Genomic DNA, 50,777 nt, shown 5'->3' with positions numbered 1-50,777 from the left:
GGGGAGGGGGCGGGGGGAGGGGAGGACGGTGGCGGCGGCGCGGGCCAGGCGCCCGCCGCGGCCCCACCAGCGGTCCGGCGGGGCGGTGATCACGGTGCGGAAGCGGTACCACTGCCGGATCTCGCGGATGGCGCGGACGGTGGCGTCGGCCGGGGCGGGCGGAGCGGCCTCGCCCTGCTGGGCGGCGCGGTAGCTGTCGAGGAGGTGCTGCTGGGTGATGTCCATGCCCTCACTGTGGGACGGTCCGGCCGCCCCTGGCGCGTCGATTGACGAGAGCCGTCAATCGACGACTGCGCAGGTCACGGCCTCACGCATGATGGGGGCATGGCCAACGTCATCGACATCACCGGACTGCCGCCGGAGCGCGTCGTGTTCGCGCCCTCCCCGCTCGCCGAGCTGGGCGCCGCGCTGCACGCGCTGTCCGAGCCGGGGCACCACCCCGGGCTGCACGGCTGGGTCACCGCGACGAACGCCGCGCTGAAGACCGACCTCGCCGACCGGCTGTGCGAGGCGGACTTCCTGTGGCGGTCCTCCCGTTCCGACATCCTGCTGCCCACCCGCCCCGGGGCGTCGCTGGCCGAGGAACTGGACGAGCTGGACACCATCGACGACGAGCGGTTCGTGGCGGCCGTCTTCGAGATCACCTGCTCGCCCCGTTACACCGTCCCCACACCGTCCCCGCTGGTCGACGCGGACGAACGGGCCCGCGTACGGGAGATGGCGGCCGCCCGCGGCCCGCGGCAGGCGGCGTTCACCGACCGCATGCTGACCGACCCGGACGGCCTGCGGGTGTGGCTGCGCCGGCTGTTCGAGGACTGCGAGCAGGCGTTCTTCGGGGACATCTGGCGGCGGGTGAGCATCCAGCTCGCCGCCGACGCCCGGCACAAGACCGAGCTGCTGCGCCGCAACGGGCTCGCCGACACGCTGACCGCCACCTCGCGGGCGCTGACGCTGGACGCGCCGCAGGACGCCGGCGGCCCCACCCGGATCCTGGTCGACAAGCTGGCCAGCAGCCGTACGACGGCGTTCTCCGACCCCGCGAACCCGGGGGTCACCTTCATCCCGACCTCGTTCGGCTGGCCGCACCTGCTGTTCAGCCACGCCCCGGGCTGGCGGCCGGTGCTGCAATACCCGGTCGCCAGCCCGGAGTTGCCCGCCCCCGCCGCGCTGGAACTGGTCCAGCAGCGGCTGGAGGCGCTCGGCCACCCCATGCGGATGCAGCTGTGCCGCACGCTGTCGCGCGGCCCGCACACGACGGGCGAGCTGGCGACGGCGTTCGGCATCACCTCGCCGGAGGTGTCGCGGCACATCGCGGTACTGAAGAAGGCGGGGCTGCTCCAGACCCGGCGCCGCGGCCGGTACGTGCTGCACCAGCTGGACCTCCAGGTGGTGGCCCGGCTCGGCAGCGACTTCCTGGAGGGGGTGCTGCGGTGATCGGCGGGCGTGCGCCACGCCGCTGCGGGCGATCGCGCGCTACGTCGGTGTCGGCGCCCTGAGCGACGAGTTGGGGCCGTGCCGCGGCCGCGTCGGCTCAACGGCGTACGGCGCTGAGCGTACGGACCGCCCCGGCGGCCGATTCCCCCATTCCCTCGCCCCCGCCACCCGGCTGATCAGTTCTCCTGGAGGAACTTCTTGGCCAGGGCGTCGCCGCGGCTGACCGCGGCGGCGTGGTTCTCGATCGGCGACGCCTGGGAGTTGGTGAACAGCAGGTAGGTGACGCCGGAATCGGCGCCGCCGTTCTCCGGGTCGGGGTCGATGCCCAGGGCCTTGGCGGCCGCGTACGACGCCTCGCCGATGATCTTGTTGGGGCCGGTGTCGCCGACGACGGCGTACTCGACCTGGTTGTTGTAGATGACCGCGACCACGCCGCCGCCCTTGATGCCGGCGGACTCGTAGTTCCAGATGCCGCTGGCGCTGGGCACCACGACGTAGGGGAGCTGGGCGGCGTTCAGCGGTTTGCCGTCGGACTGGTGGAAGCGGGTGTCGTCCTGGAACCAGGGGTCCGTTTTCGCGTTGCACTGCGCGGTGATCTGGCCGTCGCAGTCGATGTCCATATCGGCCTTCCAGAAGACCGCGCCGTTCTTGCCGCAGACCGGGACGGTGGCGGGGGTGCCCTCGTCGGTGCTGTATTTGCCGTGCGACAGCTGCGAACAGCCCTTGAGCTTGGCGAGCAGCTGGGACGCCGATACCGAGCCCTCCTGGAGCGGGGCGTGCCGGGCGGCGGGCGCGGCGCGGTGGGCGGCCGGCTGGGCGGTGGCGGGGAGGGCCGCGGCGGCGAGGAGGGCGGCGCCGGAGGCGGTGGCGAGGACGAGCGTTCTGCTGCGCACAGGAAAACTCCTCTGTTAGGAAAGTTTCCTTACGGTGCGTCAATGTGCGCTCGTTTACGTGTTCGCGTCAAGGCCCCGTTCCGGCCAGCCCGGGGAGGCCCGGAGGTCCCCCCAACCGCTACGTGCCTACGTGCCTACGTGCCTACGCGCCTACGCCCCCGCGCCGCCCGCCCTGACCAGCCCCGTCTCGTACGCCAGGACCACGGCCTGGACGCGGTCGCGGAGGTTGAGCTTGGTCAGGATGCGGCCCACGTGGGTCTTGACCGTGGCCTCGGAGAGCACGAGCCGCGCCGCGATCTCGCCGTTCGACAGGCCCTGGGCGACCAGCAGCAGCACCTCCCGCTCGCGCTCCGTCAGCCGCCCCAGCTCGGGACGCGCGGGCTCGCCGGTGGCGGGCAGCATCGGCGTGAAGCGGTCCAGGAGCCGGCGGGTGGTGGACGGCGCGACGACCGCGTCGCCGCTGTGCACCGCGCGGATCGCGGCGAGGAGTTCGCCCGGCGGTACGTCCTTGAGCATGAAGCCGCTGGCCCCGGCCTTCAGCGCGGAGAAGGCGTACTCGTCCAGGTCGAAGGTGGTCAGGATGAGGACCTTCGGGGCGCCCGCCGGCTGGCCGCCGCCGCAGATCCGGCGGGTGGCCTCGACGCCGTCCATCTGCGGCATCCGGACGTCCATGAGGATCACGTCCACCTGGGCGGTCCGCAGCACCTCCAGGGCCTCGGCCCCGTCCCCGGCCTCGGCGACGACCTCCATATCGGGCTGTGCGGCCAGCACCATCCGGAAACCGGTGCGCAGCAGCGCCTGGTCGTCGACGAGCATCACGCGGATGGTCATGGCAGGGGGATCCCTTCAGGGGTCGGCCGGGGTGGGCGGAGGGGGTGAGGTGGGCGTACGGGGCCGGGGCGCGGGGCTCGGCCGAGGGCGGCCACCCCGGGAACGTACGGGCGGGGCCGCCGGTGCCTCACCGGTCCGCCTTCAGCGGCAGGACGGCGTTGACGCGGAAGCCGCCGCCGGGACGCGGGCCGGCGTCCAGGAGGCCGCCGACCATGCCGACCCGTTCGCGCATACCGATCAGGCCGTGGCCGAGGCCGTCCTCGCCGCCCGATTCGTACAGCTTGTGCTGCGCGCCGCGGCCGTCGTCCTCGACCAGCAGATCGAGGTCGTCATCGCGGTAGGTGAGGCGGACGGTGGCGCTGACGCCGGGGCCGCCGTGCTTGCGGGTGTTGGTCAGCGCCTCCTGCACGATGCGGTACGCGGTCAGCTCGACGCTGCTGGGCAGCGCGCGCGGCTCGCCGGTCACCCGGAAGTCCACCGGCAGCCCGGCGCCCCGCACCTGGTCTATGAGGTCGGCGAGCTGCTCGACGCCGGGCTGCGGGACGTACTCCCCGCCCTCGGCCTGCTCGCCGGTGCGCAGCACGCCCAGCAGCCGGCGCATCTCGGCGAGCGCCTGCCGACCCGTGCCGGAGATCGTCTCCAGCGCCTGCCGGGCCTGGTCGGGCGCGGTGTCCATGACGTAGGCGGCGCCGTCGGCCTGGACGACCATCACCGAGACGTTGTGCGCGACGACGTCGTGCAGCTCGCGGGCGATACGGGCGCGCTCGGCGGCGACCGCTATCCGGGACTGCGCCTCGCGCTCCCGCTCGAGCCGGGTGGCCTTCTCCTCCAGCTGGGCCCAGTACGCGCGGCGGGTGCGTATCGAGTCGCCGAGGACCCAGGCCAGGACGAACGGGACGGTGAGCAGCCCCATGAAGAACAGCGTCGCCCACAGCGGCAGGGCGACGGGATTCTCCCGGAAGCGGAGCTGGGAGAGGGAGGGGCCGAGCAGGGCGCCGACCAGTGCGAAGCGTGAGGCCCAGCGGCGGGCGGAGGTCTCGGAGGCGACGGTGTAGATGATCACCAGGAGGGCGAAGTCGCCGGGGTGGGGCCGGATGTTCAGCACCAGCTGGCCGATGCCGAGGGCGGCGGCCAGCAGCAGCATCTTGACCGGGTACTTGCGGCGCAGCGCGATGACCAGGCACAGGCCGAGCGTGAGGACCAGGGCGACGATCTTGGCCCGCATGCCCGTCTGGCTGACGGCCCACAGGCCGTTGAACCCGAAGAGGAGGAAAGCCCAGAAGCTGTCCACCCCCGTCGGGTGCCTGCGGAAGAAGTCATAGAGGCGCTGCACGTAACCCAGCGTAGGCAGCGCGGAGGGGCGCCGGAGTCAACCGGAGGGGCGATCCTCTTCAAGGCCCTCTACTCCCCAAGGTGGAGGCCGCCTGCGCCATTTGTGTCGCGCCTGGGGTTGACCGGTGGGCGCCGGATGCGGAGGGGCCGGCGCCGGGCGGTCGGCCGGGGCCTTGACCAGGGGTTTTCCGCGTCGGTGCGGCTCATACCGGCGGGCGCCGTCACCCTACGGGTTGACTGGGGACTGAGCCCGGTCGTGGCCGGGGGCCCGTACCGTGGGGCGTGTGACGGCAGAGGGACGCAGGGCGGCAGGGCCACACGGGGCGGCAGAGGCAGGCGGGACGTCTGAGGCGCCCGCGACGGCGGCGGACGAGCCCGGCGGCGCCACGGACACCCCGCCGGCCGGCCCGTCCGATACCGCCGCCGATGCCCCCGCCGACACCCCGTGGCGCACCTGGCGCGACGCCGCCGAACAAGCCCTCTACGGTCCCAACGGCTTCTACACCCGCCCCGGCGGCCCCGGCCCCGCCGGCCACTTCCGCACCTCCGTGCACGCCTCCCCCCTCTACGCGGGCGCCGTCGCCACCCTCCTCCGCCGCGTCGACGCCGCCCTCGGCCACCCGGACGAGCTGGCCCTGGTCGACGTCGGCGCGGGCCGCGGCGAGCTGCTGACCGGTGTGCTGGCCGCGCTCCCGGAGGAGGTGGCCGCGCGCGTCCGCCCGTACGCCGTGGAACGCGCCCCGCGCCCCCAGGGGCTCGACCCCCGGATCGACTGGCGCGCCGCGCTGCCCGCGCCGGACTCGCTCACCGGCCTGCTGTTCGCCAACGAGTGGCTGGACAACGTGCCGCTGGACGTCGCCGAGACCGACGCCGACGGCGTACCGCGCCGTGTCCTGGTCCGCGCCGACGGCACCGAACGCCTCGGCGCCCCGGTGGACGGGCCGGACGCCGACTGGCTCGCCCGGTGGTGGCCGCAGGCCGTCCCGGACGCCGCGGGGCCCCGCCCCGCCCCCGGTACGCGCGCCGAGATCGGCCGCCCCCGGGACGCCGCCTGGGCGCGCGCCGTCCGCACCCTGCGCGCCGGGCTGGCGGTCACCGCCGACTACGCCCACCGGCGCGCCGACCGCCCCCCGTTCGGCACCCTCACCGGCTTCCGGGCGGGCCGCGAGGTGCCCCCGGTACCGGACGGCAGCTGCGACATCACCGCGCATGTGGCGCTGGACGCCTGCGCCGGGCCGGGCGCCGAGCTGCTGACCCAGCGCGCCGCGCTGCACGCCCTGGGCGTCTCCGGCGGGCGCCCGCCGCTCTCCCTGGCCGCCACCGACCCGGCCGGGTACCTCCGGGCACTCGGCCGGGCCGGGGAGGCCGCGGAGCTGACCGATCCGGCCGGGCTGGGCGGCTTCGGCTGGCTGCTGGAGCCGGCCGGCGGCACCGCCTGCGCCGGACTGCTCACCTCCGGCCGCTCCGACTGACGAGCCCCCTGAGCGGCCCGCGCCGACCGGCCCCGGCTGAGCGACCCCGGCTCAGCGCCCCGGCCCGAGCCCTGGAACAAGCCGTGGAGCGCGCCCCGGTCCAAGCCGCGGAAGAAGCCGTGGCCTGAGCCCCGCACCGACCCCCGGCCCGCCCTTCGGTCCCGCACGTTCCACACCACGGACCACCCCGCCCCACCCCGCGCCACCCTGCGACACTGTGACCATGACGGAGACGACGGTCGGCATCGGCGGCGCGGCGGAGAGCACCGACATGGTGCTGAACATCGGCCCCCAGCACCCCTCGACGCACGGCGTGCTGCGGCTGCGCCTGGTCCTGGACGGGGAGCGCATCCGGGAGGCCGAGCCGGTGATCGGCTATATGCACCGGGGCGCCGAGAAGCTCTTCGAGGCCCGCGACTACCGCCAGATCATCATGCTCGCCAACCGCCACGACTGGCTGTCGGCGTTCTCCAACGAGCTGGGTGTGGTCCTCGGCGTCGAGCGGATGCTCGGCATGGAGGTCCCCGAGCGCGCGGTGTGGACCCGTACGCTCCTCGCCGAGCTGAACCGCGTCCTGAACCACCTGATGTTCCTCGGCTCGTATCCGCTCGAACTGGGCGGAATCACCCCGGTCTTCTACGCCTTCCGGGAGCGGGAGGAGTTGCAGACGGTCATGGAGGAGGTCTCCGGCGGCCGGATGCACTACATGTTCAACCGGGTCGGCGGGCTGAAGGAGGACCTGCCGGCCGGCTGGCTCGGCCGGGCCCGGCAGGCGGTCGCCGACGTCCGCTCCCGTATGGACGTCTTCGACAACCTCGTCCTCGGGAACGAGATCTTCCGCGGCCGCACCCGGGGCGTCGGGGTCCTCTCCCGGGAGGCGGTGCACGCCTACGGCGTCTCCGGGCCGATCGCCCGCGCCTCCGGGGTGGACTTCGACCTGCGGCGCGACGAGCCGTATCTGGCGTACGGGGAACTGGGGACGGTGCTCAAGGTCGTCACCAGGGAGGAGGGCGACTGCCTGGCGCGCTTCGAGTGCCTGCTGGAGCAGACCCACAACTCCCTCGACCTCGCCGACGCCTGCCTGGACCGCATCGCGGAGCTGCCGCCCGGGCCGATCAACCAGCGGCTGCCGAAGGTCCTCAAGGCCCCGGAGGGCGCCACCTACGCCTGGACCGAGAACCCCCTCGGCATCAACGGCTACTACCTCGTCTCCAAGGGCGAGAAGACCCCGTACCGCCTCAAGCTGCGCTCGGCGTCGTACAACAACATCCAGGCGCTGACGGAGCTGCTGCCGGGCACCCTGGTCGCCGACATGGTGGCCATCCTGGGCTCGATGTTCTTCGTGGTCGGCGACATCGACAAGTGACCGGCGCATGACCGGCGATCGGCACGAGGGCGCAGGGCGCGCCCCCGGCCCACGCCCCCGTAAGTCACCGCGGTAAGACGCCGAAGCGGGCGCCGTCCACAGCCTGTGGGCGGCGCCCGCCGTCGTGGCACCGGGTGCGGGACGCCTCGTGCGGCACCCGGTACCCGGTACCCGGGTCAGGAGATCGCGGTGCGCAGTTCCGCGAGGTCGAGCTGTTCGGTCTCGTCGTGGGCGGTCAGGTCGATGACCTCGCCCGCGCCGTGGGTGGTCGCCCCCTCGGCCGCGGCCGGTGCCCCGTCCGCCGCGCCGCCGTCCGCCGCGCCCTCCGCGGCCCCGGCGACACCGGCGGCCGTACGAGCCTCCGTACGGACCCCCGTACGCGCCTCCGCGCGCGCCGACTGCTCGGCGACCGCCTCGTCGCCCACGACGTCCGCCAGGTCCTCCTCCAGGGGCGCGGACGGCTGGCGGCGGGGCACCGCGGCGTTGCCGAAGAAGTCGAAGCCGCCGAGCGCGCGGGAGACGGCCGGGCGGGCGGGGGCGATCGCGGCGGCGGCCGGCACCGGGCGGAGCGCCGGCCCGCCCGCCCCGTGTGCGGCGGCCGCCGGGGACTTCCCCTCGGCGGGGGCCTCGGACTTCCCGCGCGGGCCCGCGCCGTTCCGTTCGCCGTCCCGGTCCTCGGCCCGCTCGCCGGCGCGCTGCCGGGCGGCATTGCGGACCAGGTCGCGCAGCGCCCGGTCGGCCTCCGCGAAGGTGGCGGCCGTCCGCGCGGCCGGGGCCGGGCCCACGGCGGGGCGGGCGGCGGCGGGTTCGCGGCGGGCCGGGAGCAGGCCGGTGCCGGGGGACGGCTGGGCGGCCTCGATGGCGAGCAGCCGGCGGCCCTCCAGGGCGCTGGCGCGCTCGGTCTCGGCGGTGGCGTAGCGGCGCAGCAGGGCGGCGTGCTCGCTGCGGAGCCGGGCGAGTTCGGCGCGCTTGGCGCGGAGTTTGGCGTCCAGGGCGGCGCGGATCTCGCGCGCCTCCTCGACGTCCGTCTCCAGCTCCGCGATCCGCTCCTCGGTGCGCCACTCGTCGCGGGCCCGGGCCCGGGTCAGCTCGGCGACCCGCTTGCCGGCCTTGCGGTCCCAGGTGCGCAGCAGTACGGCGCCGGTGACCGCGGCGGCCGCGGCCCCGGCGGCCAGCACCCGCTGCACGAGATCGTCGCCGACGAACCACGCGCCCGTGGCGCAGGCAATGGACGCACCGGCGACCGTCGAGGGAGGAAGCAGCCGGTGGAGGGGTGGGGAATGACGGTGGCGTCCTCGTGACATGGCCAGAAACTTACCGTGCGTGCGGGACCTATGGGGCCCCGCATACGCATCCGTTTCCCGCTGGTTACTTCTTGACCAGTCCCTTGGACTCCACATACGCCTGGGCGACATCGGCGGGCTTCAAGCGCTCGGCATCGACCTTGCGGTTCAAGTTGATCAAGTCGTCGGTGGTGAGCACCTTGTTGATCTTGTTCAGCGCGGTCTCGATCTCCTTGTCCCCGGCGCTCTTGGCATTCACCACCGGGAGGACGTTGTCGGCATTCTGGAGCTTCTTGTCGTCCTGGAGAAGGACCAGTCCGAAGTTGTCGAGAGTGGCGTCCGTGGTGGTGGTGAGCACCAGTTGGTCGGTGCCGTCCTTGACCGCCTGCTTGGCCTGCGGTGTGCCCACGCCCTTGGGGTCGATGCCCGCGACGGCTATGCCGTAGGTCTTCTCCAGACCGGGCTTGCAGAACACCCGCGTCTCGCACTCCTCGCCCGCCGCGAGTTTGATCTTCTGCTGCGAACGGCCCAGATCGGAGAGCGTACGGATCTTGTGCGCGGCGGCGAATTCCCGGGTGACCGCGAAGGCGTTCTGGTCGGTGGCCCGGCCGGCCGCCAGCACCTTCAGTCCGCGCCCTTCGGCGAGCTTCGCAAGCGCCGCCGCCGTCGTACCGATGTCGCTGGACGCGACCGGCTTCGCCTGCGCGCCGTTCTGCTTGGCGTTGAGGAATTCCGCGAGGGTGGAGGCGTATTCCGGAACGACATCGATCTGGCCCTTCTCCAGGGCCGGTTCATACAGTTCGCGATTGGTGAGCGTCTGCACCCGGGGGCGGTAACCGGCATCCGCCAGCACCCGGGAATAGATCTCGGCGAGCACCTTGGACTCGGTGAATCCGGCCGAGCCGATGACGATCTCGCGCTTCCCGCCGCCCCGGCCGCCCTTCTCCTCCAGGCTCTGCCCGCCGCACGCGGCCAGCCCGGCGGCCAGCGCCACCACTGTGCCCGCGGCGAACGCGGTACGCGCCGCGCGCGCTGTGCTGCTCATGGAAATTCCACTCCGTCCGTTCGGATCAGGCTGATTGGGCGGCCCGGGCCGGGGCCGGGGCCTTGCCCCGGGCGGCACGGCGCCGCCCGCGCATCGGGTCGCAGGCCCGGTCCAGCAGCACCAGCGCCCCCTCCACCAGCAGGGCCAGCAGCGCCACCAGGACCGCCCCGGCGACCACCTGCGCGGTGTCGTAGTTCCCGAAGCCGGCGGTGATGATGCGGCCCAGGCCCCCGCCGCCGGCCATGGCGGCCAGCGTCGCGGTGGCCACCACCTGGACCGCGGCCGAGCGCAGCCCCGTCATGATCAGCGGATAGGCGAGCGGTATCTCCACCCGCCACAGCAGCTGCGGGCCGGACATCCCCATCCCCCGGGCCGCCTCGACCGCGTCGCGGTCCGCCTCCCGGATGCCGAGGTGGACGTTGGTCAGCAGCGGCGGCACCGCGAACAGCACCAGCGCGATCAGCGTCGGCCAGTCGCCGTGCGCCCCCAGCGGGCTCAGCGTCAGCAGCACCAGCACCGCGAACGTGGGCACCGCCCGCCCGACGTTGGAGATATTGACCGCCAGCGCCCCGCCCTTGCCGATATGGCCCAGCCACACCGCCACCGGCAGGGCTATCAGACAGGAGATCAGCAGCGTCAGCCCGCTGAGCCACAGATGCTCCCCGAGGCGGTGCCATACGCCTTTCTCGCCGGACCAGTTGGCGGCCGCGGCCAGCCACCGCCAGGCTCCCGTGATCGCGTCCACGCTCACCCCACCGCCTTCGCCACCGCGGCCGGACGCCGCACCCGGCGGCCCCGCCCGCCCCCGGACCGGGCCCGCGCCCACGGCGTCAGCAGCCGCTGCACGCCCAGCAGGAGCAGATCGGCCACCAGCGCCAGCAGCACGCACAGCACCGACGCCGTCAGCACCTCCGCCTTGAAGAAGCCCTCCATGCCGCTGGCTATGAGGTTGCCCAGGCCGCCGTAGCCGACCACCGAGCCGATCGTCGTCATCGCCACCGTCGAGACCGTGGCGATCCGCACACCGGCCACCAGCGCGGGCAGCGCCAGCGGGACTTCCACCTCCAGCAGCAGCCGGGCCGGGCCGTAGCCCATCCCCCGGGCGGCCTCCCGCACCTCGGCGGGCACCGCGTCCAGCCCGGCGAGGACGTTGCGCACCAGGATCGTCAGGGAATACAGCACCAGGCCCGTGACGACCACCGCCGGGGAGACCCCGAACACCGGCGTCAGCAGCGCGAACATCGCCAGCGACGGCACGGTGTACAGCACCGTCGTCAGACCCAGGACCGGGCCGGCGACACCCCGCCGGTGCCGCGCCAGCAGCGCCAGCGGGAAGGCGATCAGCAGCCCGAGGAGCACCGAGACCGCCGTGATGCCGATGTGCTGGAGCGTGGCGGACAGCAACTCCTGGCTCCGGGTGCGCAGATACTCCCCGCAGATCCAGTCGTTCCGCTCCAGGCAGCCGGAACCGCCGCCCTGGGCCAGGGAGCCCTGGGCCAGGGACTGAAGCCCCCTCAGCGCCGCGTCCGCCGCGCGCACGGATGCCTCCACCGCCGTCACCTCCCCCGCTCGCCGATACCGTGGTGACTGTCTGCGACCCTAACCCCCACCACTGACAATCACCTCGGCCCGCCCTCCAGCCGCAACACCGCGTTCACGGCATCCGCGCACGGCGCGTACACAATGGGCCCGTCCACACTGGGGGAATTCATGATCCGCTTCGAGCACGTCACCAAGCGCTACGCCGACGGCACCACCGCCGTCGACGACCTCTCCTTCGAGGTCGCCGAGGGCGAACTCATCACCCTCGTCGGCCCGTCCGGCTGCGGCAAGACGACCACGATGAAGATGGTGAACCGGCTCATCGAGCCCACCAGCGGCCGGATCCTGCTCGACGGCGAGGACATAGCCGCCGCCGATCCGGTCGAACTCCGCCGCCGCATCGGCTACGTCATCCAGCAGGTCGGGCTCTTCCCCCACAAGACCGTGCTGGACAACACCGCCACCGTCCCGCACCTCCTCGGCCGCCCCCGCAAGCAGGCCCGCGCCCGCGCCGCCGAACTCCTCGACCTGGTCGGCCTGGACCCCGCCGTCCACGGCGACCGCTATCCGGACCAGCTCTCCGGCGGCCAGCGCCAGCGCGTCGGCGTGGCCCGCGCGCTCGCCGCCGACCCGCCCGTACTGCTGATGGACGAGCCGTTCGGCGCGGTCGACCCGGTGGTCCGCGAGCACCTCCAGAACGAGTTCCTGCGGCTGCAGTCCACGCTCCACAAGACGGTGCTGTTCGTCACCCACGACATCGAGGAGGCGGTCCGGCTCGGCGACCGCATCGCCGTCTACGGCGCCGGGCGCATAGAGCAGTTGGACACCCCGGCGACCGTCCTGGGCGCCCCCGCGACCCCGTACACCGCGGAGTTCGTCGGCGCCGACCGCGGTCTGAAGCGGCTCGCGGTCACCCCCGTCGAGGCCGCCGACCTCGAGGAGCCGCCGGTGGTCCGCGCCGACGACCCGGCCGAACGGGCCGCGGCCACTCTGGACACCGCCGGCGCCCCCTGGGCCGTCGTCCTGGACGCCGGCGGCGCGCCGTACGGCTGGGTGGCGGCCGACGCGCTCACCGCCCCCGGCGCGGACCGGTCCGCGCCCGTCCGCGCGCTGGCCCGCCCGATGACCGCCGCGCTGCCGCTCGGCGCCCCGCTGCGGCAGGCCCTGAGCACGCTGCTCCAGCACGACGCGGGCTGGCTCGCGGTCCTCGACGGCGACCGCTACCTGGGGGTCCTCACCCCGGCCGGCCTGCACGGCGCCCTGCGCCGCGCCACCGCCGCGGACGCCACCGACCTCCCGCGCGAGGAGGTCGCCCTCGACTCCGTCCCGAGCACGGGCGCCTGACGGGCGGTACGGCGCCGGGCCGTGGCCCCGGGGCGAGCCCCGCGCGCCCCGGGGCCGGCGACGCCGCACCCGCCCCCGAAACCCCTAAGCCCGCGCCGCCCCCGGCCCCTCCCCCTCGTCGTCCTCCGGCAGCTTGCACACCCGCTCCAGGAAGATCGCCGCGGCGACCACGCCCGCGCCGGCCAGCACCGACAGCCCGGCGTAGACCGCCTGCGCGCGGCGCGCGTCGTCCACCCCGGACGTCAGCAGGAAGACCCCGACGCCGCCGTACAGCCCGGCGACCAGCGACGCCACCAGCGCGCTCGCCTGGCCGAAGACCACCGCCCGGGCGGCCACCAGCGGATCGACGCCCTTCGCGCCGGGCCGCCGCTCGCGCTGGGCGCGCAGCCGGGCCCGCAGCGAGAGCGCGGTGGCGGCCAGCACCACGGCGATCACCGCCAGCACGATCGGCGCCGCCACCGGCACACCGGGCAGGGTGCCGAAGGAGTCCCACAGCCGGGCGCCCGCCCAGGCCAGGATCCCGGCCACCACGAAGAGTCCGGCCAGGACCTTGATCCGTAGCTGCTTCACCGAGCGATCGCCCCTCGCGCCGTCCCGGCCACCGGCGCCGCGATGACCGTGTCTGCTCCCGGCCGCACCGGTCCGCGCGGCCGCCGTGTCCGTCCGGCCGCGCACCCTTGGGGCGCGTCACCGCGGACGTCCACGCGCCAGTACATCAGCACTTCGGCGCCGCGGGCGTCCCCGGCGCACCGCCACCGTGCGCGTCCGGCCCGCAACCCTAACGACTACTCGGGCAGCCGGAGTTCCAGATCGGCGCGGGGCGCCACGCCCGTGCTGCCGAGGGAGTCGAGCAGCGCGGCCACCGCGCCGCGGCCCGGAACCTCCGCCTCCGGGTCGATGTCGTGCCACGGCACCAGGACGAACGCCCGCTCGTGGGCGCGCGGGTGGGGCAGCGTCAGCAGCGGGTCGTCCGAGACGACGCCCTGATAGGCGACGATGTCGACGTCGATGGTGCGCGGCCCCCAGCGCTCGTCGCGGACCCGCTTGAAGGCTTCCTCGATGGCGTGCCCGCGCTCCAGCAGGGACTCCGGCGGCAGGGTCGTCTTGATCAGCACCACGGCGTTGAAGTACGAGGGCTGGGAGCCCGGCTCGACGCCCCACGGCTCGGTCTCGTAGACCGGGGAGACCGCCTTGACCCGTACGCCGGGGGTGTCCTCCAGCGCGTCCACGGCGCCCTGGAGGGTCTCCAGGCGGTTGCCGAGGTTGCTGCCCAGCGAGATCACCGCGCGCTTGGGGTTGGAGAGCGTGACATCGGCCGCGTCCACCTGCTCCACCACGGAGGCGGGCACCGGCTGGACGGTCGGGTCGTGGGCGGTGGCGGGGGCCGGATGGCGGGTCGTTTTCATACTCGGCTCCGAGTGATGGTGATGGTCACGTCATCGAAGGGGACGGTGATCGGTGCGTCCGGCTTGTGGACCACCACCTCGACCTCCTGCACCCCCTCGTGCTTCAGGCACTGGTCGGCGATGCGCTCCGCCAGGGTCTCGATGAGGTCGACGGGCTCGCCCTCGACGACGGCCACCACCTCCTCGGCGACGATGCCGTAGTGGACGGTCTTCGCGAGATCGTCGGTGGCCGCCGCCGGGCGGGTGTCCAGGCCGAGCACCAGGTCGACGATGAAGGTCTGGCCTTCCTCGCGCTCCCGGGGGAACACCCCGTGGTGCCCTCTGGCCTTCAGCCCACGCAGCGCGACACGATCCACGCGAATCACTCCCACTGGTCCGGCGGCACCCGCGGCGCCACTGTTTCGTCGGATTCCGGGCAGCCCGCCGGACGCGGCCGGCGACTCTGCCCCATTCGAATCTACCTGCGAGCACCGACAGCACTCGCCCATGGGGGCTATGGACAAGGCCCCGTTCCCCTGCTAGGCCGCGTCGCGCGGGCAGCCCGGCAGAGCGTGGGAGATCGTCCGCGCGGCGTCCTACCCGCGCTCGCCCGCCCCACCCCTACCCGTACCGCACTTGGCTCGAACGGGTGCGCTCCGGCCGGCCCGCTGACGCCGGGCGCCACCCGGCCCGGCCCCGGCCGGCGGCGCTTGTGAATCCACTCACATGTCCGAGGACTGGGACGAGAGGGAGCGGAGGGCCACGCGGAAACGCGCACGAGGCAGGCCGCGCGCCCCAGGGGCGGCCCGGCCGACCGGCCCCCGCCCTACTCCTCCTCCCCCTCGTCCTCCTCGTCCTCGTCCTCCCGGTCCGCCAGCACCGGCGAGCCGTGGTGCGACCAGACCCGCCAGCCGTCCTCCGTGCGCCGGAAGACGTTCGTCGCCACCACCAGCTGGCCGATCAGCGGCCCCACCGAGCCGTCGTCCTCCGCCGGGCCGCCGCTGAGGATGTTCTCCGTGCACGTCACCAGCGCGGTGTCCCCGATGACGTCGATCTCCACATCCGTCAGGAAGAACTGGATGTACTCGGTGTTCGCCATGATCAGCGCGTACGACCGGAGCACCTCACCGCGCCCGCGCAGCACCGGCCACCCCGGGTGCACCACGCTCACCTGGCCGTCCAGCCACATCGCGGACAGCGCCTCGTGGTCGCCGCGCTCGATGGTCTCGTACAGCGCGGTGTTGGCCTCCTCGACCAGTTCGATGTCCGTCCGCGGGCCCAGGCCGCTCACGTCGTCCCCGTCGCCGTCGCCGCCGCGGCGCCCGCCGGCCGCGCGCCGGGCGACCCGGCGCCCCCGGCCGCCCGCGCCGCCTGCTCCACGGCGCGGGCCACCCGCACCGCGTCCGCGCTCGCCCTGACCTCATGTACCCGCACCGCCCAGGCCCCCTCTCGCGCCACGATCGCCGACACCGCCGCCGTGGCGGCATCCCGCTCCCGGGCCGGCGGTGGAGCGGCACCCTCGCCGCCTGCCAGCACCCTGCCCAGGAACCGTTTCCTCGAAGCGGCCACCAGCAGCGGCCGGCCCAGCGACCGCAGCCGGCCCAGCTGGGCGATCAGCGCCAGGTCGTGCTCGGCGTTCTTGGCGAAGCCCAGGCCCGGGTCGATCACGATCCGGTCCGGGTCCACCCCGCCGGCCACCGCGCGCTCCATACTGCGCGCCAGCTCGTCCACCACCTCGCCGACCACGTCCGCGTAGACCGCGCGGTTGTTCATGTCGATGGACTGGCCGCGCCAGTGCATCACCACCAGCGGGACGTGGTGGGCGGCGACCACCGGCACCATCGCCGGGTCGGCCAGGCCCCCGCTGACGTCGTTGACCAGCCGCGCCCCGGCCTGCACGGCCTGCTCGGCGACCGACGCCCGCATGGTGTCGACGGACACCACCACGCCCGCCGCGGCCAGTTCGCGCACCACGGGGACGACCCGGCGCAGCTCCTCGGCCTCGTCCACCCGGGCCGCGCCGGGGCGGGTCGACTCGCCGCCGACGTCGACCATGTCGGCCCCCTGGGCCACCAGGTCCAGACCGTGCTTGACGGCCAGCTCCGGATCGAACCACTCACCGCCGTCGGAGAACGAATCGGGCGTGACGTTCACCACGCCCATCACCGCGCAGCGGTCCCAGTCCGGCAGTCCGGCCACCCGGCCGCGCAACGTACTCATGGCACCAGCGTAGGCCGTGTGCCGACCGGCCGGATTGCCGCCGCCGACTGGGCGGACGCCCCGCCCGGGCCGCCCCGGCGCAGCACCCCGGCGGCCCGTCGCACCGCCCGTTACGCCACCTTCTCCAGGGACCCGGCGGCGGCCTCCACCGCCTCGTCCACGTGCGCGCACGGCCGCGAGGCGGCCTTCCGGCGGCGCAGCACCCGCGGCAGCTCCAGATAGCCCTCGGCCTGGAGCGTCGCCAGCCCGATCCGCGGGATGTCTCGGCTGTTGCGGAAGACCACGAAACGCGGCTCCCAGCGCGGCTGGAACTTGTCGTTGAACTTGTACAGCGACTCGATCTGGTACCACCGGGACAGGAAGATCAGCGTCCCGCGCCAGACCCGCAGCACCGGCCCGGCGCCCAGCTTCTCGCCGCGCTCCAGGGACGAGCGGAAGACCGCGAAGTTCAGCGACACCCGCGCGATGTCCAGCTCCGGCGCGGCCTGCAGCGCCGCCACGATCAGCAGCTCGTTCATGCCCGGGTCGGCGGCGCGGTCGCGCCGCATCAGCTCCAGCGAGATGCCGTCGCGGCCCCAGGGGACGAAGTGCTGCATCGCCTTCAGATCGCCGAACGGGCCCGGCTCATCGCCCTCGGCGGGCGCCTGGTGCGCGGTGGCGATCACCGCGTCGCCGTCCGCCCCGGCGTCGATCCGGCCCAGCGCCATCGAGAAGCCGCGCTCGGTGTCGGTGTCCCGCCAGGCGTTCGCCGCCCGCTGGATCCGGTCCAGCTCCTCCGGGTCGAGGTCGCGTACCCGCCGCACCCGCGTGGTGTAGCCGTTGCGCTCGATGCGCTTGACCATCTGCCGGACGTTCCGCATCGCCCGCCCGGACAGCGTGAAGTCCGCGACGTCCACGATCGCCTCGTCGCCCAGCTCCAGGGCGTCCATCCCGGTCTCCCGGGTCCAGACCTGGCCGCCGGTCTCGCTGCAGCCGGTGACGGCCGGGGTCCAGGAGTGCGCCCTGGCCTCCTCCATGAACCGCTCGATCGCGCCCGGCCACGCCTCGACATCCCCTATCGGGTCGCCGCTGGCCAGCATCACCCCGGAGATCACGCGGTAGCAGACCGCGGCCTTGCCGGTCGGCGAGAACACCGCGCTCTTGTCCCGCCGCAGCGCGAAGTAGCCCAGCGAGTCCCGGGCGCCGTGCCGGTCCAGCAGCTCCCGCAGCCGCCGCTCGTCCTCGTCCGTCAGCCGCGCCACCGGGTGCTCCGGCCGGAAGGCGAGGTACGCGGTGGTGGCCACGGTCAGCAGGCCCAGCGCGCCGAGCGAGTAGCCGACGGTGTAGTCCACACCGCCGGTGTACGAAACCGGCCCCTCGAAGCCGAAGAGCCCCCACAGCACGTGCTCGACGCGCTCACCGAACGACGGCGAGCCGATGGTCTTGTGCGGATGCGAGCTGACGATCACCAGGCCGAGGCCGAAACTGACCCCGCCCAGCACGACGAGGTTGGCCAGCGCCTTCCAGCGGCTGCGCGGATCGGGCAGCGCCGCGAACTCCTTGCGGTGCCGCAGCAGGAACGCCAGCAGCACCAGCGACAGCACCGCCCCGACCACCGAGTGCCGGTACACCAGCTGCGCGGCGATGCCCACCGGCAGCAGCGCCACCGCCGCCACCCAGGCCCGCCGCTTGCGCCGCTTGAGCCCGTGGGCCAGCAGGAGCAGCAGGATCCCCACCACCAGGGACGCGGAGGCCGCCAGCGGGCTCACCGCGCCCGGCAGCACCTCGGCCACCGCGTGCACCCGGCTGTGCCGGAAGCGCGGGAAGAGGCCGGCGACCAGATTCAGCAGGCCGACGACGACTCCGGCCGTCCCCACCAGCCCCGGTACCGACGAGGGCCGCGGCCCGCGGAGCCAGCGTGGCGCAGACCACGCAACCTTCTCCGACTTTTCGCCATCTAGCCTGTCAGACATCACTTTCCCGTCGCCCCGGTCGAGAGAACGTGCGAGCCTAGTCGCAGCATCTGGACTTTTGCGCCCTGTATGACGGCGTCGCAGGGCTCGGGGTTCCACTTGCGGTCCGGATGGCCCGGCCGCCCGGAAGAAAGCACGACATGGGTCTCACCAGCAAGAAAGTGCTGCTTCTTGCCGTACTCGTCGCGGTGGCGCTGTTCGTCCTCACCATCTGGCTGTGGCCGCGGCTGTCCAAGGGCAACTGGCGCGCGGTGCTCGGCCGGATCGGACTGCTCTTCGCCACGCAGCTCTCGCTCTTCGCGGCGATCGGCCTCTTCGCCAACAACACCTTCGGCTTCTACGCCTCCTGGGCCGACCTCTTCGGCCAGGAGCAGGAGCCGGGCGTCGTCACGCACTACAAGACCGGTCCGAACGGCACCAACCTCAAGATGCTGGGCACCGAGCGCCTGAGCATCCAGGGCGCCTCGGTGCCGGCGGTGGCCGGCCGGCTGGACAAGGTCCTGATCCGCGGCGAGAAGTCCAAGATCGCCAGCCCGGCGTACGTCTACCTGCCCCCGCAGTACTTCCAGAAGCGGTACGCGCACAAGAAGTTCCCGGCGGCCGTGGTCCTCACCGGCTACCCCGGCACCGCCGAGGCGCTGTACAAGAAGCTGCACTACCCGCAGACCCAGTTCACGCTGCTCCAGGACCGCCGCATCCAGCCGACCGTGCTGGTCATGATGCGCCCCACGGTCGCCCCGCCGCGCGACACGGAGTGCGTGGACATACCCAACGGCCCGCAGACCGAGACGTTCTTCGCGCACGACCTGCGCCATGACATCAGCGGTGAGTACCGCGTCGGCCGGGACGCCAAGAGCTGGGGCATCATGGGCGACTCCACCGGCGGCTACTGCGCGCTGAAGCTGACCATGCGCAACCCCGGCTCGTACTCCACCGCCGTCTCCCTCTCCGGCGACTACAAGGCCCCGATCGACGCCACCACCGGCGACCTCTTCGGCGGCAGCGCCCAGCTCAAGCGGGAGAACGATCTGCTGTGGCGGCAGAAGCACCTGCCCGCCGCGCCGGTGAACCTCCTGGTCACCAGCAGCCGGCACGGCGAGGGCAACTACAAGAACACCCTGCGCTTCATCGAGCAGACCAAGTCGCCGGCCTCCGTCGCGTCGATCATCCTCGACAGCGGCGGCCACAACTTCAACACCTGGCGCCGGGAGATCCCGGCCGCCCTGGAGTGGCTCGGCGGCCACCTGAAGGTCTGAGCACGCCACCGGGCGCCCGCGGCGCCCACCCGCACGTCCCGGTGCAGCGGCCCGGGGCCCCGGTTGCACCACGGGGCCCCGGGCCGCTGCCGTTCCGCAAGCCGGGCCGGGGCCCGGAAGGCAGCGCTCCGCTCAGCGCGCCAGGATCAGGCTCATCGCCTCGGCCCGCGTCGCCGCATCGCGCAGCTGGCCGCGCACCGCCGAGGTGGTGGTCTTGGCGCCCGGCTTGCGCACCCCGCGCATCGTCATGCACATGTGCTCGCACTCGATGACCACGATCACCCCGCGCGGCTCCAGGATGTTCATCAGCGAGTCGGCTATCTGGGTGGTCAGCCGCTCCTGGACCTGCGGGCGCCGGGCGAACACGTCCACCAGCCGGGCCAGCTTCGACAGCCCGGTGATCTTCCCGTCGCTGGACGGGATGTAGCCGACGTGCGCCACGCCGACGAACGGCACCAGGTGGTGCTCGCAGTTCGAGACCACCTCGATGTCCTTGACCAGCACCATCTCGTCATGCCCGAGGTCGAAGGTGGTGGTCAGGACGTCCTCGGGCTTCTGCCACAGGCCGGCGAAGAGCTCCCTGTACGCCCGGGCCACCCGCGCCGGCGTCTCCAGCAGTCCCTCGCGGTCCGGGTCCTCGCCCACCGCGATCAGCAGCTCGCGTACGGCGTTCTCGGCTCGCTTCTCGTCGAATTCGCCGATCGCGCCCTCGACGTCCAGCGTCACAGGGTCCGTCATTGGTGCCTCGTTCCTTCCGGGCCCGCTCGAAAACGCGGAAATGCCGCGCCCCCCAGGCTAGAACCTGGAGGGCGCGGCGGGTATTCCGGGGCCGGTGGGACTGCCGGGGCGCGAGCTCCGGACCGTCCCGCCGGTCAGCTCTCCGGGCGCGACTCCTCGGCGGGGTCGGCGTCCTTCTCCATGGAGACCGCCGGGGACGCCGCCGAGCCGTTGGCCGGCGCCAGCTCGCGCGGCGAGAGCACCGGCGGGCGGGTCGAGGGCGTACGCCGGGAGGAGCCCGTCCACGCCGGGCGGGCCGGGCGCTTCACGACGTGCTTGAAGATCTCGGCGATCTCCTCCTTGTTGAGCGTCTCCTTCTCGAGCAGCTCCAGGACGAGGTTGTCGAGGACGTCGCGGTTCTCGACGAGGATCTCCCACGCTTCGTTGTGCGCGGTCTCGATGAGCTTCTTGACCTCCTCGTCCACCAGCGCGGCGACCTCCTCGGAGTAGTCGCGCTGGTGAGCCATCTCACGGCCCAGGAACGGCTCGGAGTTGTCCGTGCCGAACTTGATCGCGCCGAGCCGCTCGGTCATGCCGTACTGGGTGACCATCGCCCGGGCGGTGGCGGTCGCCTTCTCGATGTCGTTGGCGGCGCCGGTGGTCGGGTCGTGGAAGACCAGCTCCTCCGCCGCGCGCCCGCCCAGCATGTACGCGAGCTGGTCGAGCATCTCGTTGCGGGTGGTGGAGTACTTGTCCTCGTCGGGCAGGACCATGGTGTAGCCCAGCGCCCGGCCCCGGGACAGGATCGTGATCTTGTGCACCGGGTCGGAGTTCGGGGAGGCCGCCGCGACCAGGGCGTGTCCGCCCTCGTGGTACGCGGTGATCTTCTTCTCCTTCTCGGACATGATCCGGGTCCGCTTCTGCGGACCGGCCACCACGCGGTCGATCGCCTCGTCCAGGAAGTGGTTGTCGATCAGCTTCTTGTCGCTGCGGGCCGTCAGCAGGGCGGCCTCGTTCAGGACGTTGGACAGATCGGCACCGGTGAAGCCGGGGGTGCGCTTGGCGACGGCCGAGAGGTCGACGTCCGGCGCGACCGGCTTGCCCTTCTGGTGGACCTTGAGGATCTCCAGGCGGCCCTGGAGGTCCGGGCGGTCCACGGCGATCTGGCGGTCGAAGCGGCCCGGGCGCAGCAGCGCCGGGTCGAGGATGTCCGGCCGGTTGGTGGCGGCGATCAGGATGACGCCGCCCTTCACGTCGAAGCCGTCCATCTCGACGAGCAGCTGGTTCAGGGTCTGCTCGCGCTCGTCGTGGCCGCCGCCGAGGCCCGCGCCGCGGTGCCGGCCGACGGCGTCGATCTCGTCGACGAAGACGATCGCCGGGGCGTTCGCCTTGGCCTGCTCGAACAGGTCGCGCACCCGGGAGGCGCCGACACCGACGAACATCTCGACGAAGTCGGAGCCGGAGATCGAGTAGAACGGGACGCCCGCCTCACCGGCGACCGCGCGCGCCAGCAGCGTCTTGCCCGTACCGGGCGGGCCGTAGAGCAGCACACCCTTCGGGATCTTGGCGCCCACGGCCTGGAACTTCGCCGGCTCCTGGAGGAACTCCTTGATCTCGTGGAGCTCCTCGACGGCCTCGTCGGCGCCCGCGACGTCCGAGAAGGTCGTCTTGGGCGTGTCCTTGGTGATCAGCTTCGCCTTCGACTTGCCGAAGTTCATCACCCGGGAGCCGCCGCCCTGCATCTGGTTCATCAGGAACAGGAAGACGACCACGATGAGGACGAAGGGGAGCAGCGAGAGCAGCACGCCGACGAACGGGTTCTGCTTCGACGGGGCGACGGTGTACCCGTCCTTGATCTCGCCGGTCTGGTACTTGGCCTGGAGATTCTTCGCCAGGTCGACGCCTTGGTCGCCGATGTAGCTGGCCTGGATCTTGTTGGAGCCGTCGATCTTGTTGTTGCCCGACAGCTCGATCTTGATCTTGTTCTCGTCGCCGGTGGTCAGCTCGGCGGACTTCACCTTGTTGTCAGCGATCGCCTTGACGACCTGACCGGTGTCCACCGTCTTATAGCCGCCGGACGAGCCGACGACCTGCATCAACACGACCACGGCGAGGACGGCCAGCACGATCCACATGACCGGCCCACGGAAGTATCGCTTCACGTCCATCCATACGGAGCCGCTTAAGGCCCCGTCCCTCCTGCCACAGTGAGGCACAACGCCCTTGGGAGGGCTGGTCGTGCGTACGGTGTGTATTACTGGCCCGAAAGCAGACTGCCTTCGGACGGTACCCCAGCATTGTCACCCGGCGCCCGTGCCGGTGGGGAACAATGAAGCCCGGGATTCCGCTCTTCCTGCTCCAACGGCGGGAAACCCCGAAGGGTTCCCGCCGGTCCGCACGGGGCCTTCGGGCCTCGCCGGCCGCGGCGGCCGGCGAGCGCGGGGTGGGCTCTCAGCCGCCGTAGACGTGGGGCGAGAGGGTACCGACGAACGGCAGATTGCGGTACTTCTCCGCGAAGTCCAGGCCATAGCCCACGACGAATTCGTTGGGGATGTCGAAGCCGATCCACTTCACGTCGATCGCCACCTTGGCCGCGTCCGGCTTCCGCAGCAGCGTGCACACCTCCAGCGAGGCGGGCTCGCGCGAGCCGAGGTTGGACAGCAGCCACGACAGGGTCAGCCCCGAATCGATGATGTCCTCGACGATCAGGACGTGCTTGCCCTTGATGTCGGTGTCCAGGTCCTTGAGGATCCGGACCACACCGGAGGACTGGGTGCCCGCGCCGTAGGACGACACGGCCATCCAGTCCATCGTGACGGGGGTGGACAGCGCGCGCGCCAGATCCGCCATCACCATCACCGCGCCCTTGAGGACGCCGACGATGAGCAGGTCCTTGCCCGCGTACTCCGCGTCGATCTTCGCCGCCAGCTCGGCCAGCTTGGCGTCGATCTCTTCCTTGGTGATGAGCACCGACTGAAGATCGGCGCCCATGTCCTTCTCGTCCACCCGTGCCACTTTCGCTCGGTTCGGTGTGTGCAGATCGGTCGTGGAGCTCACGAAGCGTCGAGACCGTCGTGAGATCACGAAGCAGGGCGCGGTCGTCCGCGGCTCAGCCCTGCCGAATGACCAGTCTGCCACCCTGCCGGCGGACACCCACCCGCCCGGGGAGGTTCAGCGCCCCCTGCCCGCGCCAGGCGGTGATCAGCCGGTCCACTTCCTCGATGTGCCGGGCGAAGAGCGAACCGGCCGGCGAACCGGCCGCGATGACCGCCCGGCGCAGCACCCGGCGGCGCACCGCGGGCGGCAGCGCGAACAGCCCGGCGACGTCGAGGGTGCCCGCCTCGTCGCACACCGCGGCCGCGGCCTCGGCGGCCCAGGCGTCCAGCGCGTCGGCGTCGTCCCGGGAGAGCTGGGCGGTCCGCGCCAGCGCCTCCACGACGCCCTTGCCCAGGCACTTCTCCAGCGCGGGCAGCCCTTCGTGGCGCAGCCGGGAGCGGGTGTAGGCGGGGTCGGTGTTGTGCGGGTCGTCCCAGACCGGCAGCGCCTGGACCAGGCAGGCCGTACGGGCCGTCTGCCGGTCGACGTCCAGGAAGGGGCGGCGGTAGCGGCCGCCCGTACCGGTGGTGGCGGCCATCCCGGAGAGCGAGCGGATCCCGGAGCCGCGGGCCAGTCCGAGCAGGACCGTCTCGGCCTGGTCGTCGCGGGTGTGGCCGAGGAGGACGGCGGTGGCGCCGCGGCGCTCGGCGGTGGCGTCCAGCGCGGCGTAGCGGGCGTCCCGGGCGGCCGCCTCGGGGCCGCCGGCCCGGCCCACCTCGACATGGACGAGGTCGACGGGATCGAGGGCCAGGGCGCGCAGGCGCAGGGCGACCTCGGCGGCGCGGAGGTCGGAGCCTTCCTGGAGGCCGTGGTCGATGGTCACGCCCCCGGCGCGGACGCCCAGTTTCGGGGCTTCGAAGGCGAGGGCGGAGGCGAGCGCCATGGAATCGGCGCCGCCGGAGCATGCGACGAGCACGAGCGGCGCGTCCGGCCGGTCGTGCGCGCTGTGGTGGGTGAGCACGTCGTGGAGTACGCGGCGGACCGCCAGGCGTATCGCGGCGACCGCTGGATGGGGACCCATGTCCGTTTCCAATCGTTCAGCTGGGGCGAGCCTCGGGCCGTGGACGACACTTCGTCACACAGAGTGCCTAGATGGTGACAGAGGCGAGCAGTTCCCCGAGCATTGCACGCCTATCCCTCGGTCACGGTCCCTCGGACGGGTGATTGAAGGGGCGCTCTACTGCCGCGCGGCGGCCCCGGCTCGCAACCCGCGCCCGCGGCGCCCCGTCCCCCTAGCGGTGCACCCGCGCGACCCAGTCCGCCGGTTTGGCGATCTCCTGTTTGGTGGGGAGGGTGTTCGGCGACGTCCAGACCCTGTTGAAGCCGTCCATGCCGACCTCCTCGACGACCGCGCGCACGAACCGCTCACCGTCACGGTACTGCCGCAGTTTCGCATCCAGGCCGAGCAGCTTGCGCAGCGCCTGGTCCAGCCGGCCCGCGCCGCTGGCCCGCCGCTTCTGGAACTTCTCCCGGATCTCCGCCACCGAGGGCACCACCTCCGGCCCCACCCCGTCCATGACGAAGTCGGCGTGCCCCTCCAGCAGCGACATCACCGCCGTCAGCCGCCCCAGGATCTCCCGCTGCGCGGGCGTCTGCACCAGATCCACCAGCGACCGGCTCTCGTCGCCCTCCTCGCCCTCCGGCCGCGCCCCGGCCAGCGACTGCGCGGCCTCCCGCAGCCGCGCCAGCAGCGCGCCCGGGTCGATGTCGGTCTCGGCGAGGAACGACTGCACCTCGCCCTCGATGTGGTCCCGCAGCCACGGCACCGCGCTGAACTGCGTCCGGTGGGTCTCCTCGTGCAGGCACACCCACAGCCGGAAGTCGTGCGGATCCACGTCCAGCTCGCGCTCCACGTGGACGATGTTGGGCGCCACCAGCAGCAGCCGGCCGCCCTGCGAACCGGCCGGCAGCTCCCGCGAGGCCGGCGCGAACGTCTCGTACTGGCCCAGCACCCGCGACGCCAGGAACGACAGCAGCATGCCCAGCTCCGCGCCGGTGACCTTGCCGCCGACCGCGCCGATCACCGCGCCGCCGGGCATCGCGGACCGCCGGTCCTCCATCTTGGCCAGCAGCGGTTTGAGCACCGCCCGGAAGCCGGCGACGTTGGCGCGGATCCAGCCGGGGCGGTCTACGACGAGGACGGGGGTGTCGTGCGGGGGGACTGTCCCGGCCCGGCCGGGTGCGCCGGCTTCGGCCGGGCCGCCTTCGGGTGCGCCTTCGGGCGCGGCGCCTTCGGCCTCGGCGCCGGGCGGGGCCATTCGGGTGAAGCCGCGGACGTGCGCCTCGGACGACTTGGCGTGCCGGCGCAGTTCGGCGACGATCGCGCGGGCCTCGTCCCGGGTGACGTCCGGGCCCGGACGTACGAAGCGGGTCGCGGTCGTGACCGCGAGATTCCAGTCGACCATGTCGGTTCCACCGATGCGCGTCATGGGTTCACGGTACGGGGGCACTGCGTTGGCTGGTAGCCGACGACGGTGGTGGGCTCGCCCCCACGTTGTCGGCTTTCCCGCCGCGGTTTGTTTTTGCGCCTGCGGCGCTGGGCCGCTGCGCTTGGCCTGGCCCCCACGTTGTCGGCTTTCCCGCCGCGGTTTGTTTTTGCGCCTGCGGCGCGGAGCCGCTGCGCGGGGCTTTCGGGGTGCGGTGACGGGCTGGTGGGGTGGGGGTGTCCGGACTGCTTCGCTTTACGTCCGGACACCCCCACCCCACCAGCCCGTCACCTCCCGTGGGTGGGTGGTTTTCGGTGGGTGGGGGCTGCTGTTGGTGGGTCGGTGCGGGTTGTCGTCTGGTTAGCGGCAGCCGCAGTTGGCGAGGGTGGAGGCCAGGCGGTCGAGGGCCTTTTGGGCGGCTTGGGGGTCGGTGGTGCCGGTGGTCATGAAGGTGAAGGCCAGGAGGCGGCCGTCGGCGTCGACGACGGTGCCGGCGAGGGTGTTGACGCCGGTGAGGGTGCCGGTTTTGGCGCGGACGGTGCCGGCGCCGGCGGGGTCGTTGGTGTAGCGGGCGCTGAGGGTGCCGGTGAAGGCGGCCACCGGGAGGCCCGTGACGACCGGGCGGAGTTCGGGGCGGTGGGGGGCGGCGGCGAGGAGCAGGAGGCGGGAGAGGAGGTTCGCGGAGACCTTGTCGTCGCGGTCCAGGCCGCTGCCGTCCTCGAAGACCGCGCCGGTCAGGGGGAGGTGCTGGGCGGCGAGGGTGTCGCGGACGGCGGCGGCCGCGCCGTCGAAGCTCGCGGGGCGGTGGGCGGCGCGTGCGGTCTGCCGGGCCAGGGCCTCGGCGATGTCGTTGTCGCTGTTGGTCAGCATGCGTTCGACGAGGGCGGAGAGGGGTGTGGAGTGGACGGTGGCGAGGCGGTCGGCGGTCGCGGGGGCGTGGGTCTCGGCGGGGTCGTCCTTGACCGTGATGCCCTGGGCGGTCAGGAGGGCGGTGAAGGTGCGGGCGGTGTCGCCGGCGGGGTCGGTGGAGCGGGGGGCGGGGCCGTGGTCGCTGTCGTCCAGGCGGGCCTCGTCGGTCATCAGGGCGGTGACCGGCGCGATGTTCTCGTTCGGGCCGATGGGGTGCTCGACGGGGCCGGAGTACGCGGAGGTGTCGTAGCTGAGCGTGACGGTGGTGAGCTTGCGCTGCTTGAGGGCGCGGGCGGTGGCGGCGGCGAGATCGCGCAGGCTGGCCGGGTGCTCGCCGGGGCCGGGGGCGGTCGCGCGGGCGGTGAGCGTCGGGTCGCCGCCGCCGACCAGGACGATCCGGTCGCGGTCGGCCAGGACGGCGGAGGTGTCGATGCGGTGGTCGGCGCCGAGGCGGGTGAGCGCGGCCACCGCGGTGGCCAGTTTGACCGTGGAGGCGGGGGTGGCGGCCTCGTCCGGCTTCTCGGCGAAGAGCTGGCGGCCGGCCGCGACGTCCAGGACGGACGCGGTCCGTAGCGGGCCGAGCGCCGGGTCGGCCAGCAGGGGCGCCAGCGCGTCGGCCAGCCCGGCCGCGGTCGGCGCCGGGGCCGCGCCGCGGGCCGGTCCGCCGAGCGCGGTCAGCACCGCCGGGGCGCTGGGCGCCGGGGCGGGCGCCCGGCCGTCGTCGTGATGCTCGCCACCTGTCGCCGGAGCGGGGGCCGCCGCGGCCCGCTCGGCCGTACGCTGACCCGAGTCCCACGGGCCGGCCGCCGCGACCGCGGCGACCGCGACCGCCAGGCCGGTGGCGGCGGACACCGCGGTCAGCCGCCAGGTCTGCCGGGTGTGCGGCGGTGCGGCCAGCCAGGTCCGCCGGGCGGCGTCCGAGGCGGAGTGCGCGCAGCGCCGCGCGTTCCCCGCCGCGGTGCGCGCGGTACGTCCGGCCAGGCGTGCCGCCACCCGCGCGGAACGCTGCGCCGACTGCCATCTGACCTGCCAGTTCCGGGTCTCGGGCATCGCGGACCAGCCCCTTTCGCCACCACACACCTGCGTGGGGGACACTTAATCACCAGACGTATGTGTTGATCATGGAGGAGCCACCCGTGGAGTTCGACGTCACCATCGAGATCCCGAAGGGTTCGCGGAACAAGTACGAGGTGGACCACGAGACCGGTCGGATCCGCCTGGACCGTCGACTCTTCACCTCGACCAGCTACCCGGCCGACTACGGCTTCGTCGAGAACACCCTCGGCGAGGACGGCGACCCGCTGGACGCGCTGGTCATCCTGGACGAGCCGACCTTCCCCGGCTGCCTCATCAAGTGCCGCGCCATCGGGATGTTCCGGATGACGGACGAGGCCGGCGGCGACGACAAGCTGCTGTGCGTGCCGGCTTCCGACCCGCGCGTCGAGCACCTCCGCGACATCCACCACGTCTCGGAGTTCGACCGCCTGGAGATCCAGCACTTCTTCGAGGTCTACAAGGACCTGGAGCCCGGCAAGTCCGTCGAGGGCGCCAACTGGGTCGGCCGCACCGACGCCGAGGCCGAGATCGAGCGCTCGTACAAGCGCTTCGAGGCGCAGGGCGGGCACTGACCCATCCGGAGCGGACGGGGTACCGCAGCGGGGCTCTCCGGGGCCCCGCGCGCCCGCCGGACCACTCCGATTTTCGTACGCGAACGGGCGGCACCCATCCGGGGGGCCGCCCGTTCGCCGTGTCGCGGTCCGTCAGAAGCCGCGGGTCCGCTTGGCCGCGCGCCGCCCCGCACCGGGCTCGGTGATGCCGGGGACGCGCAGGAAGAGCCGGGCGATCTCGCTTCCGAGGTTCACCCCGACCGCGATCGCCAGCGCCAGCGAGGCGGCCTTGATCAGCGAGGAGAATCCCTCCAGCAAATTGCCCTGCGCGAAGTTGAGCAGCCCGAAGTAGGTCGCGCTACCGGGCAGCAGCGGACCGATCGCCGCCGTCACGTAGGGCAGCGCGGAGGCGTAGCGGTAACGGGACAGCAGCTGCCCGAAGAGGCCGACGAGCCCGGCCGCGATGGCCGTCGAGGGCACCGCGTTGAAGTGCGCGGTCGCGGTCAGCGCCCCGTAGACGACCCAGGCGACACCGCCGTTGAGCGTCGCGAACGCCACCGTGTGCCGCTCCTGCTGGAGCAGTACGCAGAACGCCAGCGCCAGCAGCATCGAGGCCACGGTCTGCACCACCGGCTCGTTGTAGAGCCGCAGCGCCTGCTCGGGATTGAGGCGCTGCAGCCCGGGATCGAACTGCAAGCCGATGTAGAGCACCGACAGCACGCCGACCACGATGCCGACGATCAGATAGCCGACCTCCAGCAGCCGCGCGGAGGCGGTGATGTAGTAGCCCGTCAGGCCGTCCTGGACGCTGGCGACCAGCGCCCGCCCGGGGATCAGCGCGAACAGCCCACCGGTGATCACCGCGGAGGACTGGACGTTGGAGTGGGCCAGCGCGAAGAGCAGCCCCATCCCGGCCGGCGGCATCGCCGCGACCACGAACTGGTAGAACTCCGGCAGCCCGCGCGCGGACGCCAGCCAGGCGATCCGGTCGCCGAGCATCGAGCCGATCGCCGCCGCGACGAACACCAGCGTCCCGCCGCCGACCAGCATGCTCGCCGCGCCGGACAGCAGCCCGGACGACACCGTCAGCGCCCAGCTCGGGTACGGATGCCGGTTGCGCCGGATCTCGGCCAGCCCGCGGTACGCCTCCTCCAGGGTGATCCCCTCGGAGGTGATCTCGTCCACCAGCCGGAACACCGCCGACAGGCGGGTGTAGTCCACACCCCGCCGCCGCACCGTCCGGCTCGCGGTCAGCGGGTCCTCCACCAGCGACGGCTGGTACGAGATCGACAGCAGCGTGAACGTGACCGTCGGCTCGACCCGCTCCAGCCCGTACGCGTGCGCCACGCCGAACATCGCGGCCTCGACGTCCTCCGCGCCCTCACCGCCGGCCAGCAGGATCTCGCCGATCCGCAGCGTCAGGTCCAGTACGCGCGGCGCGGCGGGCCCGCCGCCCTCCTCCTCGGCGCGCTCCACCCGCTCGGGCACCGGACGCTCGTGGATCGGCATCCGCAGCATGGTCCGCATCCGGTCCTGCCACGGTGCTTCCTTGGTCAGGCTGAGCGCCGGTATCCCGTGCGGCGGGGTGAACGCGGCCCCCGGCAGCGGCGTCTGCCCGGTGGTGCTCCCCGGCGGCGCGAACGCCGACCCCTCGGGCTCGCCGGGCCCCTCCGGCCGCAGGCCCTCGGGCAGCGCGAACTCGGAGGTGGGGTGCTCCTCCTCGGGCGCCGGCGGCAGCGGTACGCCCAGCGGCGGCGTGAACGCGCTGTGCGCCTCGTCCGACTGCGGTTTCCGGTCCTCGGGCAGGCCGGCCTGCTCCGCGTTCCCACTGCTCCTGCTACCGCTGCCGCGCTGGCCGCGTCCTGGGTCCGACGCCACGTAACTCCGCTCCTCGTGCGTACGCCTCCTGCCGATCGGTCATGCACACGATGCCCCATCCCGGAACGCCCCGCTTGCCCGGGGCCCACCGCACCGACCCGAGGCCCAACCCCCCACCTGCCCGATCCGCCCACTCGCACGCCCCGGCCCGGCGCCCAGACCCCACCCGCAGGGACGAGACCCCACACTCCCCCGAGGGGACGAGACCACGTAAACCAGCGGACCCCGGCCGAAACGGCGAGGCAGCCGCCAACGGCGCCGGGCGGAGGGGCTGCCCCGGACCCCGCCCGCAGGATCTGGAGCGAACCGCGGGGCATTCCTCATCCCACGGACCAGATGCGCCCGCACCGAGGACGGGGTCCGGGGCAGCCCCTCCGCCCCCACCACCGCCGCGTAGGCGAAGCGCCGCAACCAACCACGGCGCGGCACAAAAAAACGGCGGGGCGGCCCCGAACAACCACCCCGCCGCCACGGCGAGCAACCACCACCCAACAGGGTCCGGCGGAAAACCCACCCACCCGAACCCCAACGTGGGAGGGAAAAACTACCGCTTCGCGTGGCGCCCCCGGCGCCCATTACCCGCCTGCGCCCGCGCAGCCACCGCGACCACATCGCCATCCCCGGCGGCGGCCGCCGCCTTGCTCTTGCCCCGAGCCCGCAGAAACTCGATCCCCACCGGAATCACCGAAATCAGCACAATCCCGACCAGAATCGCCTCGATGTTCTTGTGCACGAACTCGACATTGCCCAGTGCCGCGCCCAGCAGCGTCACGCCGCCGCCCCACAGCGTCCCGCCGATGACGTTGAAGATGAGGAACGAGCGGTAGTTCATCGCGCTGACGCCGGCGATGATCGGCGTGAACGTCCGGACGATCGGGACGAACCGCGCGAGGATCAGCGACTTCGGACCGTGCTTCTCGAAGAACGCGTGCGCCTTCTCGACGTTCTCCTGCTTGAACAGCCGGGAGTCGGGCCGCTTGAAGAGCGAGGGGCCGACCTTCCGGCCGAAGAGGTAGCCGGCCTGGTCGCCGAGCGCGGCCGCCAGCACCACCAGCACGCACACCAGCCACAGCGGCTTGCCGAGCGTGCCGGTCGTCACCATCAGCCCGGTGGTGAACAGCAGCGAGTCGCCCGGCAGGAAGAAGCCGATCAGCAGCCCGGACTCCGCGAACACGATGAGCAGGACGCCGATCAGGCCGAATGTCGTGATCAAGTAGTCCGAGTTCAGCCACTGGGGGCCGAGCGCGAGAGTATTCACGGGGTGAAAGCTCCTGGGTCGAGGGCGCCCGGCTCGCGCGATGCGACGAGCGGAAGCGAGGATGCAGGCGCGGTGTGCGGCCCAAAGCTATCAACGGACCACCCCGCCCCGCGGTTCCAGCCGCCGCCCGGCCCCGGCCCCCGGCCACCCCGCCGTACCGCCCCGGCGACCCCGCCCCGCCGCCGGACGTCCGGATACTGAAAAGCCGCTGAGAAGCCGGACCCCCGGGTGAGATCCTCCGCCCATGCTCGGAATAACGGATCTGTCCACGTATCTGGCGGGCCTGGCCCTGATCATCCTGCTGCCGGGACCGAATTCCCTCTACGTCGTCTCGGTCGCCGCACGGCGCGGCCGCCGGGTGGCCTACCGGGCGGCCGCGGGCGTGCTGTGCGGCGACGCGGTGCTGATGACACTGTCGGCGGGCGGCGTGGCCTCGCTGCTGAAGGCCAGCCCGGTCCTCTTCGGCATCGTGAAGTTCGCCGGCGCGGGCTACCTGACCTGGCTGGCCGCCGGAATGCTGCGCGGCGCCTGGTCCCTGTGGCGCGGCAGCCGCACCTCCCGCGCCGCACGGCGGACGACGGCGGAACGGGCAGACGGGGCGCACGAAGCAAACGCGGCAAACGCGGCGAGCGAGGCCACCGGACCGAACCGGACCGCCCCCGAGCGCCCCTACCGCCGCGCCCTCATCGTCAGCCTCCTCAACCCCAAGGCGATCCTCTTCTTCATCTCCTTCTTCGTGCAGTTCGTCGACCCGTCGTACGCCCACCCGGCCCTGTCGTTCGTGGCCCTCGGCGTCCTGGCCCAGCTGTTCAGCATCACGTACCTGTCGGTGCTGATCTTCAGCGGTACGTATCTGGCGGCGACCTTCCGCCGCCGCAAGCGGCTGACGGCCGGCCTGACCGCGGGCGCCGGCGCCGCCTTCCTCGGCTTCGCCGCCAAGCTCTCCCTCGCCGGCACGGGCTGACCGCGACGGGCCGACCGCCGCGAACCGACCACACGGGCCGGCCCCCGCCAGGCCGGCCGAACCCCACCGGCCGAACCCCGCAGGCCCCCCACCCCCTATGCCCCTATTGTCGGCTTCCAGGAGGTGGGGCATGCCCGCGCACGACGTCAACGTCGCCGTCATCTACTACTCGTCGACCGGCACCATCGCCGAGCTGGCCCGGCTGATCGCCGACGCCGCCGAGCACGCCGGCGCCGACGTACGGCTGCGCCGGGTCGCCGAACTCGCCCCGCAGGCCGCCATCGACGCCAACCCGGCCTGGGCGGCCAACGCCGCCGCCACCGCCGACATCCTGGAGGCCGCCCCGGACGACATGCTCTGGGCGGACGCGGTGGTCCTCGGCACCCCGACCCGCTTCGGCAACGTCACGTCCCAGCTGAAGCAGTTCCTGGACACCCTGGGCGGCCTCTGGCAGCAGGGCCGGCTGGCCGACAAGGTCTACAGCGGCTTCACCGCCTCCGGCACCCGGCACGGCGGCCAGGAGTCCACCCTCCTGGCGCTGTACCACACCGTCCACCACTTCGGCGGGATCCTCATCGCCCCGGGATACACCGACCCGGTGAAGTACACCGACGGCAATCCGTACGGCACCTCGCACGTCGGCGGCCCGGAGACCCCGGTCGACGCCGACGCCCGCGCCGCCGCCCGCGTCCAGGCCGAGCGGGTCGTGAAATTCACCAAAGCCATCAAAGCCGGTCTCGCGGCCGCGAGTTGAGGGAGGCCGTCCCCCGATGACGCTCCACAAAGGCGCCTCCGCCCACGACCGCCGGCGCCGCGCCCGCCCGGTGAACCCGTTCTACGGCGAGGCCGACCCGCTCGGCGGCATGGAGACCTCGCCCCCGCGCCACACCCTCCCCGAGGGCCCGGTCCCCCCGCACACCGCCTACCAGTTCGTCCACGACGAGCTGATGCTGGACGGCAACGCCCGGCTGAACCTCGCCACCTTCGTCACCACCTGGATGGAGCCGCAGGCCGCCGTCCTGCTGTCGGAGTGCCGCGACAAGAACATGATCGACAAGGACGAGTACCCGCGCACCGCCGAGCTGGAGCGGCGCTGCGTGGCGATGCTCGCCGACCTCTGGCACGTCCCCGACCCGGACGCCGCCATCGGCTGCTCCACCACCGGCTCCAGCGAGGCCTGCATGCTCGCCGGGATGGCCCTCAAGCGCCGCTGGGCCCACCGCAACAAGGACCGCTATCCCGCCACCGCCCGGCCCAACCTCGTCATGGGCGCCAACGTCCAGGTCTGCTGGGACAAGTTCTGCGCCTACTGGGAGGTGGAGGCCCGCCAGGTCCCCATGGAGGGCGACCGCTTCCACCTCGACCCGGAGTCCGCGGCGGCGCTCTGCGACGAGAACACCATCGGCGTGGTCGCCGTCCTCGGCTCCACCTTCGACGGCTCCTACGAGCCGGTGGCCGATATCTGCGCGGCGCTGGACGCCCTCCAGGAGCGCACCGGCCTGGACGTCCCGGTGCATGTGGACGGCGCGTCCGGCGCCATGATCGCGCCGTTCCTCGACCCCGACCTGGTCTGGGACTTCCGCCTTCCCCGGGTGGCCTCGATCAACACCTCCGGCCACAAGTACGGCCTGGTCTACCCGGGCGTCGGCTGGGCCCTCTGGCGCGACCAGGAAGCGCTCCCGGAGGAGCTGGTCTTCCGCGTCAACTACCTGGGCGGCGATATGCCGACCTTCGCCCTGAACTTCTCCCGCCCCGGGGCGCAGGTCGCCGCCCAGTACTACACGTTCCTGCGGCTGGGCCGCTCCGGCTTCCGCGCCGTCCAGCAGGCCACCCGCGACGTGGCCCGCTCGATGGCCGAACGGATCGGCGCGCTGGGCGACTTCCGGCTGCTGACCCGCGGCGGCCAGCTGCCGGTCTTCGCCTTCACCACCACCCCCGACGTCACCGCCTACGACGTCTTCGACGTCTCCCGGAGGATGAAGGAGCGCGGCTGGCTGATCCCCGCGTACTCCTTCCCGCCGAACCGCCAGGACCTCTCCGTCCTGCGCGTGGTGTGCCGCAACGGCTTCTCGCTGGACCTCGCCGACCTCTTCATGGCCGACCTGGAGCAGCTGCTGCCCGAACTCCGCCGCCAGTCCCATCCGTTGGACGTCCCGGAGCGGGTCGCCACCGCCTTCCACCACTGACGCCCGCGCGCCCCGGGCGCCACCGCGGCGGGCCGGTCAGCCCTCCCGGGCCCGCTTCTCCTCGTCCACCAGCTCGAAGGCGGTCTTCCCGTCCAGCGACTCCCGGACGATATCGGCGTGGCCGGCGTGCCGGGCGGTCTCCTCGATCAGGTGCAGCATCAGCCAGCGCATCGACTGCCGGGCGTCCTTGGGGGCCCACGGCGCCGGCGGCAGCGGGAAGGTGTCGTCCAGGCTGGGCACCGCGCGCAGGAACTTCTCCGTCTCGGCCGCGACGCCCTCCCAGTACGCCAGCATCCCGGCGACGGTCTCGTCCGGCAGCAGTTCGAACCCCTCCTGCCAGGTGCTCTGGTCGCGCGGGATGGAGTGCGGCCGCTCCTGGGCCATCTCCACCCAGCGCTGCTCGACCTCCGCGACATGCTTGATCAGCCCGCCCAGCGACAGCTCACCGGCGCTCGGCCGCTGCCGGGCCTGCTCGTCGGTCAGCCCCAGGACGGCCCGCCGCAGACCGCCGCGCTGCGCCTCCAGGAAGGCCAGCAGGGCGCCGCGCTCGTCACCGTGGTCCTCGGCCGGAACATACGTGGGCATGCGATCACCTTTCTCTCGCCGGCGGCGGCCACCGCCGGCGGAATCGGCCGGAACCCGACTGTCCGGCCGCCGCTGGGATCCAACCTAGGCGGCCAGTAGGACAGTTGGCGTCCTATATCCCCAAGCGTCGCCGCGCCGCCCCGGCAGCGCCCGCCTCACAGCGGGAACGACGACCGCCCGTGCTGCACCGACACCCACTTCTGCGTGGTGAACGCCTCCACCGTCGACTCGCCGTTCAGCCGCCCGACGCCGGAGAACTTCTCCCCGCCGAACGCCACCTGCGGCTCGTCGTGCACCGTCCCGTCGTTGACGTGGATCATGCCGGTCTCGATCCGCCGGGCGATCCGCACCCCGCGCTCCACATCGGCGGTGTGCACCGCCCCGCTGAGCCCGTACGGGGTGTCGTTGGCGATCCGCACCGCCTCCTCCTCACCGGCGAACGGCACCAGCAGCGCCACCGGCCCGAACAGCTCCTGCCCGTGCAGCGCGGAGTCGGCCGGCAGCCCGGCCAGCACGCTCGGCTCGACGAGATTGCCCTCCGTGCGGCCGCGCAGCAGCGCCGTGGCGCCCTCGGCTATCGCCCGGTCCACCAGCCCGGTCAGCGCCTCCGCCTGGAAGGTGTTGATCAGCGGGCCGATCTGGGTCCGCGGGTCCCGCGGGTCGCCGGTCCGCAGCGCCGCCACCCGGGCCACGAACTTCTCGGTGAACTCCGCCTCGACGGCGCGGTCCAGCAGCACCCTGTTGGCGGCCATGCAGACCTGCCCCTGGTAGACGAAGCGGCTGAAGACCGCGGCGTCCACCGCGTAGTCCACATCGGCGTCGTCCATCACGATCAGCGCGCTGTTGCCGCTCAGCTCCAGGACCACCCGCTTGAAGTGCCCGGCGCTGACCGCCGCGACATGCCGGCCGACCTTGTCCGACCCGGCGAACGAGATCACCCGGGGCACCGGGTGCTCGATCAGCGCGTCCCCGATCTCCGCGATATCGGTGATCAGGACGTTGAGCAGACCGTCCGGCAGCCCGGCGTCCTGGAACAGCTTGGCGATCAGCCCGCCGCCGGTGATCGGGGTGTTCTGATTGGGCTTGACCACCACGGCGTTGCCCAGCGCCAGGGCCGGCGCCACGGACTTCATGGAGATCAGGAACGGGAAGTTGAACGGGCTGATCACGCCGATGACGCCGGCGGGCAGGGAGTAGACGCGGTTCTCCTTGCCGTCCACCGGGGACGGCAGTATCCGCCCCTGCGGCCGCAGCGCCAGCTGGATCGCCTCGCGGACGAACTCCTTGGCCAGCCGCACCTCGTACTGCGCCTTGGCGCGGGTGCCGCCCAGTTCGAGGACGAGCGCCTCGGTGATCTCCTCCTCGCGCTCCTCGATCAGCCGCAGCAGCCGCTCGGTGACCTGCCGCCGTTCGTAGGGATTGCGCCGCGCCCAGTCCCGCTGGGCCCGTTCGGCGGCGCGGTAGGCCGCGTCGACCTGGTCCACACCGGCGACCGTGATCGACGCCAGCTTCTCCTGGTCGTAGGGGTTGAAATCGATGATGTCCCACGAGCCGCTGCCGGCCCGCCATTCACCGTCGATGAACTGGTAGGCCAGGTCTGCGAAGAAGGACATGGCATCCCTACTCTGTGCGGCACTGCTCTGCGGGGGGGGCTGATCCGCCGTCATCCTACTGCCGGGTCACGTCAGTTGGAGGAGTCCTCGCAGCAGATCCCGGGTCTCCGACGGCCCCGGGCTGTCCGCCTGGAGGCTCTCCATCGCGCGCTCGTACTGCGCGACGTCCTCCGGCTTGTCCACGTAGAGCGCGCTGGTCAGCTGCTCCAGGTAGACGACGTCGGAGAGGTCGGACTCCGGGAAGCGCAGCATGGTGAACGCGCCGCTCTCGCCCGCGTGGCCGCCGAAGCTGAACGGCATCACCTGGAGCCGCACATTGGGCCGCTCGGAGAGGTCGATCAGATGCCTCAACTGCCCCTGCATCACCTTGCGTCCGCCGTACGGCCGGCGCAGCGCCGCCTCGTCGAGGACGCAGTGCAGCTGCGGCGCCCGCTCGGAGACCAGCAGCTTCTGCCGCTCCTGGCGCAGCGCGACCCGGCGCTGGATCTCGGCCGCCGACGCGCCCCGCATGCCCCGGGAGACCACCGCGTGCGCGTACTCCTCGGTCTGCAGCAGCCCGTGGACGAACTGGACCTCGTAGACCCGCAGGACGGACGCGGCGGCCTCCAGGCCGACATACGTCTGGAACCAGCCGGGGAGCACATCGCTGTAGCTGTGCCACCAGCCCGCGACGTTCGCCTCCTTGGCCAGGGACAGCAGCGCCTCGCGCTCCTGCTCGTCGTTCACGCCGTAGAGCGTGAGGAGATCTGCGACATCGCGTGCCTTGAAGCTCACCCTGCCCAACTCCATGCGGCTGATCTTCGATTCGGACGCACGGATCGAGTAACCGGCCGCTTCCCGGGTTATCCCGCGCGATTCCCGCAGCCGGCGGAGCTGGGACCCGAGCAGGATCCGCCGCACCACCGACCCCGACTCACTTGCGGACACCTCTGTGACCCTCCTGTGACCCCACCCCGTCCAACAGTGGGCCGCAGTCTGCCATGTCCAGGCTTCGTTCAGTGCTCATGTGGTTACGGATATGTGCGGCTCCCTCAAGCCCTCCACATCAAACCCCAGGAAGAATACGGCGGTTATGCGGGCAGCCCTACGCAATCACGTCAGCTGCACGTGCATCTGCCCTTGCATCTGCTCTACGCATTGGGAACCATAGGCGTCGCACGCATGCACGCTCGTGAAAGATCCGCCAGATCCCCGGCTGACCGGCCTGGGTCATGACGTCCGCGAACGCCAGGAGTGCCTCGCATGGGGACCAAGGTTTCGACCATGCTCGATTTCGAGCCGTTATGGCAGGGCTTCCCTCCCGTCGACCCCTTGGCCGTCTCCGGTTCCGCCTCCTGCCCGCTCCCGCCGCGCTACGAATCCGTCGGCGGAGCCCGGAAGTTCACCCGCGAGACGCTCACCGGCTGGGGCCTGGAGGAGCTGTTCGACGGCGTCGCCCTGGTGGTCTCCGAACTGGTCACCAACGCCCTGCGGCACGCGGTCCTGGCCGCGCCGGACCACCCCGGCTTCGGCACGGACCTGCCCGACGCCGGGCTGCCCGCCCGGCTGCACCTGATGCGCTGGTCCTCCCGCCTGGTCTGCGCGGTACGGGACCCCAGCGACGCCTCCCCGGAGGCCGGTGAGGCGGATTTCGCCGCCGAGTCGGGGCGCGGGCTGTATCTGGTGGACTCGTTCAGCGACAGCTGGGGCTGGCACCGGCTGTCCGGCGGCCGGCCCGGAAAGATCGTCTGGGCGCTCTTCCGGCTGCCCTGACCCGCCGGCCCACGGCGAAAACGGGCGCCCGCACCGCTCGGGCGCCCGTTCCCGTACGCTCAGTCGCGCACCAGGTGGTCGAACTCACCGTCCTTGGCGCCCCGCAGCATCGCCGCCACTTCGGCGGGCGTGTAGACCAGCGCCGGGCCGTCCGGGAAACGGGAATTGCGGACCGCTATGTCGCCGCCGGGCAGTTTGGCGAATTCCACGCACGAGCCCTGCGAATTGCTGTGCCGGCTCTTGAGCCACCTCACATCGCGGAGCTCCGTAGCGGCCATGCCGTTGTATGCGTGGGGCACAGGGCTCTCCCGGTGGTGAACGCGGTGATAAACGGTGTCAACTGCCCGGGATCATAGCTGCGTTCACATGCGGGTGCATGCGCAGATGCACGTGCACGACAGCCGGTGCCGAGCCGGTCACACCTCGTTGACCGCCTTCCCCGTTCCTCCGGCCGCAATCGGACACCGGCCGCCGGGGCGTTCCGCGTCCGCCCCCCTCACCGCGAGGCGTACGGCAGCAGCGCCATCTCCCGGGCGTTCTTGATCGCACGGGCCAGCTGCCGCTGCTGCTGCGCGGTGACCCGGGTGACCCGGCGGCCGCGGATCTTCCCGCGGTCGGAGATGAATTTCCGCAGCAGATCGGTGTCCTTGTAGTCGATGTACGTGATGCCGGCCGCGTCCAGCGGATTGGGGCGGGTGGCGGGCTTGCGGCGGGGGTCGTTCTTGCGGGGCATGGCTGCTTCCTGGACGGGCTTGTGGACGGGGATCGCGGGTGTTCCGGTACGGGTGGCCGCCCGTACGCGGGGGCGCTACGACACCGGGTCGAGCAGTTCGTCGAAGGCGGGCGGCAGGCTCTTCCAGGCCGCCGGGCCGCCCGCGTACTCGGCGTCGGTGAGCAGGCAGCTCTCCAGCAGCGCGCGCAGCCCGTCGCGGTCCAGCCCCGGCGAGACGAAGACCAGGTGCTGGCCGCGGTCGCCGTGCTCGGGGTGCCAGTCCAGCGCGGCGGCGGCCCGGCGCGGCGCGGACACCAGCTCCCAGGCGGCGTCCGGCAGCGCGGCCAGCCACGGTCCGGCGTTCTCCACGCACAGCGCGCCGCCCGCGGCGTCCCAGGACAGCAGGGTGTCCGGCCGGTCGGCCAGCCAGAACCGGCCCCGGCTGCGGGCCGCGGCACAGGTCAGGTCCTCCAGGGCCGCGTAGAGCCGCCCGGGGTGGAACGGCCGGGCGGCGCGCCAGACGTACGTGCTCACCCCGGCCGCCTCGGCCTCCTGCGGCAGCAGCGCGCACGCCGGGTGCTGCCGGGCCGCGGCCGCGTCCACGTCGAAACCGGCGAGCACCGCGGCGGCCAGCTCGTCCGCGTCCACCGGCACCTGGCGCGCGGTGGGGTGCAGCTGGGCGAGCAGCGCGCGGTCGGCGTCGTCGGCCTCCTCCTCGCCGGTGGCCAGCGCCAGGACGGGCGCGTACTCCAGCTGGCGGGCCCAGGTGTCGGCGACCGTGCGCCGGTCGGTGGCGGCGGCCGCCAGCCCGGCCTCGGCGAGGTCGTCCCCGCAGCCCAGGTAGGGCAGCACCAGCGCCGGATCGACCGCGGTGACCACTCCGGTCAGCGCCAGGCTGCCGCCGCCGGACGAGGCGATCACCTCGGCCATGGCCTTCGGCTCGACCGAGTCCCACAGCTCGACCACCGCCAGCCGGCAGGTCCGGCCCGCGGCCAGCCGCTCCAGCTCGGGCACCAGGTCTTCCCGGAGCGCGCAGCAGGCGCAGTCGTTGACCAGCGGCGTCTCGCCGGTGTCCAGCGTCCCGCCGGCGTCGCGGACGGTGCGCCGCACGGTGCCGCCGGGCGCGGACGCCAGGTCGTGGTGGAGGGCGACGCTGCCGGGGACGGTGCGCAGCAGCCGCTCGACGGCGGCCCGCCGGGCATCCGCGTGCAGCCCGCCCACCAGGACGACGCTCAGCGGCTCCATCAGCGGGCCCCGCGCCTGCCGTAGCGGCGCTCGAACCGCTCGACCCGGCCGGCGGTGTCCAGCACCCGGGCGGTGCCGGTGTAGAAGGGGTGGCTCGCCGAGGAGATCTCGACGTCCACGACGGGATAGGTGTTCCCGTCCTCCCATTCGACGGTCTTGTCGCTGGTCATCGTGGAGCGGGTCAGGAAGGCGAGGCCCCCGGCCCGGTCGCGGAAGACGACCGGCCCGTACGGGGGGTGGATTCCGGGCTTCATCGGGCTCAGCGCTCCTCTCGGAAGGTGACGTGGCGGTCGGCGACCGGGTCGTACTTGCGCAGTTCCAGGCGGTCGGGGTCGTTGCGGCGGTTCTTGCGGGTGACGTAGGTGAACCCGGTGCCGGCGGTGGACCGGAGCTTGATGACCGGGCGGAGTTCGTTGCGGGCCATGCCGGGTAGTATACGTAAATGGTTTCCATTTTCAATAAGCCCTCGGAGGGCCCGACCACCGGAGGAACCGCACCGTGTCCGCCCACTGCCAGCTGACCGGCCGCGCGCCCGGATTCGGCAAGACCGTCTCCCACTCGCACCGCCGCACCAGCCGCCGCTTCGACCCCAACATCCAGCGCAAGCGCTACTGGCTCGCCAGTGAGGGCCGCCACATCCGGCTGACCCTCAGCGCCAAGGGCATCAAGACCGTCGACGCGATCGGCGTCGAGGCCGCCGTCGCCCGCATCCGCGCCCGCGGGGGGAAGGTCTGATGGCCAAGAAGAGCAAGATCGCCAAGAACGAGCGGCGCCGCGCGACGGTCGCCCGCTACGCCGCCCGCCGGGCCGTCCTCAAGGCCGTCATCCGCGATCCGCGCGCCTCCGACGAGGACCGCGAGGCCGCCCGCCGGGAGCTGTCCCGCCAGCCCCGGGACGCCAGCCCCACCCGGGTCCGCAACCGCGACAGCACCGACGGCCGCCCGCGCGGCTACTTCCGGGCCTTCGGCCTGTCCCGCGTCAACCTCCGCGACCAGGCCCACAAGGGCTATCTGCCGGGGGTCACCAAGTCCAGCTGGTGACCGCGCACCCGCCGCCCGCCCCGGGGGCCGACCCCTGGGGCGGGCGGCCGGACCGTTCGGGTCATACTGGACAGACCCCCGCAGGCACCCCCGACGAAAGCGAGAGCGCCGTGCTGCGCAACGCCCTGGAGCCCTGGCACCTGATCCTGATCCTGGCCGTCCTCGTACTGGTCTTCGGGTCCAAGAAGCTCCCCGACATGGCGCGCGGCCTCGGCCGCTCGATGCGCATCCTGAAGTCGGAGGCCAAGGCCCTCAAGGACGAGCAGCCCGCCGAGCCGGTCCGTGCGGAGCAGCCCGCCGGCCGCTGACCGGCCCGCCGCCGCTCAGCTGTCCCCGCCCTCGTCGATCAGCCGCCGCACCTCGCGCTCGATCAGCCCCAGCCGGGCCTCCGCGACCAGCGGCACCGCCCGCCGCTGCCGCCGCGCCTCGGACGGGTCGATCTCCACGGTGACCAGCGCGGGCTCCCACTTGGGCGCCTGGGCCACCACCGCGCCCCTGGGGTCCACCACCCGCGAGCCGCCCCAGAAGGCCGCCCCGTGCTCGTTGCCGACCCGGTTGACGAACACCACCCAGCACTGGAGCATCCGCGCCGTGTAGGACAGCAGGGTGTCCCAGTACAGCCCGGTGTCCATCGCCTCCGGGTCCAGGCTCGCCGCGCTGTTGGTCGGGACGAACAGCACCTCGGCCCCGTCCTGCACCGCCAGCCACGGCAGCACCGGCTGCCAGGCGTCGTTGCACACCAGCGTCGCGCCCCGGCCCCCGCTCGCCGACTTCGCCAGCGGGTACGCACGCAGCGACTGCCCCGGGCTGACGTGCTTGCGCTCCTCCCAGGCCAGGTAGTTCGGCAGATAGAGCTTCCGGTGGGCGTGCGCCAGCGCCCCGTCCGCGTAGTACGCCGCGGTGTTGTACGCCCGCAGGCTGGTGTGCTCGTGGAAGCCGACCAGCACATCCGGCCCCAGCGTGCTCAGCTCCCGCAGCCGCGGATCGTCCACCTCGACGGACTCGTCCCGCTTGAGCGCCCCCAAGTGGTAGCCGTGCAGGCTGAGTTCGGGGAAGACGACGAGGTCCGCGCCCTGCGCCGCCGCCTGCTCGATCCGCTCCCGGGCGACCCGGAGGTTCTCCGGTACGTCCCCCAGGACGCAGTCCGTCTGCGCCAGCGCGACGAGCATGCCCATCCCCCTCACCTCACGGCTCCACCGCCCTCGCGGCTTTTGCACCCTTCACGGCCTTTACGGACATTGTTCCCGCACACCCGCCCCGGACGCCTCACCCGGCGCACGGACCACCGCCCGGGAGAGCTACCCACCCCGCGCCGCCCGGCACCCCCGCGCCCTCACGGGCCGGCGCCCGGGGTCACCGCATACGGGACGGCGCCCGGACCCCTCGCTTACGGGCCGGCGCCCGGGGGCCTCGCTTACGGCCGGCGCTCAGCCCCGGCGCCTGCGGGAGCGGCGCAGCAGCACCACCCCGCCGAGCAGCAGCCCGCCGCCCGCACCGGCCACCAGGCCCAGCCGCTCCGCCCCGCTGGACGCCAGCAGCGCCTCCCCCGCCGACTTCCCGGCCCGGGCCACCTCGCCCACCCGCGCATCGCGCCCGCCGGGCTCCGCGGCGGCCGGCCGGGGCGCCTCGGCCCGCCGGTGCGGCTCCGGCGCCGGGGCCTGCCGCGCGGGAGCGGCCGGGGGCGGCCCCTGCGGCGGTGCGGCCACCGGGGGCGGGGGCGCGGCGGGCGGCCGGGCCGCCGAACCGTTCCCGCAGCCGTTGCCCATCGCCGGGTTCAGCAGCCCCACCCCGTTGACCGAGTTGCCGCACACATTGACCGGAGCGTTCAGCTCCACCTTGACCGTGTTCCCGGACAGCACGCCGGGCGAGTCCGCGGCGCCCCCCTGCGCCCCGGTGTCGGCGAACACCGGCCCGGCACCCGCCCCCAGCGCACCCGACGCCGCCGCCGCAACGAGCACGCATGTCTTCAGGCTCTGTCGCATGTCTCCTCACTCCGCAGTCCTCGCGCACGGGCGCACCGCCCGCGCCCCCCGTGGGTCCTCGCACGAACCGGGCGGCCGGGAGCGCGTACGCCCGCCGGCCGCCCGGTATCGCGAGCGGCACCCCGGCCCGGGCCGGTGGCCGTCAGTGGTTCTTGACGCCGTTGGCCGAGAGGATCGGGATGTCGTCCAGGATGTGCGACAGCGCCTCGTCGCCCTTCGCCTGCGTCGAGTTCTCGGCGCACTGCTGGTTCTGCGGCGAGGACAGCACGTTGATGTCCTGGATGCCGATGTTCAGCAGGGCGATCAGGGACTGGACGTTGATCTTCGCGGGCAGACCGATGCAGAGGTCGTTCAGCGAGCCCTGGACGAGTCCGAGCTGGGTGCTGAGCTTCCCGTGCGTGGTGGAGTTGCCGTACACGGACTTCGACCCGTTGCCGTTGACGGTGTTGGTGCCGTCCTGGTCGCCGGTGGCCAGGGCTTCCGGAGCCACCGCGGCCGACATTCCGACGAGCGAGGCCGCGAGCGCCGCGGTCGCCATCATCTTCTTCATCGCGCTAAACCCTTCAGGAGAAGGAACTCCCGGGCACGGGAGCCCTGTTTGAACAACAGGCCACGGGCGCCCGGGTTCCGCACCGTCACCCGAATAGACGGCTATACGTTTCCCGGAAAGGCCCATGACATGCCACGGGGCCCGCGAAATCCCCAAGGAGATTTCCCGGGCCCTGTGCTCATTTCCGGCCGGCATGCCAATGCCCTGGCAACCCCATCAATCTCGCAAGGGCATTGGCATGCGTCCCTCCACACACTCTTCCAACGATTCAGCGAGCCCCCGGACGGTCACAACGGAATAACAATCCCCAAAGCCCGCGGCAGCACATCGGACGGTAAAAACGAAAAACCCGGCCCGCCCAGACGGAAAATCTGGGCGGACCGGGCCGCGCTCGACCGGTCAGCGGTTCTTGACGCCGTTCGCCGAGAGGATCGGGATGTCGTCCAGAATGTGCGACAGCGGCTCGTCACCCTTGGCCTGGGTGGAGTTCTCGGTGCACTGCTGGTTCTGCGGCGAGGACAGGACGTTGATGTCCTGGATACCGATGTTGATCAGCGCCAGGATCGACTGGACGTTGAGCTTGGCGGGCAGACCGATGCAGGGCTTGTTGAGCGAGCCCTGGATCAGACCGATCTGCGGGCTCATGTAGCCGTAGGTGGTCGAGTTCCCGTAGATCTGCCGAGACCCGTTGCCGTTGACGGACGAGGTGCCGTGCTGGTTACCCGTGGCCATCGCCTGGGGGGCGGCAGCCGCGGATACCCCGACAATGGACGCAGCCGCGGCTGCGGTTGCCAGAGCCTTCTTGATCATTCTTGATCCTTCGTGTTTCGGGATGCCCTTGGGCCGGGCAATCTGACCAACCCACAAGGGCGCATTCGGTTCTGCTCATTCACTCAAATGAGCTGGCATCCTGATCGCTATTGCCGATCAGGTATCCCGTCCGGAAATCGCGCAACCGGGATTCACCATCCGGACCGGCCGCCGACCACCTGACAGTCGGCGCACACGTTTGCCGATCCGGCGGCTGAGGCTGCACCCGGCCCCGCGATTTCCCCGGGCGATCCCGCGGGACAGTGAATTCTTTCCGGCGCGCCGGCCCGTTTACTTGCCGAGCGGCAGACCGCCGAGCAGCGGAACCTCCTTGGTGGCCCCCGTGGCACCACCGAGAAGCTGCTTGGGGTTCTGCGCGGTCTTCACCGCGCCCCGGACGGTGTTGACCAGCGGCGTGACCTGGCGGCTGTCCACCTGCTTGTGGCTCAGCGCGTCGGTGAGCCCGCCGTTGAGGCTCATGCTCGGCGAATTCGTGGCCGGGGCGCCGGCGCCGGCGGCGCATGCGGGCACGGCCGCGCCCAGCGCCATGACGGAACCGGCAACAGCCGCGGCGGACTTCGCGTACTTCACGTCCCACTGTCCCTTCTGGTGCGGTGTTTCGATCGGATCGCGGCTCGCGCCGCGCGGGCCATCACGTCGCGGCCCGGATCACCGCTTCCCCCTGACCAACGAGTGCCGCCGCCCGGAGAAACTGCGGGATTCCGGTGCCGACCGCACCGCCCGGGAAATTCCGGGCCGCCCCGCCATATCTCCGGACCGGCCGAAAGCCGCCGGCCCCGACGCGCGGCGAAGGCGAGCCGGGGCCGGACGCAACGACACGGCTCGAAATGTCTTCGGTCAGTGGTTGAGGCAGTTGTTGCCGAACGCGGGGTTCAGCAGCCCGATGATGTCGATGGTGTTGCCGCACAGGTTGATCGGGATGTGGATCGGCACCTGGATGGCGTTGCCGGAAATGACACCCGGGGAGTTCTTGGTGCCGCCCGCGGCTCCCGCGTCGGCGAAGGCCGGCGCAGCGGCGCCCACTGCCATCAGGGTTCCGGCAGTGACTGCTGCGACCTTTGCGTACTTCACTTTCAGCCCTTCCTGCAGCGGGGTCCGTAGCGCACACGACCCTCGTGCCGCACGGGCGCGGATCTGCTCGCCCGTAACTCCGCTGCCGATATTGGTAACGATTTCCCCTCGCCTACGAAACTCCCGCCGGGAAGTTTTCGGAGGAATCGCCCGAATGCCACACGGGCTTTTTCGGGAGATCCCCGCGCCGATAACGCGGAAAACACACCGGGAATCGAACGGGCGAGGTGCCCACCGAATACGAATTCCTACCGATAGGAGGATCGAGAATGCCCGATCCGGCACTGCGCCATACGTACCGCAGGCCCGGGACCCGGCGCGCGGGCCGATGGCCCGGACCTGCGGCCGGCGGCCGGCCTCAGTGGTTGCCGACGCCGTTGGCCGAGAGGATCGGGATGTCGTCCAGGATGTGCGACAGCGCCTCGTCGCCCTTGGCCTGCGTGGAGTTCTCGGTGCACTGCTGGTTCTGCGGCGAGGACAGGACGTTGATGTCCTGGATGCCGATGTTCAGCAGGGCGATCAGGGACTGCACGTTCGCCTTCAGCGGCAGGCCGATGCAGAGCTTGTTCAGCGAGCCCTGGACCAGCTCCAGCTGCGGGCTCATCTTTCCGCGCGTGGTGGAGTTGCCGAACGCACTCACGGAACCGTTGCCGTTGACGGTGGAGGTGCCGTGGTGATTGCCGACCGCCATCGCCTGGGGGGCGACCGTCGCCGAGATGCCGACCATGGAAGCGGCTACTGCCGTCGTGGCCAGGACCTTCTTGATCACTGTTTACCCTTCTGGAAGCGGAGTGCCCGTATCCGGAGCGCACTGGACAACTCACTTCAGGGGATGCGGTTTCGCGGATTCACCCGAATGCCGCGCAACCATAGACACATATCACCGCGCGCGGACGTCAACACACGTAATCCGGGAGAGCGGTGACGGGCCACGCCGGAGGAATTCCCCACCCTTTCGGGGAATTGGGCATATGAAAAGCCCGCCCCCGGGCGGGGGCGGGCCGGAAAGCCGCTGCGGGGCTCAGGCGTTGACGCAGGTGTTGCCGAACGCCGGGTTGAGCAGCCCGATGATGTTGACGCTGTTGCCGCACAGGTTGATCGGCACGTCGACCGGGACCTGGATGAGGTTGCCGGAGATCACGCCGGGCGAGCCCACCGCGCCGCCGGCGGCGGTGGCGCCCCCGTGGGCGGCGGCCACGCCGGCTCCTCCCACCACGGCGAAGCCCGCGGCGGCGGACAGGATGACGGCCTTGGAGACAAACTTCACGGAAAACCTCTTCACTGAGCAGCGTTCAGACGGACGCGCCGCGTGGAGCGACAAGCGGTCCAACGCGGCGGGCCGGGCAGAAGTAGCGGGCCGAATGGGTGATGGTGGCCCTCAACTGCCGCCCGTTTCCACGCTCCTTGGGGGCAGGGGGCGGGCGGGCGCGGGCGGCGGGGAGGGGCGATGTCAGACCCCGGTGCGAGACTCGGGGCATGCGATGGGCGGTGGCGGCGACGGGCGACGGCGGTGCGCGGCTGTGCCCGCTCGGGCCGGACGGGCGGCCCGCCGGGCCGGTGGTGCGCGAGCCCTCGCTCGTGGACGCCGTCCGCTCGCGTCCCGAGGCCGAGCGGTGGGTGTGGCGGTCCACGGCCGGGATCTACGGCCCGCTGCTGGCCGCCGGGGTGCGGGTCGAGCGCTGCTACGACGTCGAGGCCGCCGAGGCGCTGCTGATCGGCCACGAGGAGGGCCAGTCGGGCCAGCCGCGGTCGCTGGCCGCCGCCTGGGCGCGGCTGCACGGCCGGCCGGTGCCGCCGGATCCGCCGCCGCGCGCCGCCGAGACCCAGCCGTCGCTGTTCGCGCCGGGCCCGGTGCCGCTCCCGCCCGGTACGGACGAGTTCACCGCGCTGCTGGAGGTCTACGCCGGGCAGGTCGCCCGTACGGAGCGGACCGCGCACCCGGACCGGATGCGGCTGCTGCTGGCGTCGGAGTCGGCGGGCATGCTGGTCGCCGCCGAGATGTCCCGTACGGGCATCCCCTGGCGCGCCGATGTGCACCGGGCGGTGCTGGACGAGCTGCTCGGCGAGCGGATCCCGGGCGGGCTGGAGCCGCGCCGGATGGCGGAGCTGGCCGACGAGGTCTCGCGGGCCTTCGGGCCGGGCGTACGGGTCCGGCCCGATCTGCCCCAGGACATCATCCGCGCGTTCGCCCGCGCCGGGATCGCGCTGTCCTCGACCCGCAAATGGGAGCTGCAGGCGGTCGACCACCCGGCGGTGGCGCCGCTGCTGGCCTACAAATCGCTCTACCGCCTGCACACCGCGCACGGCTGGGCGTGGCTCCAGCAGTGGGTGCACGACGGCCGGTTCCGGCCCGAGTACCTCCCCGGCGGCACCGTCTCCGGGCGCTGGACGACCAACGGCGGCGGCGCCCTGCAGATCCCCAAGGTGATCCGGCGGGCGGTGCGCGCCGATCCGGGGTGGCGGCTGGTGGTCGCCGACGCCGACCAGATGGAGCCGCGGGTGCTGGCCGCGGTCTCCCGCGACCGGGGCCTGATGGAGGTGGCCGGCAGCGGCGCCGACCTCTACGCCGACCTGGCCGCCCGGGCCTTCGCCGGTGACCGCGACCGGGCCAAACTCGCGCTGCTGGGCGCCATTTACGGCCAGACCTCCGGCGACGCCCTCAAGCACCTGGCCGATCTGCGCCGGCGCTATCCGGCGGCGGTGGCGTACGTCGACGAGGCGGCGCGGGCCGGCGAGGAGGGCCGCCTGGTGCGCACCTGGATGGGCCGCACCTGCCCGCCCGCCTCGATGGCGCCGCCCGACGAGGCCGGGCTGCCGCAGGACGAGGAGCCGCCGGGCGGTGCCGGCGGCGCCTCGGCGGCCCGGGCCCGCGGCCGCTTCACCCGCAACTTCGTCGTGCAGGGCAGCGCCGCCGACTGGGCGCTGCTGGTGCTGGCCGCGCTGCGGCACGCGCTGTCCCGCGCCGGGCTCCGCGCCGAGCTGGTCTTCTTCCAGCACGACGAGGTGATCGTGCACTGCCCGGCCGAGGAGGCCGCGACGGTCGCCGAGGCGATCGCCACCGCCGCGGCCACCGCGGGCCGGATCGCCTTCGGCCCGACGCCGGTCCGCTTCCCGTTCACCACGGCGGTGGTGGAGTGCTACGGGGACGCGAAGTGAGGGGAGGGGCCCGTGGGGCGGGGGTAGGGAGGGGATGCGTGGTTCGTTGTCCGTTGTCCGTGGTTCGTTGTCCGTTGTCCGTGGTTCGTTGTCCGTTGTCCGTGGTTCGTTGTCCGTGAAGCGTGTGCCGAGGAGAGGTTGCCCGTCCATGACCGTCCCGTCCGTCCCGTCCGTACCACCTGACGCGCCCGCGTCGTCCGCGCCGGCGGTGCATCCCGAACTCGTCCCGTATCTGCGGAAGTTGCCGCCGTACGCCGATCCGTACGCGGATATCGCGGCCACCCGGGCGCGGTTCGCGGCGCTGCTGGGAGCGGTGCCCGCGGACCGCACCGGGGTGCGCAGCGAGCGGTACGACCTGCCGCGGCCGGACGGCAGCGCGCTGACCGTCGAGGTGTACCGCCCCGAGGCCGGGCCGGACGCCGGTGCCGGGGCGGCGCTGCCCGCGGTGCTGCACTTCCACGGCGGCGGCTACGCCATCGGCCGTGCGCTGCCCGGCCAGGACCGGACGGCGATAGCCCTCTGCCGCGAACTCCCCGCCGTCACCGTCGCGGTGGAGTACCGCCTCGCGCCCGAGCACCGCTACCCGGCCGGGGTGGACGACTGCTACCGCGCGCTGGAGTGGACCGCGGCGCACGCCGCCGAGCTGGGCATCGATCCGGGGCGGATCGCGGTGCACGGTATGTCGGCGGGCGGCGGGCTCGGCGCGGCGGTCGCGCTGATGGCCCGCGACCGCGGCGGCCCGCGCATAGCCCACCAGTCGCTGTGCGTCCCGGACGTGGACGACCGGGTGGCCGACGAGCCGGTCCCGCCGCGGGTGGCGGACGGCCCGCCGGACCCGCGGACGGACACCCTGCGCACGGTCCGGCAGGCGTGGCGGCACTACCTCCCCGAGGGCGCGTTCACGGACGATCGCCCCGCGCCGGAGCCGTACGCCGCGCCGGCCCGGGCCGCGGATCTGTCGGGGCTGCCGCCCGCGTCCGTCCTGGTCTGCGACCTCGATCCGCTGCGCGACGCGGGGCTGGCGTACGCGCGGCGCCTGATGGACGCGGGCGTGCCGGTCACGGTCCGGAACGTCCCCGGCGCCTGGCACGGCTTCGAACTGCACGCCCCGGAGACCCGGCTCGCGCGGGAGATGACCGCGCACTGGCGGGCCCAGCTGCGGGCGGGGCTGTACGGGGGGTTCCGGTGACGGGGGTGGAGCGGGTGAATCCGGCGGGGCTCGCGCCGCCGACCGGTTTCAGCCACGCCGTACGGGTCGACGCCCCCGGCACGCTGGTCTTCCTCGCCGGGCAGACCGCGCTGGACGCGGCCGGGCGGATCGTCGGCGAGGGGATCGTGGCGCAGTTCGAGCGGGCGCTGGGCAATCTGCTCGCGGCGGCGGCCGCGGCCGGGGCGGGGCCGGGCGATCTGGCCAAGCTCACGGTCTTCGCGGTGGACGTCGCGGACTACCGCCGGCACGCCAAGGAGCTGGGCCGGGTGTGGAAGCGGCTGGTCGGCGGAGACTTCCCGGCCATGGCGGTGATCGGCGCCACCCGCCTGTGGGACGAGGCGGCGCTGGTGGAGATCGAGGGGATCGCGGTGGTGCGGTAGGGGGTACGGGGGCGGGCGGCAGGGGGCCCGGACCGTACGCCCCGCTCCCCCGGCCTGCTCCCCGTCCTCCGCCTACTCCGCGTCGTCCCCGTCCGCCTCGTAGCGCGCCACCAGTTCCTTGGCGTCCTGTTCGGTCAGGGTGATGCCGAAGGCGGTGTCCAGGAGGGCGGGGACCTCCTCGGGGGCGACCTGGCGGACCTCGCGGGTGAAGTCGGGGCGGGTCTCGGTCAGTTCGCGGCCGATGAGGGTGCGGC

At 72.7% G+C, this 50,777-nt stretch carries 54 protein-coding genes and 1 pseudogene (1 of these 55 only partly in view); 16 read left to right on the top strand and 39 right to left on the bottom strand.

Features of this window, described 5'->3' with window-relative positions; translation table 11 throughout:
- Nucleotides 1-225: pseudogene (locus tag ADL22_RS01725) on the bottom strand (hypothetical protein); the annotation flags it as partial.
- 99 nt (nucleotides 226-324) lie between these two features.
- Between ADL22_RS01725 and ADL22_RS01720 the strand changes: the two are divergent.
- Complete coding sequence (locus tag ADL22_RS01720; protein ID WP_066973010.1) at nucleotides 325-1,434, top strand: DUF5937 family protein; 1,110 nt, start codon at nucleotides 325-327, stop codon at nucleotides 1,432-1,434.
- A 176-nt stretch (nucleotides 1,435-1,610) separates the two neighbouring features.
- Here ADL22_RS01720 and ADL22_RS01715 read toward each other — a convergent pair whose 3' ends face one another.
- The 3 genes from ADL22_RS01715 to ADL22_RS01705 all read right to left on the bottom strand — a co-directional run bounded on the left by ADL22_RS01715 (nucleotide 1,611) and on the right by ADL22_RS01705 (nucleotide 4,491).
- Nucleotides 1,611-2,327 (bottom strand): glycoside hydrolase family 75 protein, encoded by a 717-nt coding sequence (locus ADL22_RS01715; protein ID WP_066973008.1) that lies wholly within the window; start codon nucleotides 2,325-2,327, stop codon nucleotides 1,611-1,613.
- A gap of 150 nt (nucleotides 2,328-2,477) precedes the next feature.
- Nucleotides 2,478-3,158 carry a response regulator gene (locus ADL22_RS01710; protein WP_066973005.1) on the bottom strand — a complete coding sequence of 227 codons (681 nt, stop codon included), beginning with the start codon at nucleotides 3,156-3,158 and terminating at the stop codon, nucleotides 2,478-2,480.
- Nucleotides 3,159-3,285: 127 nt separating this feature from the next.
- The gene (locus ADL22_RS01705; protein WP_079063771.1) at nucleotides 3,286-4,491 is read right to left on the bottom strand and encodes a sensor histidine kinase; all 1,206 of its coding nucleotides are present in this window, start codon (nucleotides 4,489-4,491) and stop codon (nucleotides 3,286-3,288) included.
- A 283-nt stretch (nucleotides 4,492-4,774) separates the two neighbouring features.
- Here ADL22_RS01705 and ADL22_RS01700 point away from each other — a divergent pair, with 283 nt between their 5' ends.
- Nucleotides 4,775-5,962, top strand: coding sequence for an SAM-dependent methyltransferase (locus tag ADL22_RS01700; RefSeq protein WP_079063769.1), 1,188 nt, complete (start codon nucleotides 4,775-4,777; stop codon nucleotides 5,960-5,962).
- A 223-nt stretch (nucleotides 5,963-6,185) separates the two neighbouring features.
- A complete protein-coding gene (locus tag ADL22_RS01695) occupies nucleotides 6,186-7,328 on the top strand; it encodes an NADH-quinone oxidoreductase subunit D (RefSeq protein ID WP_066973034.1) in 1,143 nt (380 codons plus the stop codon).
- Nucleotides 7,329-7,504: 176 nt separating this feature from the next.
- Here ADL22_RS01695 and ADL22_RS01690 read toward each other — a convergent pair whose 3' ends face one another.
- The 4 genes from ADL22_RS01690 to ADL22_RS01675 form a co-directional block, all read right to left on the bottom strand.
- Nucleotides 7,505-8,632, bottom strand: coding sequence for a hypothetical protein (locus ADL22_RS01690; protein WP_066973004.1), 1,128 nt, complete (start codon nucleotides 8,630-8,632; stop codon nucleotides 7,505-7,507).
- 64 nt (nucleotides 8,633-8,696) lie between these two features.
- The gene (locus ADL22_RS01685) at nucleotides 8,697-9,656 is read right to left on the bottom strand and encodes an ABC transporter substrate-binding protein (RefSeq protein ID WP_066973002.1); all 960 of its coding nucleotides are present in this window, start codon (nucleotides 9,654-9,656) and stop codon (nucleotides 8,697-8,699) included.
- Between the two features lie 25 nt (nucleotides 9,657-9,681).
- Nucleotides 9,682-10,401 (bottom strand): ABC transporter permease, encoded by a 720-nt coding sequence (locus ADL22_RS01680; protein ID WP_066973031.1) that lies wholly within the window; start codon nucleotides 10,399-10,401, stop codon nucleotides 9,682-9,684.
- A 2-nt stretch (nucleotides 10,402-10,403) separates the two neighbouring features.
- The gene (locus tag ADL22_RS01675) at nucleotides 10,404-11,141 is read right to left on the bottom strand and encodes an ABC transporter permease (protein ID WP_079063775.1); all 738 of its coding nucleotides are present in this window, start codon (nucleotides 11,139-11,141) and stop codon (nucleotides 10,404-10,406) included.
- Between the two features lie 225 nt (nucleotides 11,142-11,366).
- Between ADL22_RS01675 and ADL22_RS01670 the strand changes: the two genes are divergently transcribed.
- Nucleotides 11,367-12,542 carry an ABC transporter ATP-binding protein gene (locus ADL22_RS01670; protein ID WP_066973000.1) on the top strand — a complete coding sequence of 392 codons (1,176 nt, stop codon included), beginning with the start codon at nucleotides 11,367-11,369 and terminating at the stop codon, nucleotides 12,540-12,542.
- A gap of 84 nt (nucleotides 12,543-12,626) precedes the next feature.
- Here ADL22_RS01670 and ADL22_RS01665 read toward each other — a convergent pair whose 3' ends face one another.
- From ADL22_RS01665 to ADL22_RS01640, 6 genes are all read right to left on the bottom strand, one after another.
- On the bottom strand, nucleotides 12,627-13,112 hold the full coding sequence (locus ADL22_RS01665) for a DUF3180 domain-containing protein (RefSeq protein WP_066972998.1): 486 nt from the start codon (nucleotides 13,110-13,112) through the stop codon (nucleotides 12,627-12,629).
- A 215-nt stretch (nucleotides 13,113-13,327) separates the two neighbouring features.
- The gene (folK, locus tag ADL22_RS01660) at nucleotides 13,328-13,948 is read right to left on the bottom strand and encodes a 2-amino-4-hydroxy-6-hydroxymethyldihydropteridine diphosphokinase (RefSeq protein ID WP_066972996.1); all 621 of its coding nucleotides are present in this window, start codon (nucleotides 13,946-13,948) and stop codon (nucleotides 13,328-13,330) included.
- Entirely contained in the window at nucleotides 13,945-14,304 is a 360-nt protein-coding gene (gene folB / locus ADL22_RS01655; RefSeq protein WP_066972994.1) for a dihydroneopterin aldolase, read from the bottom strand. Before folB ends, folK begins: the two co-directional genes overlap by 4 nt.
- A 449-nt stretch (nucleotides 14,305-14,753) precedes the next feature.
- A complete protein-coding gene (locus ADL22_RS01650) occupies nucleotides 14,754-15,209 on the bottom strand; it encodes a nuclear transport factor 2 family protein (RefSeq protein WP_066973029.1) in 456 nt (151 codons plus the stop codon).
- 5 nt (nucleotides 15,210-15,214) lie between these two features.
- Nucleotides 15,215-16,147 (bottom strand): dihydropteroate synthase, encoded by a 933-nt coding sequence (folP, locus tag ADL22_RS01645; protein ID WP_066972992.1) that lies wholly within the window; start codon nucleotides 16,145-16,147, stop codon nucleotides 15,215-15,217.
- A 110-nt stretch (nucleotides 16,148-16,257) separates the two neighbouring features.
- On the bottom strand, nucleotides 16,258-18,099 hold the full coding sequence (locus ADL22_RS01640) for a phosphatidylglycerol lysyltransferase domain-containing protein (protein WP_079063767.1): 1,842 nt from the start codon (nucleotides 18,097-18,099) through the stop codon (nucleotides 16,258-16,260).
- Nucleotides 18,100-18,239: 140 nt separating this feature from the next.
- Between ADL22_RS01640 and ADL22_RS01635 the strand changes: the two genes are divergently transcribed.
- Entirely contained in the window at nucleotides 18,240-19,355 is a 1,116-nt protein-coding gene (locus ADL22_RS01635) for an alpha/beta hydrolase (protein WP_066972988.1), read from the top strand.
- Nucleotides 19,356-19,487: 132 nt separating this feature from the next.
- On the opposite strand, the gene folE is transcribed toward ADL22_RS01635, so the two are convergent.
- The 6 genes from folE to dacB all read right to left on the bottom strand — a co-directional run bounded on the left by folE (nucleotide 19,488) and on the right by dacB (nucleotide 27,553).
- Nucleotides 19,488-20,093 (bottom strand): GTP cyclohydrolase I FolE, encoded by a 606-nt coding sequence (folE, locus tag ADL22_RS01630; RefSeq protein ID WP_066972986.1) that lies wholly within the window; start codon nucleotides 20,091-20,093, stop codon nucleotides 19,488-19,490.
- Nucleotides 20,094-20,227: 134 nt separating this feature from the next.
- On the bottom strand, nucleotides 20,228-22,240 hold the full coding sequence (gene ftsH / locus ADL22_RS01625; RefSeq protein ID WP_066972984.1) for an ATP-dependent zinc metalloprotease FtsH: 2,013 nt from the start codon (nucleotides 22,238-22,240) through the stop codon (nucleotides 20,228-20,230).
- Between the two features lie 283 nt (nucleotides 22,241-22,523).
- Entirely contained in the window at nucleotides 22,524-23,063 is a 540-nt protein-coding gene (hpt, locus tag ADL22_RS01620; protein WP_037812418.1) for a hypoxanthine phosphoribosyltransferase, read from the bottom strand.
- A gap of 118 nt (nucleotides 23,064-23,181) precedes the next feature.
- A complete protein-coding gene (gene tilS / locus ADL22_RS01615) occupies nucleotides 23,182-24,189 on the bottom strand; it encodes a tRNA lysidine(34) synthetase TilS (RefSeq protein ID WP_066972982.1) in 1,008 nt (335 codons plus the stop codon).
- Between the two features lie 211 nt (nucleotides 24,190-24,400).
- On the bottom strand, nucleotides 24,401-25,597 hold the full coding sequence (locus tag ADL22_RS01610; protein ID WP_066972981.1) for a zinc-dependent metalloprotease: 1,197 nt from the start codon (nucleotides 25,595-25,597) through the stop codon (nucleotides 24,401-24,403).
- Between the two features lie 357 nt (nucleotides 25,598-25,954).
- Nucleotides 25,955-27,553: a D-alanyl-D-alanine carboxypeptidase/D-alanyl-D-alanine-endopeptidase gene (gene dacB, locus ADL22_RS01605; RefSeq protein ID WP_066972979.1), complete on the bottom strand. Its 1,599-nt coding sequence runs from the start codon at nucleotides 27,551-27,553 to the stop codon at nucleotides 25,955-25,957.
- An 86-nt stretch (nucleotides 27,554-27,639) separates the two neighbouring features.
- Between dacB and ADL22_RS01600 the strand changes: the two genes are divergently transcribed.
- Nucleotides 27,640-28,131, top strand: coding sequence for an inorganic diphosphatase (locus tag ADL22_RS01600; protein ID WP_066972977.1), 492 nt, complete (start codon nucleotides 27,640-27,642; stop codon nucleotides 28,129-28,131).
- A 132-nt stretch (nucleotides 28,132-28,263) separates the two neighbouring features.
- Here the strand turns inward: ADL22_RS01600 and ADL22_RS01595 are convergent, their stop codons facing one another.
- Together ADL22_RS01595 and ADL22_RS01590 are read right to left on the bottom strand one after the other, a co-directional pair.
- Nucleotides 28,264-29,988, bottom strand: coding sequence for a threonine/serine exporter family protein (locus ADL22_RS01595; protein WP_066972975.1), 1,725 nt, complete (start codon nucleotides 29,986-29,988; stop codon nucleotides 28,264-28,266).
- 544 nt (nucleotides 29,989-30,532) lie between these two features.
- Nucleotides 30,533-31,246, bottom strand: coding sequence for a DedA family protein (locus ADL22_RS01590; protein WP_066972973.1), 714 nt, complete (start codon nucleotides 31,244-31,246; stop codon nucleotides 30,533-30,535).
- A 244-nt stretch (nucleotides 31,247-31,490) separates the two neighbouring features.
- On the opposite strand from ADL22_RS01590, the gene leuE reads away from it, so the two are divergent.
- The 3 genes from leuE to ADL22_RS01575 all read left to right on the top strand — a co-directional run bounded on the left by leuE (nucleotide 31,491) and on the right by ADL22_RS01575 (nucleotide 34,396).
- Nucleotides 31,491-32,210, top strand: coding sequence for a leucine efflux protein LeuE (gene leuE, locus ADL22_RS01585; RefSeq protein WP_066972971.1), 720 nt, complete (start codon nucleotides 31,491-31,493; stop codon nucleotides 32,208-32,210).
- Nucleotides 32,211-32,340: 130 nt separating this feature from the next.
- Nucleotides 32,341-32,964 (top strand): NAD(P)H:quinone oxidoreductase, encoded by a 624-nt coding sequence (gene wrbA, locus ADL22_RS01580; protein WP_066972969.1) that lies wholly within the window; start codon nucleotides 32,341-32,343, stop codon nucleotides 32,962-32,964.
- 16 nt (nucleotides 32,965-32,980) lie between these two features.
- On the top strand, nucleotides 32,981-34,396 hold the full coding sequence (locus tag ADL22_RS01575) for a glutamate decarboxylase (protein ID WP_066972967.1): 1,416 nt from the start codon (nucleotides 32,981-32,983) through the stop codon (nucleotides 34,394-34,396).
- Nucleotides 34,397-34,432: 36 nt separating this feature from the next.
- On the opposite strand, the gene ADL22_RS01570 is transcribed toward ADL22_RS01575, so the two are convergent.
- From ADL22_RS01570 to ADL22_RS01560, 3 genes are all read right to left on the bottom strand, one after another.
- Nucleotides 34,433-34,981: a DinB family protein gene (locus ADL22_RS01570; RefSeq protein WP_066972966.1), complete on the bottom strand. Its 549-nt coding sequence runs from the start codon at nucleotides 34,979-34,981 to the stop codon at nucleotides 34,433-34,435.
- 155 nt (nucleotides 34,982-35,136) lie between these two features.
- A complete protein-coding gene (locus tag ADL22_RS01565; protein WP_066972963.1) occupies nucleotides 35,137-36,594 on the bottom strand; it encodes an aldehyde dehydrogenase family protein in 1,458 nt (485 codons plus the stop codon).
- A 66-nt stretch (nucleotides 36,595-36,660) separates the two neighbouring features.
- Nucleotides 36,661-37,521, bottom strand: coding sequence for a helix-turn-helix domain-containing protein (locus ADL22_RS01560; protein ID WP_066972961.1), 861 nt, complete (start codon nucleotides 37,519-37,521; stop codon nucleotides 36,661-36,663).
- A gap of 315 nt (nucleotides 37,522-37,836) precedes the next feature.
- On the opposite strand from ADL22_RS01560, the gene ADL22_RS01555 reads away from it, so the two are divergent.
- On the top strand, nucleotides 37,837-38,346 hold the full coding sequence (locus ADL22_RS01555) for an ATP-binding protein (RefSeq protein WP_066972959.1): 510 nt from the start codon (nucleotides 37,837-37,839) through the stop codon (nucleotides 38,344-38,346).
- A gap of 59 nt (nucleotides 38,347-38,405) precedes the next feature.
- On the opposite strand, the gene ADL22_RS01550 is transcribed toward ADL22_RS01555, so the two are convergent.
- From ADL22_RS01550 to rpmG, 5 genes are all read right to left on the bottom strand, one after another.
- On the bottom strand, nucleotides 38,406-38,645 hold the full coding sequence (locus tag ADL22_RS01550) for a DUF397 domain-containing protein (protein ID WP_066972958.1): 240 nt from the start codon (nucleotides 38,643-38,645) through the stop codon (nucleotides 38,406-38,408).
- Between the two features lie 197 nt (nucleotides 38,646-38,842).
- Nucleotides 38,843-39,079: a 30S ribosomal protein S18 gene (rpsR, locus tag ADL22_RS01545; protein WP_066972956.1), complete on the bottom strand. Its 237-nt coding sequence runs from the start codon at nucleotides 39,077-39,079 to the stop codon at nucleotides 38,843-38,845.
- A 75-nt stretch (nucleotides 39,080-39,154) separates the two neighbouring features.
- Entirely contained in the window at nucleotides 39,155-40,303 is a 1,149-nt protein-coding gene (locus tag ADL22_RS01540; protein ID WP_066972954.1) for a CobW family GTP-binding protein, read from the bottom strand.
- On the bottom strand, nucleotides 40,303-40,557 hold the full coding sequence (locus ADL22_RS01535; RefSeq protein ID WP_066972952.1) for a type B 50S ribosomal protein L31: 255 nt from the start codon (nucleotides 40,555-40,557) through the stop codon (nucleotides 40,303-40,305). The genes ADL22_RS01540 and ADL22_RS01535 overlap by 1 nt, the downstream gene beginning before the upstream one ends.
- A gap of 5 nt (nucleotides 40,558-40,562) precedes the next feature.
- On the bottom strand, nucleotides 40,563-40,727 hold the full coding sequence (rpmG, locus tag ADL22_RS01530) for a 50S ribosomal protein L33 (RefSeq protein WP_066972950.1): 165 nt from the start codon (nucleotides 40,725-40,727) through the stop codon (nucleotides 40,563-40,565).
- 74 nt (nucleotides 40,728-40,801) lie between these two features.
- Between rpmG and rpmB the strand changes: the two genes are divergently transcribed.
- From rpmB to tatA, 3 genes are all read left to right on the top strand, one after another.
- Nucleotides 40,802-41,038 carry a 50S ribosomal protein L28 gene (rpmB, locus tag ADL22_RS01525; protein WP_066972948.1) on the top strand — a complete coding sequence of 79 codons (237 nt, stop codon included), beginning with the start codon at nucleotides 40,802-40,804 and terminating at the stop codon, nucleotides 41,036-41,038.
- Nucleotides 41,038-41,343, top strand: a complete 306-nt coding sequence (gene rpsN / locus ADL22_RS01520; RefSeq protein WP_066972946.1) for a 30S ribosomal protein S14 — start codon at nucleotides 41,038-41,040, stop codon at nucleotides 41,341-41,343. Before rpmB ends, rpsN begins: the two co-directional genes overlap by 1 nt.
- A gap of 110 nt (nucleotides 41,344-41,453) precedes the next feature.
- Entirely contained in the window at nucleotides 41,454-41,651 is a 198-nt protein-coding gene (gene tatA / locus ADL22_RS01515) for a Sec-independent protein translocase subunit TatA (RefSeq protein ID WP_066972944.1), read from the top strand.
- 15 nt (nucleotides 41,652-41,666) lie between these two features.
- Here the strand turns inward: tatA and ADL22_RS01510 are convergent, their stop codons facing one another.
- The 8 genes from ADL22_RS01510 to ADL22_RS01475 all read right to left on the bottom strand — a co-directional run bounded on the left by ADL22_RS01510 (nucleotide 41,667) and on the right by ADL22_RS01475 (nucleotide 47,044).
- Nucleotides 41,667-42,512 (bottom strand): nitrilase-related carbon-nitrogen hydrolase, encoded by an 846-nt coding sequence (locus ADL22_RS01510; protein ID WP_066973027.1) that lies wholly within the window; start codon nucleotides 42,510-42,512, stop codon nucleotides 41,667-41,669.
- Nucleotides 42,513-42,770: 258 nt separating this feature from the next.
- Complete coding sequence (locus ADL22_RS36785) at nucleotides 42,771-43,325, bottom strand: chaplin (RefSeq protein WP_066972942.1); 555 nt, start codon at nucleotides 43,323-43,325, stop codon at nucleotides 42,771-42,773.
- 142 nt (nucleotides 43,326-43,467) lie between these two features.
- Nucleotides 43,468-43,875 (bottom strand): rodlin, encoded by a 408-nt coding sequence (locus tag ADL22_RS01500; RefSeq protein ID WP_066972941.1) that lies wholly within the window; start codon nucleotides 43,873-43,875, stop codon nucleotides 43,468-43,470.
- Between the two features lie 399 nt (nucleotides 43,876-44,274).
- On the bottom strand, nucleotides 44,275-44,685 hold the full coding sequence (locus ADL22_RS01495; protein WP_066972939.1) for a rodlin: 411 nt from the start codon (nucleotides 44,683-44,685) through the stop codon (nucleotides 44,275-44,277).
- 291 nt (nucleotides 44,686-44,976) lie between these two features.
- Entirely contained in the window at nucleotides 44,977-45,276 is a 300-nt protein-coding gene (locus ADL22_RS01490) for a hypothetical protein (protein WP_066972937.1), read from the bottom strand.
- 267 nt (nucleotides 45,277-45,543) lie between these two features.
- Nucleotides 45,544-45,777 (bottom strand): chaplin, encoded by a 234-nt coding sequence (locus tag ADL22_RS01485; RefSeq protein ID WP_066972935.1) that lies wholly within the window; start codon nucleotides 45,775-45,777, stop codon nucleotides 45,544-45,546.
- A 358-nt stretch (nucleotides 45,778-46,135) separates the two neighbouring features.
- Nucleotides 46,136-46,546 (bottom strand): rodlin, encoded by a 411-nt coding sequence (locus tag ADL22_RS01480; protein ID WP_066972933.1) that lies wholly within the window; start codon nucleotides 46,544-46,546, stop codon nucleotides 46,136-46,138.
- Between the two features lie 252 nt (nucleotides 46,547-46,798).
- Nucleotides 46,799-47,044, bottom strand: a complete 246-nt coding sequence (locus ADL22_RS01475; RefSeq protein WP_066972931.1) for a chaplin — start codon at nucleotides 47,042-47,044, stop codon at nucleotides 46,799-46,801.
- A gap of 209 nt (nucleotides 47,045-47,253) precedes the next feature.
- On the opposite strand from ADL22_RS01475, the gene ADL22_RS01470 reads away from it, so the two are divergent.
- The 3 genes from ADL22_RS01470 to ADL22_RS01460 all read left to right on the top strand — a co-directional run bounded on the left by ADL22_RS01470 (nucleotide 47,254) and on the right by ADL22_RS01460 (nucleotide 50,523).
- Complete coding sequence (locus ADL22_RS01470; protein WP_066972929.1) at nucleotides 47,254-48,933, top strand: bifunctional 3'-5' exonuclease/DNA polymerase; 1,680 nt, start codon at nucleotides 47,254-47,256, stop codon at nucleotides 48,931-48,933.
- Between the two features lie 148 nt (nucleotides 48,934-49,081).
- On the top strand, nucleotides 49,082-50,122 hold the full coding sequence (locus ADL22_RS01465) for an alpha/beta hydrolase (protein WP_066972927.1): 1,041 nt from the start codon (nucleotides 49,082-49,084) through the stop codon (nucleotides 50,120-50,122).
- The gene (locus ADL22_RS01460) at nucleotides 50,119-50,523 is read left to right on the top strand and encodes a RidA family protein (RefSeq protein ID WP_079063766.1); all 405 of its coding nucleotides are present in this window, start codon (nucleotides 50,119-50,121) and stop codon (nucleotides 50,521-50,523) included. The genes ADL22_RS01465 and ADL22_RS01460 overlap by 4 nt, the downstream gene beginning before the upstream one ends.
- A gap of 72 nt (nucleotides 50,524-50,595) precedes the next feature.
- Here the strand turns inward: ADL22_RS01460 and ADL22_RS01455 are convergent, their stop codons facing one another.
- Nucleotides 50,596-50,777 carry the 3' portion of an arylamine N-acetyltransferase family protein gene (locus ADL22_RS01455; RefSeq protein WP_066972920.1) on the bottom strand. 664 nt of this gene lie beyond the right edge of the window, so only the last 182 of its 846 coding nucleotides appear in the window; its start codon lies beyond the right edge, outside the window — the gene reads right to left on this strand; the stop codon is at nucleotides 50,596-50,598.

The sequence above is a fragment of the Streptomyces sp. NRRL F-4489 genome, from assembly GCF_001509485.1.
Taxonomy (GTDB): Bacteria; Actinomycetota; Actinomycetes; order Streptomycetales; family Streptomycetaceae; genus Streptomyces.
The sequence above is the reverse complement of the archived record's forward strand: the minus strand, read 5'-3'. Positions and strand labels throughout refer to the sequence as shown.

What these genes read in the sequence shown, in the direction of transcription:
- ADL22_RS01540 (WP_066972954.1), bottom strand. Translation starts at nt 40,303, where the DNA reads ATGGAGCCGCTGAGCGTCGTCCTGGTGGGCGGGCTGCACGCGGATGCC.
- ADL22_RS01535 (WP_066972952.1), bottom strand. Translation starts at nt 40,557, where the DNA reads ATGAAGCCCGGAATCCACCCCCCGTACGGGCCGGTCGTCTTCCGCGAC.
- ADL22_RS01555 (WP_066972959.1), top strand. Translation starts at nt 37,837, where the DNA reads ATGGGGACCAAGGTTTCGACCATGCTCGATTTCGAGCCGTTATGGCAG.
- folE (WP_066972986.1), bottom strand. Translation starts at nt 20,093, where the DNA reads ATGACGGACCCTGTGACGCTGGACGTCGAGGGCGCGATCGGCGAATTC.
- hpt (WP_037812418.1), bottom strand. Translation starts at nt 23,063, where the DNA reads ATGGGCGCCGATCTTCAGTCGGTGCTCATCACCAAGGAAGAGATCGAC.
- ADL22_RS01510 (WP_066973027.1), bottom strand. Translation starts at nt 42,512, where the DNA reads ATGCTCGTCGCGCTGGCGCAGACGGACTGCGTCCTGGGGGACGTACCG.
- tilS (WP_066972982.1), bottom strand. Translation starts at nt 24,189, where the DNA reads ATGGGTCCCCATCCAGCGGTCGCCGCGATACGCCTGGCGGTCCGCCGC.
- ADL22_RS01720 (WP_066973010.1), top strand. Translation starts at nt 325, where the DNA reads ATGGCCAACGTCATCGACATCACCGGACTGCCGCCGGAGCGCGTCGTG.
- ADL22_RS01685 (WP_066973002.1), bottom strand. Translation starts at nt 9,656, where the DNA reads ATGAGCAGCACAGCGCGCGCGGCGCGTACCGCGTTCGCCGCGGGCACA.
- ADL22_RS01695 (WP_066973034.1), top strand. Translation starts at nt 6,186, where the DNA reads ATGACGGAGACGACGGTCGGCATCGGCGGCGCGGCGGAGAGCACCGAC.
- rpsN (WP_066972946.1), top strand. Translation starts at nt 41,038, where the DNA reads ATGGCCAAGAAGAGCAAGATCGCCAAGAACGAGCGGCGCCGCGCGACG.
- folP (WP_066972992.1), bottom strand. Translation starts at nt 16,147, where the DNA reads ATGAGTACGTTGCGCGGCCGGGTGGCCGGACTGCCGGACTGGGACCGC.
- ADL22_RS01670 (WP_066973000.1), top strand. Translation starts at nt 11,367, where the DNA reads ATGATCCGCTTCGAGCACGTCACCAAGCGCTACGCCGACGGCACCACC.
- ADL22_RS36785 (WP_066972942.1), bottom strand. Translation starts at nt 43,325, where the DNA reads ATGCGACAGAGCCTGAAGACATGCGTGCTCGTTGCGGCGGCGGCGTCG.
- rpmG (WP_066972950.1), bottom strand. Translation starts at nt 40,727, where the DNA reads ATGGCCCGCAACGAACTCCGCCCGGTCATCAAGCTCCGGTCCACCGCC.
- ADL22_RS01575 (WP_066972967.1), top strand. Translation starts at nt 32,981, where the DNA reads ATGACGCTCCACAAAGGCGCCTCCGCCCACGACCGCCGGCGCCGCGCC.
- ADL22_RS01610 (WP_066972981.1), bottom strand. Translation starts at nt 25,597, where the DNA reads ATGACGCGCATCGGTGGAACCGACATGGTCGACTGGAATCTCGCGGTC.
- ADL22_RS01495 (WP_066972939.1), bottom strand. Translation starts at nt 44,685, where the DNA reads ATGATCAAGAAGGCTCTGGCAACCGCAGCCGCGGCTGCGTCCATTGTC.
- wrbA (WP_066972969.1), top strand. Translation starts at nt 32,341, where the DNA reads ATGCCCGCGCACGACGTCAACGTCGCCGTCATCTACTACTCGTCGACC.
- ADL22_RS01690 (WP_066973004.1), bottom strand. Translation starts at nt 8,632, where the DNA reads ATGTCACGAGGACGCCACCGTCATTCCCCACCCCTCCACCGGCTGCTT.
- dacB (WP_066972979.1), bottom strand. Translation starts at nt 27,553, where the DNA reads ATGCCCGAGACCCGGAACTGGCAGGTCAGATGGCAGTCGGCGCAGCGT.
- ADL22_RS01710 (WP_066973005.1), bottom strand. Translation starts at nt 3,158, where the DNA reads ATGACCATCCGCGTGATGCTCGTCGACGACCAGGCGCTGCTGCGCACC.
- ftsH (WP_066972984.1), bottom strand. Translation starts at nt 22,240, where the DNA reads ATGGACGTGAAGCGATACTTCCGTGGGCCGGTCATGTGGATCGTGCTG.
- ADL22_RS01570 (WP_066972966.1), bottom strand. Translation starts at nt 34,981, where the DNA reads ATGCCCACGTATGTTCCGGCCGAGGACCACGGTGACGAGCGCGGCGCC.
- ADL22_RS01640 (WP_079063767.1), bottom strand. Translation starts at nt 18,099, where the DNA reads ATGTCTGACAGGCTAGATGGCGAAAAGTCGGAGAAGGTTGCGTGGTCT.
- rpsR (WP_066972956.1), bottom strand. Translation starts at nt 39,079, where the DNA reads ATGCCCCGCAAGAACGACCCCCGCCGCAAGCCCGCCACCCGCCCCAAT.
- folK (WP_066972996.1), bottom strand. Translation starts at nt 13,948, where the DNA reads ATGAAAACGACCCGCCATCCGGCCCCCGCCACCGCCCACGACCCGACC.
- ADL22_RS01500 (WP_066972941.1), bottom strand. Translation starts at nt 43,875, where the DNA reads ATGAAGAAGATGATGGCGACCGCGGCGCTCGCGGCCTCGCTCGTCGGA.
- ADL22_RS01470 (WP_066972929.1), top strand. Translation starts at nt 47,254, where the DNA reads ATGCGATGGGCGGTGGCGGCGACGGGCGACGGCGGTGCGCGGCTGTGC.
- ADL22_RS01635 (WP_066972988.1), top strand. Translation starts at nt 18,240, where the DNA reads ATGGGTCTCACCAGCAAGAAAGTGCTGCTTCTTGCCGTACTCGTCGCG.
- leuE (WP_066972971.1), top strand. Translation starts at nt 31,491, where the DNA reads ATGCTCGGAATAACGGATCTGTCCACGTATCTGGCGGGCCTGGCCCTG.
- ADL22_RS01565 (WP_066972963.1), bottom strand. Translation starts at nt 36,594, where the DNA reads ATGTCCTTCTTCGCAGACCTGGCCTACCAGTTCATCGACGGTGAATGG.
- ADL22_RS01465 (WP_066972927.1), top strand. Translation starts at nt 49,082, where the DNA reads ATGACCGTCCCGTCCGTCCCGTCCGTACCACCTGACGCGCCCGCGTCG.